Source organism: Streptomyces sp. NPDC048590 (genome assembly GCF_043199535.1).
Lineage (GTDB): Bacteria > Actinomycetota > Actinomycetes > Streptomycetales > Streptomycetaceae > Streptomyces.
The window spans coordinates 370,110-427,555 of sequence record NZ_JBICWC010000007.1; the positions used below are offsets into that span (position 1 = coordinate 370,110).

Below are 57,446 nucleotides of genomic sequence, written 5' to 3' on the forward strand. Positions count from 1 at the left end.
GGGGGGGGGGGGGGGGGCGGGGGGGGCCGCGGGGGGGGGCGCCCCCCGGGGGGGGGGGGCGGGGGGTGACCCCCGGGGGGGGGGGGGGGGGCCCCCGGCCCCCCCCCCCCACCACCGTTCAGCGCCGGGTGCGGATGAGCAGGTAGACGAAGTACGGCGCGCCGATGACCGCGGTCATCAGGCCGGCTCCGAGCTGAGCCGGGGCGATCACCGTGCGCCCGGCCATGTCCGCGAGGCAGACCAGCAGCGCCCCGAGCAGGAGCGCGACCGGGACCACGCGCACGTGCCGCCGTCCGACGAGCGCCCGCGCCGCGTGCGGCGCGACCAGCCCGACGAAGACGATCGTCCCCGCCGCCGCCACCGCGGTGGCGGCGAGCAGCACACCCACCACGAGGAAGCCGAAGCGCACGCGGGGCAGGCCGAGGCCGAGCAGCCTCGGCGTGTCCTCGTCCAGGGAGACCAGGTCCAGCTCCGTGCGCCGGACCACCGATACGACGACACCGAGAGCGAGCACCACGGCCACGGGGACCACGTCGGGCATGGTCCGCCCGTACGTCGAACCGGACAGCCAGGTGAGTGCCTTCGTGGTGTCGAACGGGTCGCTGACCACGATGACGAGACTGATGAGAGCGGCCGCCGCCGCGGAGACACCCACACCGAGCAGGACCACACGGTTCTGGTTGAACCCGCCTCGCGCCGCCAGCCCGAAGACCAGGGCCGCGGTGAGCGCGGCACCGCCGAACGCGGCCCCCGCGACCTCCCACGAACCGGGGGACTCCACCGTGGTGACCAGCAGGACCGCGCCGAGACCGGCCCCTCCCGAGACGCCGAGGATGCCCGGTTCCGCGAGCGGGTTGCGGGTGACGGCCTGGACCAGGGTGCCTGACAGTGCCAGGGCGGCGCCGGCGAGCAGTGCGGCCGTCACGCGGGGGACCCTGGTGTCGAGGACGAAACTGACGATCCGTCCGGCCCGGCCCTGCGCCCAGTTCACCACGTCACCCAGCAGCAGCTTCGTGTCCCCGAGGAGCACGGCCGCGGCGACCACGCTCACGAGGACGACGGCGAGCACGGCGACGGTGGCGACGAACGCCGTGCGGCTGGGTATCCGCAGCCGGTCAGGGGCGTCGGCCGAGCCGGTGTCCCGGGCGCGGAGCGCCATCACGACGAGGAAGATCCCCCCGACCACGGTCGTCACGACCCCGGTCGGAACCTCCACGGCGGTGTCCGCCGGTACCACGGCACGCAGCAGTACGTCCGAGAGGAGCACGAGCACGGCTCCCACGAGTCCGGCCACCGGCAGGTTCACCCGGGAGCGGACCAGCCCGTGGAAACGGCGGGCGAGAGGACGGACGAGTGCGGGGGCGCACAGACCGACGAACCCGATCGGGCCTGCCAGCGTGACGGCGGCCGCGGAGAGCAGCGTGGCCAGCACGACTGTCGTGATCCTGGTACGCCCGACCGGGACCCCGAGCCCCTGGGCGGTGTCGTCGCCCAGCGCCAGAGCGTCGACGCGACGGGCGACGAGCAGCAGACCGGCCAGGCCCACGACGACGACCGGCGCCATCTGGACGACACCGTCGAACCCGTTCTGACCCACGCTGCCCTGGTTCCACCAGTAGAGGCCCTCGGTCCGCTGAGGGAACAGCAGCAGCAGAGCCTCGGTCATCGCGTTGAGGCCCAACGAGAGGGCCGTGCCCGCGAGGACCAGACGGACGGTGCCCTTGCCCAGCCCTGACAGCCCGAGCACGACCGCCGCGGCGGCGAGACCGCCCGCGAAGGCCGCCCCCGACGAAGCGAGGAGCGGAAGGCTGGTGCCGGTGACGGCGACCAGTCCGAGCGCCAGATAGGAACCCGCGTTGACGGCAAGGGTGTCCGGTGACGCGAGCACATTGCGGCTGACCGTCTGAAGGGCGGCACCGGCCATACCGAGTGCCACGCCGACGAGGACGGCGGCGACCATTCTCGGCAGCCGGGACGCGATCACGACGGACGCGTCCCCCGCCTCCGCGTTGCCGATCAGCGCGTTCCAGACCTCGGGCGCGCCGACGTCGGCGGTGCCCTGGGTGATGTCGACGGCGCAGAGCACCACGACCATCAGCACGAGCGTGGCCGTCACGGCGACCGCGCCCGTCGTGGCCGCGGGGGTGCGGTCGCGGCCGACCGCAGGCTTGTCGATGACGGCCACGGTGCGCTACTTCTTCGTCAGGGCGTCGACGAGGGAGTCGATGTACGCCTCCATCGAGAGGGGGCCGCCGAACATCCAGACGCCGTCGGGCAGCCGGTGCACATTGCCGTCCTTGACGAACGGCAGCGACTTCCACACGGAGTTCTTCGAGAGGTTGTCGGCGAATGCGTCCCCGTCCGCGTCGTTGGCGACGTAGGTGAACTGGACGTCGCCGAGGCCGGTGAGGCCTTCGACGTCGGTGGTGGCGAGGCCGTAGCTCTCGTCGCCCTTCACCTTCCAGGCGTTCTTCAGGCCCAGCTTCTCGTTGACGGCGCCGAGGAGCGAACCGGCCGTGTAGGCACGGACGGAGACCTGGTTGGAGGCGACGTAACCGTCGGCGGAGGCGATCTCGGCGCCGCCGAGACCTGCGTCCTCGAGTGCCTTCCTGCCGTCCGCGACGTTGGTGTCGAAGTCCTTCATGAGGGCCTCCGACTCCGCCTCCTTGCCGGTCGCCTTGGCGATGAGGTCGAGGCTCTCCTGCATCGACCCGATCTGGTCGGCGGCGTCGGCGGCCGTCAGCTCCAGCACGGGCGCGACCTTGCGGAGCTGCTTCACGACGGCGGGTGCCAGGTCGGTGGTGGCGACGACGAGGTCCGGTGCGAGCGCGGCGACGGTGTCGATGCTCGGTTCGCCTCGGGTGCCGATGTCCTTGGGGTCACCGGTGAGCGGAGCCGCGGTGTTCCACGCGGTGTATCCCTTGACGTCCGCGACACCCACGGGGTCGACGCCGAGCGCGACCAGGTCCTCGACGACGTTCCACTCGGTGGCGACGACCTTCTTCGCGGGTCCGTCGAGGGTGACCTTCGTGCCCTTGGCGTCGGTCAGGGTGATCTTCCCAGCGGGCTTGGCCGAAGCCGCGGCGTCGTCGGAGGACGGCTCCGTGGTTCCGCAGGCGGCGAGGGAGAGGGCGGCGACGGCGACGGCGGCCGTGGCGAGCAGGTGGCGTCTCATGAGGCGGTGCTGAGCCTTTCGGATCTTGAGTGGTGACGGCCGATGGCGCGGGTGCGCAACCGGCCGGTGGAGGGGTCGGAGTCCACGTCGATGCGGATGCCGTAGACGTCCGAGAGAAGGCCGGGGGTGAACACGTCCTCGGGCACACCGTCGGCGACGATGCGTCCCGCCCGCAGGAGCGCGACGCGGTCGGCGACGGCCGCGGCCTGGTCGAGGTCGTGGAGGACGACGCCCACGGCGATTCCGTGGTCGTCCGCGAGATCGCGTATCAGGTCGAGGAGTTCGACCTGATAGCGGAGGTCGAGATACGTGGTGGGTTCGTCCAGGAGGAGGACGTCCGTCTCCTGCGCCAGGCAGCTCGCGAGCCACACGCGCTGGAGCTGCCCGCCGGAGAGCTGGTCGACCCCGCGGCCGGCCAGTTCCTCCACGCCGGTCAGGCTCAGCGCCCGGTCCACCGCGGCTGCTCCCTGGGGATCGGGCCGGCCCCAGCGACCCCGGTAGGGGTAGCGGCCGAAGTCGACCACATCCCGCACGGTGAGTCCGCCCGGCGTCGAACGGGACTGTGTCAGCAACGCGACCCGGCGCGCGAACTCGCGGGCTCCGAGCGCGAAGCCGTCGGTGGCCTCGTCCGTGCCGGCGTCGATGGTGAGGACTCCCGTGCGCGCGCTCTGGAGCCGGGCGAGCGTCCGCAGCAGCGTCGACTTCCCGCTGCCGTTCGGGCCCACGAGGGCGGTGACCTCCGCGGGCCGCAGGGAGATGCCCGCCTCGTGGACGACGTCGACCTTGCCGTACGCCACGGTCACCGCCTCGGCGGTCAGTCCGTGTCCACGCGTACGTGACAGCGCTCCGGGCACAGCGGTGCCCTCAGCGCTGGAAGTACTCTCACCAGCTCTCATGGACGTTAGGTTAGCCTCCCCTTATGCATGCTGGCGACGGGGTACCCGTCGGCGGGAGGTCAAGGCCGGAGTGCGGTGGCCGTGGGGTCGGGCGCGGGGGATCGCGTGGGGCCGCGAAGCGCGGCGGCCCGTAGGGCCGGTGCGGCCGACCCGCGCGCGGTGGACGGGGGTCGATCCGGGCCGGACCTGCCCGGACGGTCGCAGGCGTGTCCGTGTGAGCGGCCCCCGACGAAAGGAATACGGAGGAGGGGAGTCGGCGCGTCAGATCCTCTCGTGCGCGGGCTCGCTCCCGGGGTGCGTCGCGACGAGCACCACGTCGTGCTCGGAGTCCAGGAGGGCTTGAAGGGGGCGATGCCCCCACCTCCGGCGCCTGGACGTGACGACCCGCATCGGCTCCTCCAGGGTGCGGAGGCCGGCGAGGGTTGCCGTGTCTGTAACTGAGCCTCTTCCTGGTGCCGTTGAGGCGTTGGCGAGGTGCCCGCCCTTCGGACGCGCCCACTCGACAGCCCGGTTGCCTGAAGTTAGGCTCACCTAAATCGCGGCGGGGTGTTGTCCTGGTGCACCCGTTCATTGACGCGGGGCCGGCCCACCGGGGGAGTCCCCCGAGCCTGAGGGGGCGTCAATGAAGCCTGGATCAAGGGGATAACGTACGTCGACATGAGCACGACTGCAGTGGAGCGTGCCGCTCCCGGGGACGCTGCGCGGGCCCGACGCGGAAGGGTGTCCGGGCTGGGCCTGCTGGTGCTGGTCCTCCTGGCCGCAACGGCCGTGTCGCTGGCCGTCGGAGCGCGAGCCCTCGGCCCCGGCGAGGTCTGGCACGGGCTGTTCGCCACGCCGGACGGTGACCGGCACCTCACGGACATCAGGCTCATCGTGCAGACGGTGAGGGTCCCGCGGACGGTGCTCGCGGTCGTCGCCGGTGTGGCCCTGGGGGCCGCGGGGGCGCTGATCCAGGGGTTCACACGCAATCCTGTCGCGGACACGGGACTCCTAGGGGTCAACGCCGGTGCCTCTTTCGCCGTGGTGACGTCGATCGCGGCGTTCGGGCTGACCGACCCCTTCCAGTACGTCTGGTTCGCCTTCCTCGGTGCGGGGGCCGCCGGCGTCGTCGTGTTCGGCCTGTCGAGCATCGGCCGAGGCGCGGGCAATCCGCTGACCCTCGCGCTCGCCGGCCAGGGTGTGACCGTGTTCCTCGCCGCGATGACCACCGCTGTCGCCCTCACTGACGTGAAGTCGCTGAACGCGCTGCGGTTCTGGAACTCGGGATCCGTGGCCGGTGTCGGATTCGGCGTCATCGGCCCGGTGAGCGTGTTCGTCATGGCCGGACTGGTGCTGGCGCTGACCGTCCTGCCCTCGCTCAACCTTCTCGACCTGGGGGACGACGTGGCGCGGGGCCTGGGCGTCAACACCGGCCTGATCAGGACCGCGGGTATCGTCGCGGTCACCCTGCTGGCGGGAGCGGCGACGGCGGCGTGCGGGCCGATCGCCTTCCTCGGACTGATGGTGGCCCATGTCGCCCGGTATCTGACCGGGCCCGACTACCGCTGGCTGGTTCCGTACGCGGGTCTGCTCGGGGCCGTGGTCCTTCTGGTCTGCGACATCGTGGGGCGCCTCGTCGTGCGGCCGGGCGAGCTGGACGCCGGCGTCGTCGTCTCCCTGCTGGGAGCCCCCTTCTTCGCGATTCTGGTGTGGCGCGGAAAGTTCAGGAGCGCATGAACGCGACAGCTGTGAAGCAGCCGGTGACGCCCGGGGCCCGGGTCGGTCGGGTGTCCTTCGTCTGGCGCCCGTGGCTCCTGGGCGTCACGTTGCTGCTGGCGGGGGCCACCTTCCTGGTCTTCTGCCTCTCCATCTCCATCGGGGACTTCCCTCTCGGACTCTCCCGGGTGATGGCCACGATCCTGGGCAGGGGCGAGCAGGTCGACGAGTTCGTGGTGATGGACCTGCGGATGCCGCGCGCGCTGGCCGGACTCCTCGTCGGCTTCGCCCTGGGGGTGTCCGGAGCCCTCACCCAGTCCATCGCGCGCAATCCGCTGGCCAGCCCGGACATCCTCGGGATCACCGGAGGCGCCATGGCCGTCGCGGTGTTCCTGGTCACGGTGTCCGGTGGGGCCGCCACGGCTGTCGTCGACGCGGTGGGCCTGTCGGTCGCGGCCCTCGCCGGCGGTCTGGGTACGGGGCTGCTGGTGTACTTCCTGGCCTGGCGGCGCGGTGTCGACGGCTTCCGGCTCATCCTGATCGGGATCTCGGTCACGGCGGTGATGGAGGCGATCACCACCTGGCTCCTGGCGACGGCCGACATCAGGGACGTGGCCAGGGCCCAGGCATGGCTGGTCGGTTCGCTGGACAACCGCTCCTGGGACGAGGTCCGCGTGGTTTTCTGGTGCACCCTCGTGCTCATGGTGATCGTGACGGGCGCCGCCTTCCAGTTCAAACCGATGCACCTCGGCGACGACGTGGCCGCCGGTCTCGGGGTCCGCTTCTCACGGGTGCGGGCGGTTCTCCTGCTGTGCGCGGTCCTGCTGGCCGCGGCCTCGGTCAGCGCGGCCGGCCCCGTACCGTTCGTGGCGCTGGTGGCGCCCCAGGTCGCGATGCGGCTGGCCCGGTTCCCGACCCCGCCGCTGATGGCCTCGGGACTGGTGGGCGCGCTGCTCCTGATCGGGTCCGATCTGGTGGCGCGCTCGGCGCTGCCCGTCAGCCTCCCGGTCGGTGTCGTGACCGCGGCCGTCGGCGGGCCGTTCCTCGTCTACCTGCTGGTGCGGGCGAACCTCCGATGACGACTCAGAAGACCGCAACGACCGGACAGCCGGGGGAACCTGTGAGCGTTCAGCACATCACCGAGAACGGAACCACGAGCCGGGACACCGCACGGCTCACCGCCCGCGGTCTCGCTGTCGGGTACGGCGGCACATCCGTCATCGACGGCCTGGACGTGGACATTCCGACAGGGCTGGTGACCACCATCATCGGCCCCAACGGCTGTGGCAAGTCGACCCTGTTGCGCACCCTGACCCGTCTGCTGAGGCCCACCGCGGGGTCGGTGGTCCTGGACGGCGAGGACATCGCCAAGCTCAGGACCAGGGACGTGGCGAAGAAGCTCGGCCTGCTGCCCCAGGCGCCGGTCGCACCCGAAGGGCTCACGGTCGCCGACCTGGTGGCCCGAGGGCGCCACCCGCACCAGAGCTGGCTGCGGCAGTGGTCGTCCGACGACGCCGAGGTGGTCGAGCGCGCGCTGGCCATGACGGGGGTGTCGGACCTCGCGGGCCGGCCCGTCGACTCGCTCTCCGGCGGCCAGCGTCAGCGGGTATGGATATCGATGACCCTGGCTCAGGGCACGGACCTGCTGCTGCTCGACGAGCCGACGACCTACCTGGACCTGGCCCACGCCATCGACGTGCTCGACCTCGTGGACGACCTCCACGAGTCGGGACGCACCGTCGTGATGGTGCTGCACGACCTCAACCTCGCCACCCGGTACAGCGACAATCTCGTCGTCATGCGCGCCGGGGAGGTTCTGGTGCAGGGGCACCCGAGTGACGTGATCACGGCCGAACTGCTCATGGAGGCGTTCGGGCTCCGGGCCATGGTGATCGAGGACCCGGTGGGCGGCCGGCCGCTGATCGTGCCGATCGGGCGTACTCACTCGCAGGCCAACTGACGTTCCAGCAGGGTGAATAGAAATAATTAGGCTAGGCTAACCTCATTCGATGTGGGTAAGGTTTGGCTGCCCTCCGACGGGGTTCAGTGGCCGGCTTGAAAGCAGGGGATTGCAGGATGTTCTTCCACGGATCGACCTTTCCGAAGCCAGGGCGACGGCTGGCGGCCGCAGTCTCGGCCGCGGCCCTCGGCGTAGGCCTCCTCGCGGGGTGCGGTTCCGGTACCGAGGAGAAGGCGAGCGACAAGGCTCCCGCCGCCGAGGCCGGAGCGTTCCCCGTCACGGTGGAGCACGCCTTCGGGTCCACGAAGATCACCAAGACCCCTGAGCGCGTCGTGACCGTCGGCTACACCGACGACCAGGCCGTTCTGGCGTTCGGGATCAAGCCGGTGGGCATGGTCGACCAGTACCCGAACCCGGCGGGGACCTCTCCCGACATCAACACCCAGTGGCCCTGGGTGAAGGACAAGTGGGGCGACACCAAGCCCGAGGTCGTCATGGCGAACGGCGACGCGGGCCCCAACTACGAGAAGATCGCGGCCCTCCGGCCGGACCTGATCATCGCGGTCTACTCCGAGATCGACCAGGCCGCGTACGACAAGCTCTCGAAGATCGCCCCGACCGTCGGCCGCACCAAGTCGGAGAAGGAGCTCTTCAGCGCGCCGTGGCAGGACAACGCCGTCCACATCGCCAAGGCCCTCGGCAAGGAGTCCGAAGGTACGGCGCTCGTGAAGGGCATCCAGACCAAGCTCGACACCGCCCGTGAGGCGCACCCGGAGTTCGCCGACCAGACGGCCGTCGCGCTCTCCTGGTACGAGGACTCGGTTGCGCCGTTCACCACCACCGACGTGCGCGGCCGACTGGTGACGGGCATCGGCTTCAAGGGCAACACGAAGATCGACGAGATCGCGGGCGACAAGTTCTACACCAAGCTCTCCCCCGAGCGCATGGACCTCGTCGACGTCGACCGCATCTTCGTCATCAACGACAAGGCCGACCAGGACGCGCTGAAGAAGTTCGACCTGTTCGCCAACCTCGGCGCCGTCAAGGGCGGCAAGGTGTCGTACATGCTGGACAGCGAAGGCCCCGCGGTCGGCGCCGCGATGTCCCAGGGCACCCTGCTGTCCCTCCCGTACGCCATCGACGAGCTCGTGAAGTCGGTCGACCAGTGACGGCGGAGCCCGTAGGCCGCCACCGATCCGATACGGCACCTGAGTGAGCGTCACCGACACCCGCGTCGCCCCGGCCGCCGCCCTGCGTACGGCGGCCGGAGGCGAGTCGACCCGGTGGGTCGCCGCACGATGCCGGGAGATGCCGTGGCTCACCGCGGCCACCGTGCTCAGCACGGTGGCCGGAGCGGCCCTCCAGGTGCTGCCCGTCCTCCTGCTCGGCCGGGTCGTCGACGCGGTCGTCGCGGGCGACGGGCGCTCGGTCCTGGCCACCACCGGGATCCTGATGGGGGTCGCCGCGCTGCTCGGCGCGGCGGTCACCGCACTCTCGACGTATCTGATCGGCAGACTCGGCGCGGACCTGCTCGCGAATCTGCGGGAGTCCGCGGTCCGGGCGGTCCTCGGAATGCCCAGCGCCCGTGTCGAGGAGGTCGGCAGGGGGGACGTGCTCTCCAGGGTCGGCGACGACGTGGCCGTGCTGTCCCGGGGTATCCGTACCGCCATCCCCACGGTGTTCTCCGCCGGAGTGCTGGTGGCCATCGCCACCCTCGGGATGTTCGGACTGGACTGGCGACTCGGACTGGCCGGTGCCGGAGCCCTGCCCGCGTACGCGCTCGCGCTGCGCTGGTACCTGCCCCGGTCGGCGCCGCTCTACAGGCGGCAGCGGACGGCCCAGGCCGAACGCGCCCAGGCGCTGATCAGCGGCCTGAACGGGATCGACACCGTGCGGGCGTACCGATTGGAACACGCCTTCCGGGAGAAGGTCACCGCCCGGTCGTGGCACGTCCGCGACCTCGGCATCGAGGTCTTCCGGATCTTCGGACGGTTCGTCGGCCGGGAGAACCGCGCCGAGTTCATCGGCCTGGTCCTCATCCTCGTGGTCGGGTACGCCCTGCTGGAGGGCGATGCCGCGACACTCGGTGAGGTCTCGGCGGCGCCTCTGATGTTCCACCGGCTCTTCACCCCGCTGGGCGCGATCATGTTCACCTTCGACGAGGCGCAGAAGTCGGGCGCGAGCCTCACCCGGCTGGTCGGCGTACTCGGGGAGACCACCGAGGACCGGTTGGTGGGCGATCCCGATGTGGCGGCCGCGGGCGGCGTTCCGTACGCGGTCACGGTCGAGGGCCTCACCTTCACCTACCCCGGAGCCGACGAGCCCGTCCTGCGGGACGTGGGCCTGACGATCCCGGCCGGCGGTTCGCTGGCCCTGGTCGGCGCGACCGGTGCCGGCAAGTCGACCCTGGCCGCGCTGATCGCGGGGATCGGCAGCCCGCAGACGGGATCGGTGCGCATCGGACCGCACGACCTCGCCGGCATGGACGAGGCGGGTGCCCGGGCCCTGGTGAGCATCCTGACGCAGGAGACGCATGTCTTCTCCGGTCCGCTCGCCGACGACCTCCGGCTCGCCACGCCGGACGCCACCGACGCACAGCTGAGGGACGCCCTGCGCACGGTCGGCGCCGCGGACTGGACCGAAGCGCTGCCCGACGGGCTGGAGACGGTGGTCGGGGAGGGCGGCGAACGGCTCGACGTCACCAAGGTGGCCCAGATCGCCCTGGCACGCCTGGTGCTGAACCAGGCACCCGTGGTCGTCCTCGACGAGTCGACGGCCGAGGCCGGCAGCGAAGGAGCCGCCGAGCTGGAACGGTCCGTCCAGGCCGCCTGCGCCGGCCGGACGACGCTGTTCGTGGCCCACCGGCTGACGCAGGCGATGGCGGCCGACAGGATCGCGGTCCTGGACGCGGGCCGCGTGGTTGAGCAGGGAACCCACCAGGAACTCGTGGCTCTCGGCGGGCGCTACGCACGACTGTGGCGGGCCTGGCGCGAAGGCAGCTAGCGCCGTGCCGGACAACGTTCGCCCCGTCGCGACTCCCGGCGCGCACCCTGCGAACCCAGTACGGCGGCAGCAGGCACAGGACGCCCCGCCCGACGTGACATCAGGCCGTCGCCGCCGCCGCGAGGTCGCGCCTGTCCACGACGGCGGGATCTCACCGGCCCGATCAGGGCCGCGCCCTCCGGATCAGGCCCGATCAGGCAGGCGACGACGAGGCGGGAGTCCCTGCCGCAGGCCACGAGGCCCGGCAACAACGGGAAGAGACGGCCCGGCGCGCCCGGTGCCACACGTACCCGATCGAACGCTGAAAGGACGATGGGTCTTCGATGACGGACCACACTGCTCGCCCCGTACTGCTTTCCCCCGCGAGCCTGGAGGACGTACGCAGGCGGACGGGTGACTACTCCGACAGGACCATCGCGGGTGCCTGCGCCATCGGGCTGTCCTACTGGGCGACAGGCCTCGGACCGGACGGACTCGGCCTCACCCCGTCCACCCTCTTCGCCGACATCCTCGGCTGGGTCGACAACGGCGGTGCCGTACCCGCCGGATGGGAGGTCGGCGCCGACGGCCGGAGCATCGTCCTGCCCGACGGAGTGGGCGCCGAGGACGCACAACTCGCCCTCGACGACCTCGCCGACTTCCCGGACCGCCCCGTCGGCACCATCGGTCCCACGGGCCCTCTGGAACGACTCAGGGTGCTGACCGAGTGGAACGCCACCGGAGCGGACCGTGTCCGCCCGACCCTCATGGAGATGTTCCGCGAGCAGGCGGGGAACAGGCCGGACGCCGTCGCGATCGTCGACGAGCACCGCTCGCTGACCTACCGGGAGACGGAGACGCTCTCCGCGCAGCTCGCTCACGAGCTGATCTCCCGCGGCCTCACCACCGAGCAGGTCGTGGGCGTCTCACTGGGCCGCTCCGCCGACATGGTCATCGCACTGCTCGGAGTGCTCCGGGCAGGCTGTGCCTTCGTGCCGCTCGACCCGCAGTGGCCGGCCGAACGGCGCGCCGTCGTCGTCCAGGACGCGGGCGTCGTGCTCCAGATCAACGCCACCGGAGAACCGCCCGCCGGTGAACCCGACGCCCTAGCCGTGGACCTCTCCGGCTGGGCCTACGGTTCCCGTCCCACCAAGGACCCCGCGGTCACCGTGCACGGCGCGGGCCTCGCATACGTGATCTTCACCTCGGGCTCCACCGGGCGGCCCAAGGGCGCGATGATCCGTCACGAGGCCATCAGCGAACGGCTCCTGTGGCAGTCGGAGGAGATCCTGGGCTTCGGGCCCGAAGACGCCTCACTGTTCAAGGCGCCCCTGTCCTTCGACATCTCGATCAACGAGATCTTCCTCCCGCTGGTGCGAGGCGGCAGGCTGGTGGTCCTGCGGCCCGGCGGCGAACGCGACCCCCACCATCTGCTGGCTGTGCTGGCGGAGCAGCGGGTGACCTTCACCTACCTGGTCTCGTCCATGCTGGACGTCCTGCTGGCGATGACGGGCGACTCCGGACGGCTCGACAGCCTGCGGCACGTCTGGTGCGGCGGGGAGGTCCTGACCCCGGAGCTCTACGAGCGCTTCCGCGACCGCCTCGGTATCCCCCTGTACCACGGCTACGGGCCGGCGGAGACGACGATCGGCGTCTCGCACGTCATCTACCGGGGCGAGGCCGAGCGCCTCTCGACCTCCATAGGCAAGGCCAACCCCAACACCCAGCTGTACGTCCTGGACGACGAACTGCGCCCGGTCCCGGTCGGCGTCGGCGGCGAACTCTACGTGGGCGGCTTCCTGCTGGGGCGCGGATACGTCAACTCACCCGGGCTCACGGCCTCGCGATTCGTCGCCAACCCCTTCGCCACCGACGGATCCCGGCTGTACCGCACCGGGGACCTCGCGCGCTTCGCACCGGACGGGTCCCTGGACTTCCTCGGCAGGACCGACAACCAGATCAAGATCCGCGGCATGCGCCTGGAGATCGAGGACGTGGAGGTGGGACTCGCCGAGCACCCCGCCGTCCGGCACACCTGTGTCGTCGCGAGGAAGAACACCGCCGGCGGCACCTACCTGGTGGGCTACGTCATCCCGGCCGCGGGCAGCGAGGAGCTGCGCGGGGACGACGTCCAGGCCTGGGCCCAGGCGCACATGGTGGAGTACATGGTGCCCACCCACGTCGTGGTACTGCAGGAGTTCCCCCTCACCGCGAACGGCAAGCTCGACCGCGCGGCCCTCCCCGAGCCCAGCACGGGCACCGGCCCGCTGCTCCGGCCCACGACCGGGAACGAACTCCTGGTGTGCGAGGCCGTCGCGACCGTACTGGGCCTGGAGGCGGTCGGGACCGACCAGGACTTCTTCCGCCTCGGAGGGGACAGCATCCTCGCCATCTCCCTGCTGGGCGCGCTGCGCGAGGCGGGCCTCCATGTCACGGCGCGGCAGATCTTCACCCACAGCGTGGTGGGGGCGCTGGCGGCCGTCGCGAGCACCCAGGACAGTCCGAGCGCCCAGGACGGGGACGTGCCCACCGGCCCCGTCGCCGGATCCCCCATCGTGCGGTGGCTGGGCGACACCACGGACGCCGTCGACGGCTTCGTGCAGTCGGTGGTCCTGCGCACCCCCGAGGAACTGACCGCCGACGCCCTCGACGGCATCCTCGCGGCGGTGGTGGAGCGGCACCACATGCTGCGGGCGCGGCTGGTCCGGGGCGACCGCTGGAGCTTCGACATCCCGGGGACCGGCGGGACCGGCCCGGCCCCCGGCCTGTGGGAGGAGAGCGGCCTCCCCACGGAAGCGTGCGTCGCGGAGGCCACTCGGCGACTGGACCCGGACAACGGGGTGATGCTGCGTGCCGTCTGGCGCCGTGAGGCACGTCAACTGGTGCTCGTCGTGCACCACGTGGTCATCGACGGTGTGTCGTGGCGGATCCTGATGGAGGACCTGGCCACAGCCTGGAGCCTCCACACCGACGGTGCTCCCGTCGAACTGCCCCCGGCCGGCACGTCCTTCCGGCGCTGGACCCAGCTCCTGGAAGGCGCCACCGCCGAGTTCGCACCCGACCGCGACCTCTTCCTCCGTCCGCTGCCGGCAGCGGACCGGCCCGTGGGCCGACGTGCACCGATGGCGACCGACACCGTCTCCGCCGAACGCACCCGGACCGTATCCGTCGGACCCGAGGCCACCGCCGCACTGCTGGGCGAGGTGCCCGCGAAGTTCCACGCGGGCGTCAACGACGTGCTGCTGACCGGGCTGTCCGTCGCCCTCGCCCGGTGGCGCCGGGATCTCGGGCAGGACCAGACGTTCGCGCACATCGAGCTGGAGGGGCACGGCCGTGAAGGGCGCTTCGTGGCCGGGTCCGCCGGCTTCGAACCCGAACTCTCCCGGACCATCGGGTGGTTCACGACACTGTTCCCCGTGGTCGTGGATCCGGGCACCGCGGCCGACCTCACGGACCCCGAGTACCTCGCGGCCGCGCTGAAGGCGGTCAAGGACGACCTCGCCCGGGTCCCGGCCAACGGTCTCTCCTACGGGGCCCTGCGCTACCTGACCGAGGAAGGGCTCGAAGGACCGGCCCCGCAGGTGCTGTTCAACTATCTGGGCCGCTTCGACTCGGGCACCTCCGGGGACTGGCAGTTCGCCGCTGCCGCCGGGCAGCTGGGCGAGAGGCGCGACCCGGCCATGCGCCTGCCGAGGGCCCTGGAGTTCAACGCCGTCGCCGAGGCTGCCGGGGGCGGGGCGCACGAGCTGGTGACCACGATCTCCTGGCCCGACGGAATGTTCTCCGACGAGGACATCGCGGCCATCGGCGGGTACCTCCAGGACGCCCTGACCGGCCTCGCCGCCCTCGACGGGGGCGGACATTCCCCGGCGGACTTCCCCCTCGTGCCGCTCACCCAGGCCGATGTCGACACCCTGGACGGACCGGCACTCCGCGACATCCTGCCCCTCACCCCCTTGCAGGAGGGCCTCTACTTCCACTCCGTCTTCGACGACGACTCGGCCGGCAGCTACGTCGAGCAGCAACTGCTCACCCTGGAGGGCGAGGTGGACGCCGCCCGGCTGTCGGACGCGGCCACCCGCCTCCTCTCGCTGCACCCCAACCTCGCCGCCCGCTTCGTCGCCCTCGCGGACGGTCGCGTCGTCTCCGTGCTGGAGGACGGCGCACGGGCACCCTTCACCGTGCTGGACCGCCCGGGCATGACGGACGCCGAGCTCCGGGACCACGCCGAACACGACCGCCGCGCCGGATTCGACCTGGCCACCGGTCCGCTGATGCGCTTCACCCTGGTCCGCAGGACCTCCGGCAGCGTTCTGGTGCAGACCGTGCACCACATCATCGCCGACGGATGGTCCGTACCTCCGATGCTGCGCGCCCTGCTCGCCGAGTACCACACGCCGGGGTCCCTGTACCCGCTCGGAGGATTCGGCGACTACGTACGCCGGCTCGCCGGAACCGACGCCGGCGAGAGCGACCGGGTCTGGGGCGACCAGCTGGCCGGACTCCCCGGCCCGTCGCTGGTCGCCGACGGGCACACGCCGTCCGACCGCTTCGACGACACCGCCGTGGAGCCGGAGCTCGACATCGACACGGCCGCCCGGTCGGCGGGCGTCCCCCTGAGCGTGGCCGTGCACAGCGCCTGGGCGCTCACGCTCGGCGGGATCCTCCACGGCGACGACGTCGTGTTCGGTTCCACCGTGTCCGGTCGCGACTCGGACGTCCCCGGCATCGAGGACATGGTCGGCCTCTTCATCAACACGATCCCGCTCCGCGCCCGCTGGAGCCGTGACACCACCGCCGGTGAGCTGCTGTCCTCCGTCAGGGAACACCAGAGCGCCGTCCTGGCGCACCAGCACGTGTCCCTTGCGCGGATCGCCCGGCAGACCGGTGCCGGCCCGCTCTTCGACACCCTTGTGGTGTTCGACATCGCGCCCGACGTGGACGCGCTGCGCAGCCCCGGCGACGAACTGGCGATCACCGGCATCGTGAACGAGGGAGCCCCCCACTACCCGCTGACGCTGGTCGTGGAACGCACCCCCGCCGGCCGCTGCCGGTTCAATCTGATCCACGACACCACGCTGCTCGGGACGGCGCGCGCCCGGGCGATCCTGATCACGTTCGCCCGCAACCTGACCGGTCTGCTCACTCTGCCCGGCACCCCGGTGGCCGAACTGGGACGTGACGGGGAGTCACTGCCCGCGTCCGTCTCACCAGTGACCCTGCCGGAGCTCTTCGACGCCTCGGCCCGGCGTGCGCCGAACGCCACCGCCGTCACCCACTGCGCACTCGACGGCGCCACCCGTTCGCTGACCTACGGTGAACTGGCGTCCGCCAAGGAGGAACTGGCCGGGGCGCTGCGGGCGGCCGGTGTCGGCCCCGGCGGGCGTGTGGCCGTCGCCGTGCCCCGTTCGGCGGAGCAGGTCGTCGCCCTGCTGGCGGTCGTCAGCGCGGGCGGGGCGTACGTACCGCTGGACCTCGCGTACCCGGACGAGCGGCTGGAGTACGTCCTGACCGACTCCGCTCCGGAGGCCGTCCTGGTGCACCCCGAACAGCGCGACCGGTTCACGGAGTTGCTGGCCCGGGGCACGGGGCGGCGGCCCCGGATCCTCGTCCTGGGAGAGACCTCCGTACCGGCGGACGAGCGGACCGCGGCGTCCGTCCCCAGCTGGCACGATCCGGCCTACGTCATCTACACCTCCGGATCGACCGGAAGGCCCAAGGGCGTCGTGGTCCCGCACTCCTCGGTGGTGACCCTGCTCTCGAACACGCAGCCCGACATGGGATTCGGACCCGACGACGTGTGGGTCCAGTTCCACTCCTACTCCTTCGACTTCGCCGTCTGGGAGCTGTGGGGCGCTCTGGCGCACGGCGGGGAACTCCTGGTGCCGGACCACGGGCTCACCCGGTCCCCGGTGGACTTCCACCGGCTGGTCCGGGAGCGCGGGGTCACGGTGCTCAACCAGACACCCTCGGCCTTCTACCGGTTCATCGAGGCCGACGCCCACGCCGGCGGGCCCGCCACCTCGCTCCGCCGGATCATCTTCGGGGGAGAGGCGCTGGATCCCGCACGGCTGCGTGACTGGGCGGGGCGGCACGGCACCGAATCGCCCGAGCTGGTCAACATGTACGGCATCACCGAGACCACCGTCCACGTCACCCACCGCGTCCTCACCGACGCGGACCTCGACGGCGACGTCAGCCCGATCGGCGGCCCGGTCCGTGGCCTCACCACCTACCTCCTCGACGACCGGCTCCGGCCCGTGCCGCCTGGCAGGGTGGGCGCCATCTACGTGGCGGGCGACCAGGTGTCACTCGGCTATCTCGGCAGGCCCGGCCTCACCGCGGGCCGCTTCGTGGCCGACCCCTTCGCAGCCGACGGCTCACGGATGTACCACACCGGTGACCTGGCCCGCCGTACCCTCGACGGCGAGCTGGAGTTCGCCGGGCGGGCCGACGACCAGGTCCAGCTCAAGGGATTCAGGATCGAGCTCGGAGAGGTCGAGTCGGCCGTTCGCGCGCTCGACGGCGTCACCGATGTGGCGGTGACCGTGGCCGAGGCAGGTGACCACCTGATCGCGCACCTCGTGGGACGGATCCCCGCAGACCTCACGGAGCTCCTCTCCGCGAAGCTCCCCGCGCACATGGTCCCCGGCCGGGTGATCGCCGCCGACGCCCTGCCGCTGACCGTCAACGGCAAGCTGGACCGCGCGGCCCTGGCCGCACGAGCCGCCGAGGACACGTCGTCCCCCGCGGCCACGAGGGACGACGTGTCCGCCGAATCCACGAGCGGATCCGCCCTCGCCGCCTTGACCGGGATCTTCGCCGAAGCCCTTCACGGCACCGTCGAGGTGGACGGTGACACCGACTTCTTCGCGGCCGGCGGTGACAGCATCGTCGCGATCACCGTGATCAACCGCGCCCGCTCGCTCGGCCTGCCGATCGCACCGCGTGACGTCTTCCTGCTGAAGACACCGCGCGCGCTCGCCGCGCACCTGGCGACGAGCGCGCCGAAGGCCCCCTCACCGGCGCCCGCCCGTCGTCAGCACGGCCCGCTGATGCCCACGCCGATCATCCTCCGCCAGCGGGAACTGGGCGGTTCACTGGCCCGGTTCGCCCAGGCCAGGACGGTGACCGCCCCAGAGGGCACCGGCCTCGCCGCCGTCCGCCGCGCGGCCGACGCGGTCCTCGCGGCGCACCCGGCACTGCGGCTCGGGCTGCGCACGGAGCACGGGGTGTGGTCCCTGCGGACCGAACCCGTGCGACCGGCCACCGTCGTGACGGCCGGCACCGACGCGACGACCGCCGCGAACGAGGCCGCCGGGCGTCTCGACCCGGAGTCCGGCGAGGTCGTCGCCTTCACCTGGCTCGAGACGAGCAGGACCCTGGTGGTCACGGCGCACCACCTCGCCGTGGACGCCGTCTCCTGGCTGATCCTGCTGGACGACCTGGCCTCCGCCCTGCGCGGGCAGGAACTCCCCGCGCCGACGACCTCGTACGCCGAGTACGCCGAAGCGCTGACCGCACAGGCCGGCCGGGAGCCCGGCGAACTCGGCCGCTGGATCACCACGCTCCAGGCACCGGCGCTCCTGCCCTCACCCGGGCGGCTCCGCGAGGTCACCGTGGTGCTCCCGCCCGAGGTGAGCGACCGGCTGACGCGCACCGCTCCCGCAGCGCTCGGCATCGGCCTCACAGAACTGCTCTGCGGCGCTCTGCGGACCGCGCTGACCGGCATCCAGCCGACACCCACCGATCTCGCCGTCGAGCTGGAACGGCACGGCCGGGTACCCGCCCGTGAGGACCACGACTACAGCCGCACCGTCGGCTGGTTCACCTCCATCGCTCCTGTGCGGCTCACCCCGCACACGGACCCCGTCGCGGCGGCCCGCGAGGTCGTCGACCGGCAGCCCGACGAACGCGGACACCTCGCGTACGGCAGGCTCAGGTACCTCGACCCGCAGACCGCGCCCCTCCTGACCGCCCGTCCCCAGGTGCTCTTCAACTACCTCGGCAGGGGAGCCGAGTCCCACGCCCCGCGGATCACCGGTGGCGACCAGGGCAGCCCCTACGCCGTCGAGGTCAACGCGTGGACCGACGAATCGACCGGCAGCCTGCACGGCGTGCTCACCCTCGCGGAAGGCGTCCCCGACGAGATCACCGGCCTCTGGCAGCGGGCGCTGGAGCACATCGCGGACGTCTCCGCCCACGCGGAGCGCACCGCTCCCGTCACGCCCCTCCAACGAGGCCTGTACTTCCAGGCGCAGATGGCGGGGACGGCCGGACACTACGTCGCGCAGAGCTACTTCACCTTCGACCGGCGCCTGGACCCAGACGCGCTCGCCGACGCGATGGCCCATGTCATCGCCCGGCACCCGGGCGTGGGCGCCGGCTTCACCACCGACGACGACGGCAACCCCGTCCAGCTCCTCGGGGCCGGCCGAAGGGTCGAGGTCCGTACGGTCCACCCGCTCACCGACGCCGACGTCGACGCTCTGCGCGCCGCCGACCGCGACACGGGGTTCGACACGGGTGAACCGCCGCTGATCCGGCTGACGCTGGTGAGGCTGCCCGGCGGACACGACGGGCTCCTCCTCAGCTACCACCTGCTGCTCTGGGACGGCTGGTCCCGCGAGATCCTCCTGAGGGAGCTCTTCGAGGCCTACCGTGCGGTACTCGCCGGCGAGCTGCCGGAGGCCACGCCGGCCACCCCGGCCTTCGAGGACTACGCGCGGACCCTGGACGGCCGGGACCCGGCCGAGTCCCAGCGCTTCTGGGAACGCCACCTGGCCGGACTCACCGGACCGACCCTGCTGGCCGGACCGGCGCCCGCCCTCACCGACGAACTCCCGCGCGCACTGGTGCGCACCCTGTCGGCCGAGCGGTCCCAGCTCCTGAGGGACGCGGCCAGGACGCACGGCGTCACCCTCAACTCCCTGCTGACGGGCGCGTTCGGCCTGCTCCTCGGCGCCCACACCGGCCGCGTCGACGCGGTGTTCGGGGTGACCGTGTCGGGCCGTGAGGGGGAGGGCCTGTCCGACGTCATCGGCGTCCTCCTCAACACAGTGCCGATGTGGACGCGAGCCCGGCCGGACGTCGGCGTCGGTGCCTACCTCGGCGCCGTCCAGGCCGCCAGGGTCGAGGCCATGGACCACGAACACCTGGGCCTCGGCGAGATCCAGCGAGCCGCCGGGCACGACACCCTCTTCGACAACCTGTTCGTCCTGCAGAACTTCCTGGACCTGGACGCCCTGGCCGAGATCAACGCCCGGCACGGCATCACGTCGGTCAAGGCCGACGACTCCACGCACTATCCGTTCACCTGGGTCGTCACACCCGGCGAGCGGCTCACCGTCAAGCTGGAGTACCGCGACGACGACCCCGCGAGGGCGCGACGACTCGTGGACGACTACCTCCGGATACTCGACGGCCTCGCCCGCTCCACCGGCCCTCTGGGATCGATGCCCGGCCTCGGCGAGGTCCCGGTTCCCACCGGGCGGACGGACATCGGAACGGACACCGTCGTCGACCGGTTCGACCGGGCAGCCGACCGGGACCCGCAGCGTGTCGCCCTCGTGGCGGACGGATCAGTCATGACCTTCGCCGAGCTCAGGGACCGCAGCCGCGCGGTCGCCGGTGTGCTCGCCCGGCGCGGTATCGGACCGGAGACCACCGTCGGCCTCGCGATCCCGCGCTCCCTCGACTCCATCGTGGCCCTCTTCGCCGTACTGCGGACCGGGGGCGCCTACGTGCCGCTGGAACTCGACCACCCGGACGAGCGGATCGCGGCGATCATCGACGCGGCGGGCCCGGACGTCATCCTGACAGTGAGCTCCGTGTCCCCCCGGCTGACCGGGGAGCTGATCGAACTCGACCGGCCGCTGCCCGACACGGAGCCGTTCGTGACCTTCGCGCCGGACGCCCCGCACCGCCTGCGCCACCCCGCCTACACCATCTACACGTCCGGCTCCACGGGCAAGCCGAAGGGCGTGGTGACCGAGTACGCCGGACTCACCAACATGCTGATCAACCATCAGCGCCGCATCTTCGAACCCGTGCTGGCGGAGCACGGCCACCGCACCTTCAAGGTGGCGCACACGGTGTCGTTCGCCTTCGACATGTCGTGGGAGGAACTGCTCTGGCTCGCCGACGGCCACGAGGTGCACATCTGCGACGAGGAACTGCGCCGTGACGCCCCACGGCTGGTCGCCTACTGCCTCGAACATGGCATCGACGTCATCAACGTGACCCCGACCTACGCCCAGCAACTGGCCGCCGAAGGGCTGCTCGACAACCCCTCCCGTCGCCCCGCGCTGGTGCTGCTCGGAGGTGAGGCCGTGACCCCGGGCCTGTGGCAGCGGCTCGCGGACACGGAGGGGACCGTCGGGTACAACCTGTACGGGCCCACCGAATACACCATCAACACCCTCGGCGTCGGCACCTTCGAGTGCCAGGACCCCGTGGTGGGCGTCCCCATCGACAACACCGACGTGTACGTACTCGACGAGTGGCTCCGGCCGGTGCCCGACGGAGTCCCCGGAGAGCTGTACGTCTCCGGCATCGGCATCGCACGGGGCTACCTCGGACAGCCCGCACAGACCGCGGACCGCTTCGTGGCCAGTCCGTTCGGCGCACCCGGTGAGCGGATGTACCGCACCGGCGACCTGGTGATCCGGCGGCCCGACGGAAACCTGATGTACCTCGGGCGCACCGACCACCAGGTCAAGATCCGCGGCCACCGGGTCGAACCGGGCGAGGCCGAAGCCGTGTTCGCCGCCCACCCCGCGGTCCGGTTCGCCGCCGCGGTCGCGCAGCCCGACCCCCAGGTGGACGGAACGTACCGGCTGGCCGCCTACCTCGTCCTCGACGAGGGTGCCGACCTGGCCTCCGTGGCCGCCGAAGCGGGCGCCGGACTGCCGGACTTCCTCCGCCCGACCCACTACGCCCAGGTCGACAGCATCCCGCTCACCGTCAACGGCAAGGCCGACACCAAGGCGCTGCCGGAGGCCAAGCCGCTCGGCGTGCTGACCACGGGCGGCGAGCGCCGTCCCGAGACGGAGACCGAGACCGTCGTCTGCGAGTTCTTCGCGGAAGCCCTGGACCTGGACGACGACGAGGTGAGCGCGGTCAGCGACTTCGCCTCCCTCGGCGGACACTCCATGCTGGCGGTGCGGCTCATCGGCCTGCTCCGCCGGGAGTACGGTCCGGTGATCACGATCCGCGATCTCCTCACCCTTCGAACCCCGGAAGCGATTGCCCGCCACCTTGAAGACAACAGCTGACACCCAGCGGCCCCGCCCCGGGGCCGGCATCCTCCGGACCGCGCTGCGCCGCAACCGCGGCGCGGTCGTCCGGGGCACCGTCCTCATGGGCCTCTACCAGGCCGGTGAGACGGCCTTCCCCATCGCGCTCGGCCTGATCGTCGAATACACGATGCGGGACCGGAGCCTCGGCTCCCTCGGACTGTCGATCGCCTCGCTCGCCGTGATCATCACGACGGTGTCGCTCTCCTGGCGCTTCGGGATGCGTGTGCTCCAGAAGGCCAACACGACGGAGGCGCACCGCTGGCGCGTCCGGGTCGCCGAGTGCGGTCTCCAGCCGGTGGCCAGGGACGTCGATCTGAAGTCCGGGGAGATCCTCACCATCGCCACCGAGGACGCCGACCAGACGGCCGACATCGTCGAAGTGGTTCCTCTGCTCATCAGCTCGCTGGTCGCGGTGGTGGTCGCCTCGGTCGCTCTCGGCCTCGCCGACGTCCGGCTCGGACTGCTGGTGATCGCGGGCACCGTGGGCATCCTGTCCGTCCTCAGCGTGATGTCCCGGCGGATCGGATCGAGCACCCAGGAGCAGCAGGCCCGGGTCGCACGGGCCGGGGCCAAGGTCGCCGACCTGATCACCGGGCTCCGCCCGCTGCACGGCTTCGGAGGCAACCACGCGGCATTCCTCTCCTACCGGCGGATCAGCACGGAGGCCAGGCGTCAGGCCGTCACCGTCGCCCGGGTGAACGGCGTGTACGCCGGCACCTCTCTGGCCCTCAACGCCGTGCTCGCCGCCGCGGTGACGCTGCTGGCCGGCTGGCTGGCGTACAGCGGGCGGATCACCGTCGGCGAGCTCGTCATGGCCGTCGGGCTGGCGCAGTTCATCATGGAACCCCTGAAGATGTTCTCGGAGATGCCCAAGTACGTGATGATGGCCCGCGCCTCCGCCGAACGCATGGCGCTGGTGCTCGCGGCCCCGGCGCGGTCCGACCCCGGCACCGGGCTTCTGGAGCCGGGCGGTGACCTGGAGGTCGACGGTGTCCGCCACGAGTCCCTGAACGGACTCACGTTCAAGGTGCACGCCGGGGAGTTCGTGGCGATCGCTGCCTACCAGCCGCGTGCGGCCGCCGATCTGGCGGCCGTCCTCAGCGCGAGCGTCCCGCCCGGCTCGTACGGGGGAGTGGTGCGGGTCGGCGGGCGGGAGATCGCGGAACTGTCCGTCGAGTCGCTCCGGGAGCACCTGCTGGTGAACCCGTACGACGGTGAGATCTTCGAAGGGAGCCTGCGTACCAACATCGACCCCACCGGCACCAGCGAATCGGTCCCGGAGGCCGTCGAGGCGTCCATGCTCACCGATGTCGTCGCCCTCCACCGCGAAGGGCTCGACCACGGGGTCCGTGACCGGGGAGCGAACCTGTCCGGCGGGCAGCGCCAGCGGCTCTCCCTGGCCCGTGCCCTCGCCGCCGACTCCGACGTACTGGTGCTGCACGACCCCACGACCGCGGTCGACGCGGTCACGGAGCAGCTCATCGCACGGAAGGTGGCCAAGCTGCGCAAGGGCCGCACCACCGTCGTGCTCACCAGCAGCCCTGCGTTGCTGGACGCCGCCGACAGGGTGCTCGTCCTGGACGGCGGGGTCGTCACCGCCGAGGACTCGCACCGTCACCTCCTCGCCTCCGACGCGGACTACTGCCGCGCGGTGGCGCGATGACGTGAGCCGGCCCCGGCGGACCGTTCGGTCTGCCGGGGCCGGTGGTGCCCGGCCACGCACGACCCGGGGCGCGTCGTCGGTGCCCGGCCTACTCGCCGAGCACCCAGGCGACATCCCTCAGCAGTGCGTGCCGCCAGCCGGCCCGGTCGTGACCTGATGCCGACCGGGACGTCCGCACGGTCGCACCGGCCTCCCGGGTCAGGGCCTCGGCCCGTTCGCAGTGGGGGAGCATCCTCGCCTCGTGCTCCCCGACGTCGAACGCGATCCTCAGCCCCGAGAGATCGGGGCGACGGCGCAGTCGGGCGGCGATGTCCCCGCCGGCGGGCCCGCGCAGCGGGTCGGGCCCCTCCAGGGCGCCGGGCGCCCACCAGAGGGACGGCGACTGGCAGGCGACGCGCGACACCAGATCCGGGAACTCCAGCGCCGCGTACATCGCGCTCAGCCCGCCGAGACTCTGCCCGGCGACCACCAGCCGGTCCCACTCGGCCCTCACCCCGGACTCCGCCAGCCGCCCCGGCAGCTCGTCGCGGACCGCTTCCCAGAGCGCCGGGCTGCAGCTGAACTCGGCTTCCCGGTCACCTGACGGCAGGAAGACCAGGGTGACCGGTGGCATCTCCCCGGCGGCGAAGGCGGAGTCGAACGCCGTCATGGCCGGGTGGAGATACAGCCAGTCGTCGCCGTCGAGCAGGAGGACCACGGGCCCTCCTCCGCCCACCGGGTGGACGCGCACGGTCCGCCGGCCCCCCAGCCGGGCAGAGGCCCACCGGACGCGGGTCCGGGGGAGTGGCAGCACGTCCTCCACGCCGACGAGGGGCCAGTGCGGCTGCGCCGGCGCGTCCGGGGTCGCGGCCACCGACCGGTCACCGCCCGCCCCCGCGGGATTCGACGGGTCCGCGAAGGCCCCGTCCTCGGTGAGGAACTGATAGGTCACCCTCAGCCGTTCGGGCATGGAGACCTCGGCGTACCAGCAGTCGGTGGTGCCCCAACGGCGCAGGGGCACGGGCTCCGACCAGCTCTCGAAGCCGATCCGCGCCGACGAACCCCGCCACAGGAAGAGGGTCAGCCAGCCACCGCCGTCCCCGCGCACCGACGTCGGCGCGCCCGCCGCCGCCCAGAACGTATCGGTTCCGGGAGTGCCGGACAGCCCGTAGGCGAGGAACGGGCTCCGGGCCTCGTCGGTGATGTCGGCCGGTTCCTTCACGCGATGCATGTACGTCTCCTGACAGAGGGGGACAACGACGGGTGCGGGGCCGTGCCCGCCTCAGCCGACCGGTCCGGCGCCCGCGGCCCGCCGGTCGACGCGCCCCGACCCGGGCTGTCCGATCACCTTCGGCATGAGCGAACGGTGCGGGGAGGGCAACGGCCGGGTGTGTGCCACGACGGCCTCCCGCTCCTCGCCGCACGCGGGGAACACGGTGGTCCCCGGAGCATCCCTGTCGAGCAGGCACCGCAACAGTGCATGGGGCACGCGGCCGTCGAGTACATGGGCCCGCCCCACACCACCGCGTACGGCCCGCAGACAGCCCTCCATCTTGGGCAGCATGCCGCTCTCCAGTTCCGGAAGAAGCGCGTCCAGCGCGTCGGCGGACAGCCGCCCGATCACCTCGGTGCTGCGCGGCCAGTCCGCGTACAGCCCCTCCACGTCCGTGAGCATCACCAGCCGATCCGCCCCCAGACCCATGGCCAGGGCGGAGGCCGCGGTGTCGGCGTTGACGTTGTAGACCTTCCCGTCGTCACCGCGGGCCACGGGGGAGACCACCGGGATATGACCCTGCGCCAGAAGCGCGTGCAGCAGTCCCGGGTCGACGTCCACGACGTCACCGACGAGGCCGAGGTCCACCTCCCTGCCGTCGACCACGGCACGCCGGCGGACAGCCGTCATCGAGCGCGCGTCCTCGCCGGTCAGCCCCACGGCGAACGGTCCGTGTGCGTTGATGTGCCCCACGATCTCCCGCTGGACCTGCCCGGACAGCACCATGCGCACCACGTCCATGGCCGCGGGAGTGGTCACCCGCAGCCCCGCCTCGAACCGGGTCTCCAGGCCCAGACGGCCGAGCATGCCGCTGATCTGGGGACCGCCCCCGTGCACCACGACGGGGCGCAGCCCCGCGGCCCGGAGCTCCACGACATCCCGCGCGAACGCCTGCCGGAGACCGGTGTCGACCATGGCGTGCCCGCCGTACTTCACGACGACGATGCCGCTGTCAGGCAGTTCCGGAGGGGTGAGGGTGCCGGTGTACGGCGATACCCGCGAGCGATCCCTGACAGCCGGACTCATTCCGCTACCCACTCCGTTCGCGCGGCATCAACCGCATCGATCGACCAACTGGTACGCGAACGGGGGTGGTTGGTCAGGCCTCATCACCCGCGCCGCAGTAGAGGTTAGCCTAACCTAACAGGATTGCCCGGCTTCGGTGCACGGAGCGGCCCGTGCCGGACGGCCACCCGCCCGGCACGGGGGACTCACCGCGCGGTGATACGCAGGATGCCGGTCACGGTGCCCTGGAGATAGGCGCCGTCCGGTGCGACCGTGCCCGCCATCTGCAGGGTGTCGTAGAGGGACCCCACCCCGACCTGTGAGGAGCGCGTGACCCGGCCGTCCGCCGGGTCGATCTGCACGTAACGGAACGGATCGAGCAGGCTGGTTCCCCTGGTCCCGGGGATCAGGGGGTCGCGCACCACGGTGTGCAGGAGGCCGTCGGCCGTCGACAGCTTCGGCACGGCCGCCGACCGCAGGGCGGTGTCCCAGACGAGGGAGCAGCCGGCGCCGTCCGGCCGGACGTCCACCCGGGTCAGACCGCCCGCGAAGTCGGCGGTCGCCGGGACGCTGGGGCCGGCGCCGTCGGGCACGGCGGGGTAGGGGTAGCCGTAGGTACCCGCCACGAAGACGCTGCGCCCCGCGCCCACCGGGGAGTTCTCGCTTCCCGGTCCCGCGGCCGCGGTGAGGACGGGCACGGAGCAGACGTCCGAGCCGTCGGCGGTTCGGTACACGTTCAGATGGGCCGTGTCGTCGGCGTTGTCCACGACGGCGATGTACTCGGTCCCGCTGCCGGGGCCGAAGAACGTCGGCGTGGACCCGCTGCCCCAGCTCAGCAGCCCCGGCTTGCGTGCGGAGCCGCGGTCGTACGCCTTGCGCCAGAGGACCTTCGGCGTGCCGCCGTCCGAGGTCAGGAGGTAGGTGGCGTGGGTGGTGGTGACGGCGGTGCCCTGCGGAGCCGTGGAGATGCTGTTCGCGACGCGCTCGCCGGCCGGCAGGGTGAGGGCGTTCACCGTGCCTGTGGTGTCGTCCGCGGTGCCGACCCTGCCTGCGCCGGTGGCGAACCACACCCGGCCGTCCCAGTCCGGCGCCAGTCCGGTGACCGCGTCGCCCTCGGGGATGACGGAGGCCAGGGACAGGCTCCGGTCGACCGTGAGGTTCCAGTCGCCCGAGGAGTCCCGGTGGTGTCCCACCCGGAGAAGGCTGCGGCTGCCGTCCGCGACGACGAGCCGGTCCTGATGGTCGATGTACGCGTAGACGCCGCCGAGCAGTGAACCCTTCGTGAGCTTCAGCGAGGTCAGCGACGAACCGGTGTCCGGATCCAGCAGATGAACGGTCGGCACCTGACCGAATATCGGTGTGCACAGGGCGACGGGGTAGCCGTCGGCCCCGACCAGCACGGTCGGGCACGCGGAGGCGAGTGCGGTGCGTGAGGACGACAGGGTGCCCACGCCCGGACCGGGGAGCGGCGTGGTGTCGGAGGAACCGGAGTCCCCGTGCATGGTCGCCGTCCCGTCCGGACCCGCGTAGGGGTGGCGGGGAGGCGTCGGGCCGAAAGGTGAGGGGGAGACGGCGGTGGCGGGACCGGCGCAGCCGAGGGCGACGGCCGCGAGCAGAGCGCCGACAGGCCTCCATCGGGCTGAACGGCGGCGAGCGGGGAGGACGGACACGACAGGACGGTCCTTTCGGCAAGGGGCAGGGCGCAGCGGACGGTGTGGCGAACAGGGCACGGCGAACTCCGTGCCATCCCGATCCCATGGCGGACGGGAGCGGCCGGGCACGGGGACACCGATGCGCGGAGAGGGTGGAACGGAGGAGAGAGAGCCCGGCGGCCGCCGAGCGGACCGTCCGCGGTCAGGTGCGGACGAAGAACGGGGCCGGTGTGGAACAGCGGGCGGGCGGAGCCGCCGACGGGATCAGCCCGCGAGCGGACAGAGGGCGCCGGCCGTACGCGCGAGATCGACGTGACGTCGTCGCGTGAGCTCCTGGCAGCGCTTCATGAGGATGATCCAAGCACTACGGCTGATGCGCGGTCAACAGTGCCCCGTAGGCGCCTTGAACGCCGAAGCGCCGGCCACGTCCCGCCGCTCGCCCGGTCACAGGCCGGGGGTCGAGAACGGGAGCGATGCGGTCAGGAGGGCCGGCACATGAGGGTGTCTCACGCCTGAGTACTGATCAGGCCGCTTCTCCGTACGTGGCGTTGATGGCCGAGTCGAGGCTGTGATGGACGGCGAGCCGGGCCCCTCCCACGTCCGCGGAGGCCTCCAGCAGGCGTCGTACCGCGGAGCTCGCCGTGGCCACCGACATCAGCACGCCCCAGGCTCCGCACTGGCGGTGAGCTCGCAGGACCGCGCTGGCGGTGGCGGGTGTGGCCGCGGCCTCCTCGATCACCACGAGCACCGGCGAGGGGCGGTGGGCCTGCAGGAACGCCACGATCTCCGAGGAGAGTTCGGCCCGTCCGCCGATCCCGGGATCCTCCCGCACGGTGAGGACCAGGACACCACGTTCAAATCTGTGTGACAGCATCACGACCTCCGCAGTCCGGGCCCGCCGGCGGGCTCTGGTGCACACCGTCTTCCCATCTCCGCGGTGTCTCAAGCAGAGAGATCCCGCCGTGCCGGCAATCTGAACGAACCTCTGGCGGCGGCGTTCCGTTGGGAGGGCGAGGCCGAAGTCCCTGCGGCGACTGCTCCCGCACCGATCCGTCAACGGCACACGGAGGTACCCCTGTTGCGGCGGTACCTGAGAGTGCGGCAGGCTGGTCCCACCTTGCGCAAGAGCGTGAAAGGAATTGCAGAGGTCCTTGACGGACGAGAGCCGGTTCCGGGGGCGCCTCACCATCGGCCCTCCGCGTCCCGTCCCGCCGTGCCAGGCACATCTCGATGAACAGCCCAGCCGACCTACCCGACCGGAGAGGTACGAATCACTGTGCCCCATCGACAGACCGACGTCCTCGTGCTGGGCGGTGCCGGCGTGGACACCGTCGTCCACGTCCCTCAGCTGCCGCTGCCCTACGCCGACAGCCACATGATCCGGCCGGGCATCGAGACCCGTGCGGGGCAGAGCGGTGACTTCGTCTCGCTGGGGCTGCACGCCCTCGGACTGCGCGCACATCACCTCGACATGATCGGGGACGACCACGAGGGCGACCTGGTCCGCGCCCTGCACCGGAACCGGGGCATCCCGTTCACCGGCGTCCCCGCGCCCGGTGGCACCAAGCGCGCGGTCAACCTGGTCGGCCCCGACGGCCGGCGGATGTCTCTCTACGACGCCGACCGCGCACGGGACTCGGACAGGTTCGACGCCGCGACCCTCCGCAGGCTCGCGGCGGATGCCCACCACGCCCACGTGGTGATCACCCAGCCCTGCTCCCACGCGCTGCCGCAACTCCGTCAGGCCGGGGTGCCGATCTCCACCGATCTGCACGACTGGGACGGCGCCGACACCTACCACGAGGCCTTCGCGCTCCAGGCGGACGTGGTGTTCATGTCCAGCTCCGCCCTCCCGGACCCGGAGCGGACTCTCCGTGACGTCTCCGAACGCGGCCGAGCGCGGATCGCCGTCGCCACTGCAGGCGCCGAAGGGGCGCAACTGCTCTACGAGGGCGAGCTCACGCACGTCCCGGCGGTCACCCCGCCCGCGGCCGTGGTGGACTCCAACGGGGCCGGCGACGCGTTCGCCGCCGGCTTCCTCTTCGGCCTGCTGAACGGTGAACACCCGCGCCGCTGCGCCTTGTACGGCGCGATCGCCGGTGCCTACGCCTGTACGGTCCCGTCCACACGGGCTGATGCGATCGGCAGGGAAGCGCTGCTCGCCGCGGTTGCCGAGGATGCTCGCCGGTCCGGTCGTCCCGGCACGCGCTGAACGCCGACCGGGTGACTCCGGCATGCGGGCGATGACGGAGAATGCGGAGGCCTGTTCAGCTCTCCGCGACACCAGGAGTACCTGTGGTCCGCCGCATCCTCCACCCGGTTCTGCTCCGAAGTGGTAAGGCGACGAGTCTGGCCGCCTGTCTCGCCGCCCTCTGCCTGGCCGGCTGTACGCACTCGACGGGAGCCGCCGGGGAGGGTGGGCCCGGACAGCGGTCGCCCTCCGCCGAAGTGCTTCCGCCGAAGGCGGGTATGGCCTTCGACTACCAGATCGGCGGTGGATACGCGCCGCCCGACGGCGTCCGGGCCCTGTCCCGCGACCGGGAGGACCGGCCGGAACCCGGTCTCTACAACGTCTGCTACGTGAACGCCTTCCAGACGCAGCCGGGCACCCTGCGATGGTGGCAGGACACCCACCCGGACCTCCTGCTGCGTGACGGCGACGGGGACACGATCATCGACGAGGGCTGGGACGAGGTGCTCCTGGACACCTCGACACCGAAGAAGCGCGCAGCGCTGGCCCGGATCGTCGGAGGCTGGATCGACGGATGCCGGGAACGCGGTTTCCAGGCAGTGGAGCCCGACAACCTCGACTCGTTCGAACGTTCCGAGGGCGAGCTGACGGACTCGGACAACGCCGCTCTCGCCACCTTGCTCGCCGAGCGCGCCCATGCGGCTGGTCTCGCCATCGGGCAGAAGAACACCACCCGACTGCTGGACAGGCGAGCAGAGATCGGCTTCGACTTCGCGGTGACCGAGGAGTGCGCCCGGTACGACGAGTGCGGCGCGTACGCGGACGCCTACGACGGCCGGGTCCTCGCCGTGGAGTACGAGGGTGAGGGGGAGGTGGACTTCGGCGAAGCGTGCGCCGCCTGGAGCGACAAGGTCTCCCTGGTCCAGCGGGACCTCGCCGTGCTCCCCGAGGGGCGGAAGGGACACACGTACCGGACCTGCTGACGGCGACAGCGCCGCACCACGCGCCGTCGGTGCCGGTCGTGCCGCTGCGGTGATCGGCGGGTGCGCGGCGGCGTGGGAATCAAGCCGGACAGCGGGCGTTGTAGCAGAGGTGAGCTCTCCGATCGCATCGACCAGGTTCTCCGTCCTCGACCGCTCGCGCACCCGCGAGGGCCACGACGGCCCGCAGGCACTACGGGACACCGTCACCCTCGCCCGGACGGCCGAGGCTCTCGGGTACCACAGGTTCTGGGTCTCGGAACACCACAGCGTGCCTGGCGTGGCAGGGTCCGCGCCGACGGTCCTGGCCGCCGCCGTCGCGGCAGCGACATCCGTCATCAGGGTGGGAACCGGTGGGGTGATGCTCCCGAATCACCAGCCCCTCGTCGTGGCCGAGCAGTTCGGGGTTCTCGCCTCGCTCTTCCCCGGGCGGATCGACATGGGGCTGGGGCGATCGGTCGGCTTCACGGACGGAATCCGCAAGGCGCTGGGCCGAGGCAAGGAGGACGCGGCCGCCTTCGCGGGTCAGCTCACCGAACTCCTCGGATGGCTCGACGGCACCCAGCGTGCCCATCCCGAGGTGCACGCCCACCCCGCCGAGGGGCTACGCGTCCCTCCCTACGTCCTGGCGACCGGTGAGGGCGCCGCCGTCGCTGCCGCCATGGGGCTGCCGCTGGTCGTGGGCGATCTCCGAGGGCGCGAGAAGCTGATCCGCGCGGTCGAGGAGTACCGCGGCGCCTTCAGGCCTTCCGCCTGGGCGGCCGAACCCCATGTGATCGTCGCGGGTACCGTCGCGGTCGCGGAGACCGACGAGGAAGCGCGGCGGCTGCTCGTTCCCGAAGCCTGGTCCATGGCCTGTGCGCGCACCCGGGGGTCCTTTCCGCCGCTCGCACCCACCGAGCGGATCGAGGCGATGACCATGACACGGAAGGAGCGCGACCTGTTCGAAGGCGGGCTGCGCGGTCATCTGGCAGGCACCGAGGCCACGGTCACGGCCGGTCTCGAACAGGTGCTGGAGCAGACAGGCGCGGACGAGGTGCTGGTGACCACGAGTACGTACGACCGCGAGGCCCTGGTCGATTCCCTGGGGCGGCTGGCGCGCATTGCGGGCCTGGGCTGAGCTGGTTGGTCATGTCGCTCACGACCTTGTCGGCAGGCCGCGGAGGAACGGGGCGAGCCGGTCGGCGATCAGCCGGTCGTCCTGAGCTGAGGTGTGCCCGTCACAGCCGAGAAAGTCCAGGCCCGCCTGGTCGAGGTACCAGTAGTGGACCCCGGTGTCGCCTGCGTCGTTGCGCGCCCTGACCACCTGACGCACGTGTTCGGCGTTCCTGTCGAAGCCGACGGCCACGAGGGCGGTGCCGGCACCGTGCAGCCCGCGCAGCTTCCGGAGGAACTCGACGTACGCGGTGCGGAAGGCGACCGTGAGGCTGTCGGGCGTCCAGGGTTCGCCGGGGACGAGGTCGGTGAAGTCGTTGGAGCCGAGGTTGACCACCACGATCTGGGGGTGCCACGTACCCGGGTTGTGCCAGACGTCGCCGGGCACGGCGAGCAGGGCGCGATCGGAGTAGGTCCGGTACGTGACGTCCGGGGAGATGCCCGCGACGTTGCGTATCATGCCGAGTCCGGAGAAGCCGTTGATCTGGTAATCGGCGCCCAGTTGCCGGGCGGTGAGTGCTCCGTGACCCACGTCAGCGTTGGTGTTCCGTCTGATCTGCTCCGGATCGCATTCGCGGGTGCCCGAGACATTGCCGTAGCCCACCGTGATCGAGTCCCCGATGAACTCGATCTGCCGGCCGCGGGGAGCGGGCCTGCCGAGTACGGCCCCGCCGGGCGCGGCGACGAAGCCCCCGAACGTGCTGGTGTCGCCAGGGGAGTCGTTGCGTTTGACGACCCGGATCGTGTGCTCGGCGTCCCGCAGGCCGCTGACCCAGTGAGTGGTGTCTCCAGGGGTCACCAGGGTGGTGACAGTGGTTCCGTCGACCTGGATGTCGTAGTCGGCGGCCGCGCAGCCGAGCACCGTCCCCACGCCCGCGCCGCGGAAGCGGCCCTCGAAGTACACGCCGGGCCAGCTGAACTGAACCGTCCCGCCCAGATCCTTGACCCGCCCTGCGGTGTGCACCTGCTCCAGGACGTTCTTCACGGGGAGCAGGCGCTTGTCATCTCTCCGGCCATGCGGAGCTTCGGTGGTCACAGCCGAAAGTCCAACATCCGACCCCTGACTGTCAATCAGATTTATGGATGGCGGAGATCGACGGGAGGCCCAGGCAGGAAGAGCCCGACCAGCCCCTACGCCTGCGGGTGCCCGAACAACAGGTCGTAGCCCGGCGGGAGCTGGAGCAGCACCCGGTCCAGCAGCGCGTCTCCCGCGGCGTCGGCCACGACGCTGAGGACCGCGCCCGTGTCCCAGGCGGCGGTCTTCTCGGTGGCGCCTTCGATCCAGGCGGAGACCGCACGCACGAACCGGTCGGCACCGAGCGGCTCGGCGGCCTGCAGAGGGTTCAGGAGAATGAGGGCGAACGTCTCGGGCAGACACGCGGCCAGCTCGTTCCTCTCCTCGCCGACGACATGGGCGCCCAGCAGCGCGAGCACCACCCGTGACGCGCGTTCCGCCTCCAGCGCCGAGGGGTACTCACCGCGCTCCTGAACGGCTTCCAGGAACGGTTGCCATCTCATGTACGTCACGTGTTCCCCTTCGCGGAGCGCGGGCGGGGCGGAGAGCGGGACGGGGGAGGGGAAGCCCGTGCCCCGCCCTCCGCGTGTCCACCGCATGTCACCCTTGTACCGGTGGTAACACGCCTGACCGGCAGCGGCAAGCCGTGGCCACCTTCCCCGTGCCGGTAACCACGCCAGGACCTACCGCATGGGGTAGATGTCCCCGCTCGCCATGCCGCTGACCTGCTCGCTCCTGGATTCGAGCCGGTGTGCCTCGTCCTCCAGCCGCCGTCGCTCCGCGGGGTCGTCGGTCTGCTCGGCGGCCTTCTCGAGGTCCTCGGCCCGGTCGCGCATCTCCTGGAGACGGCCCGTGACGTCGTCTGACTTGCTCATGATCACTCCTCGGCTGGGCGGAGCGGACCCCTCCACCGAAGCAGGCACCCGGGGGTGTGCGCATCTCGGGGCGTGTCCCAAAAGCGCGGAGTGGTCGTGCCGAGGGGCTGCTACTCGAAGCGGGTCACGTCGCCCGCCCCACGGCGCACGATCTCCAGTTCGCCCCCGGAGAAGTCGATGACCGTGGTCGGCTCCGTGCCGCAGTCCCCGGAGTCCAGTACCACGTCGACGACGTGGTCGAGCCGTTCCTTGATCTCCCAGCCCTGCGTCAGGGCTTCCTCCTCGTCCGGCAGGAGCAGGGTGCTGGACAGCAGGGGCTCACCCAGCTCGCCCAGGAGCGCCTGGGTGACGGTGTGGTCAGGGATGCGGACGCCGACGGTTTTCTTCTTCGGGTGCAGCAACTGCCGTGGCACTTCTTTGGTGGCGGGGAGGATGAAGGTGTAACTCCCCGGTGTAGACGCCTTGATGGTGCGGAAGACGTCGTTGTCGACCTGCACGAACTGGCCGAGCTGTGCGAAGTTCTGGCACACCAGCGTGAAGTGGTGGCGGTCGTCGAGGTTCCGGATCGAGCGGATGCGGTCGATACCGTCGCGGCTGCCGAGCTGGCATCCCAACGCGTAGCAGGAGTCGGTCGGATACGCGACGAGGGCGCCGGACCGGATGCTCTCGGCCACGTTGGTGATGGTGCGGCGCTGGGGGTTCTCAGGGTGCACGTCGAAGTACTTGGCCATCCGGCGAGTCTACGGCCTCCGGGCATCGGACACTCCTGGCACAGTCGTGCGAGCCGGCCTGCCGTGCGGCCGGAGCCCGCCGGCACCATGCGCGGGCCATGGGCCCGCTGTGTCCGACGCCGGCCATCGCGAGCGCCGGCGACCGGACCCTGCCGCCTGGCGGCACGGCCGCGCCCCGGCACCCTCGTCGTGGAGGGTGCCGGGGCGCGGCGTGGGAGCACGGCGAGCGTCAGGCTCCGGAGGCGTCCAGCATGGCCGCGCGCTCCACGACCTTGATGCGCTCGCGGCCCTGCTCGGCACCGAGCGCCTGCTCGTGTGCGTCCAGGCGGTGCCACCCCTCCTTGGTGGTGTACCGGATTCCGCGCTGCTCCAGGTAGTCGACGATCGCGTCGGCCTCGGGCTGCGTGGGCTCGGGCAGCCGCCCTGCCGCGTGGTCCTCGAGCAGGCAGGCCACCGTCTCGTTGGCGTCGCCCTTGGTGTGGCCGATGAGGCCGATCGGGCCGCGCTTGATCCACCCGGTGACGTAGACCGAGGGCATCGGTTCGTCGCCGGTCAGGACGCGGCCGGCCGCGTGCGGGACGGTGCCGGACACCACGTCGAAGGGAAGCTTCGGCAGCTCCTCCGAGTAGTAGCCCACCGCGCGGTACACGCTCTGCACGTCCCAGTCGGTGTGGTTGCCCGTGCCCTTGACGTTGCCCGTGCCGTCCAGTTCCGTGCGCTCGGTGCGCAGGGCGACGACACGGCCGTCCTCGCCGAGAACCTCCACGGGAGACTCGAAGAAGTGCAGGAACAGCTTGTGCGGGCGGTCGCCCACGTCCCTGATCGCCCAGTTCTCCAGGGTGGAAGCGACCATGTTGGCCTGCTTGTTCTCCCGGCGGGTGGCGATCGACCCCTCGTCGTAGTCGATGTCCTCGGGATTGACGATGACCTCGATGTTCGGCGAGTGGTCCAGCTCGCGCAGCTCCATCGGGCTGAACTTCGCCTGGGCCGGTCCACGACGGCCGAAGACGTGGACCTCGAGCGCCTTGTTCGCCTTGAGCCCGTCGTAGACGTTCGCCGGGATCTCGGTCGGGAGCAGCTCGTCCGCCGTCTTGGCCAGGATGCGGGCGACGTCGAGGGCGACGTTGCCCACGCCGAGCACCGCGACCTTCTCGGCCTCGAGCGGCCAGGTACGCGGAACCTCCGGGTGGCCGTCGTACCAGGCGACGAAGTCGGCGGCGCCGTAGGAACCCTCGAGGTCGATGCCGGGTATGTCGAGGGCGCGGTCCGCGTCGGCGCCGGTCGAGAAGATCACGGCGTCGTAGAAGGACCTGAGATCGTCCAGGCCGATGTCGTTCGGGTAGTCGACGTTCCCGAAGAGGCGCAGCTGCGGCTTGTCCAGGACCTGGTGAAGTGCCTTGACGATGCCCTTGATCCGCGGGTGGTCCGGTGCGACGCCGTACCGGATCAGACCGAAGGGAGCGGGCATGCGCTCGAACAGGTCGATCGATACGCCCGGCTCCTGGGCGGCCTCGGACTTGAGAAGCGCGTCCGCTGCGTAGATTCCGGCGGGACCGGCTCCGACGATGGCGACGCGGACGGGGCGTGTCATGGAGTGTTGTTCCTTAGGGCGGACGAGCACGGGCAGAGTGCAGCGGAGTAAGGCTTGGCTTACTCCGCTGCACCCACGGTACGGCCTGTGCTCGTCGACCGGTGGAGTGGGGCAAGAGGCGATATCGGAAATATGGGGACGTATGGCGCTTAACTTCCCCGGATTCCGTGCATGGATCCTCGTTCTGCTGTCTCACGTGTGTCCAGGAAGTGAGACGAGGAGGTCGGGGCGGGTGCCGACCGGTGTCACGGCGTGCTCCTCGCCGCCGCCGGAGCCATGATGGGGGCGACGATGGAGGCACTTCGACGAGAGGACAGATGTCATGCCGATCGAGGGCGAGTACGAGCCGAGTCCGACGGCGTGGGTCCGTGAGCAGGTCGAGCTGATCGAGAGTTCCGGCGGGACGCGGGGGACCACGATGCGGGGCATGCCCGTCATCCTCCTCACGACGCGTGGTGCGAAGACCGGCAAGATCCGCAAGACCCCGCTCATGCGCGTCGAACACGAAGGGCAGTACGCCGTGGTCGCCTCTCTCGGTGGCGCGCCCAAGCACCCGGTCTGGTACTACAACGTCCAGGCGGACCCCCAGGTGGAACTCAGGGACGGGACGCTGAGCCAGGACATGGTCGCCCGCGAGGTGACGGGAGAGGAGAAGGCCCTCTGGTGGGGCCGCGCCGTCGAGGCCTTTCCCGACTACGCCGACTACCAGGCCAAGACCGACCGGGAGATCCCGCTCTTCGTGCTCTCTGCGGTCGGACAGGGCTGATTCTCGCGCCCCCGGCCTGCCGGGCCGGACCGTTCACCGCCCGTGAAGCCCGCTCCGTCGCGCTCGGTGCCCCGTCGCGGCGGACGGCCCCGGGCGGTCGTTCGCGGAGCTCCCGGAGGGCCTCCGGGAGCTCATGGCAGCGCTCGCGTCAACCACGCGACCTCACCGTTGTCCTCCGTCGAGACCCGGTCCTGGGTGAACCCGTGCTTCTCGAGGACACGGAGAGACGCCGTGTTCCACGTCCCGACGGTCGCCCACAGCCTGCTCCGCCCGGTGGCCCGGGCGGCTTCGAGCACCGCGCCGGCCGCCTCGGTGGCGTAACCGCATCCGTGCGCGCGGCGGAAGAGCTCGTACGCGATCTCGGGCTCCTCCAGAGTGGAGCGGCCGATGATCAAGCCGCAGTACCCGATGAAGTCGCCCTCCTCGCGTCGCCGGACGGGCAGCAGCGCGATCCCGGTCATCGTCGTGGCGGCGAGCAGCTCCCTGATGCCCTCGCGGGCACGCTCGACCGAGTACGTCTCCGTACCGCGTTCGCAGAACAGGGCGCTGAGCTCCGTGGCGTCGGACTCGTCCCACGGCCGCAAGACCAGCCGCTCCGTCTCGAGGTGGTAGGGCATCGTCGCGTACGTGGCCATGCCTACACCCTGCCCCACGGATCAGCGCGACGGGAAGGCGGCGTGCGGCGGCGCCCCCCGGCAGGAGCCGCTTCCCGCCGGGGGTACGGCTACCAGAGGAGCCCGTCCACCACGGCGGCGATCTGGTCACGCTCCCAGGCGCCGTCCGCGACCACCACGCGGTAGCGCCTGGTCAGGGTGGCGCCAGGGGGCAGCACCAGTTCGTGGTGGAAGGCGAAGGAGGGCGCGACCGCCGCGAAGGAGGAGTTGCGCACGAACCAGTGCGCTGGGTGCTCGCCGTGCGAGCCCTTGTGGTCGTTCTCCGGCGCGTGGACGAAGACGAGCGTCGCGTGCCCGTCGGACTCGTCGTGCTCCCCGCTGTAGGCGAGCCAGGGAGCCTGCTGTCCCATCAGTTCCGGGCCCTCGGCGTGCGGCGCGATGATGCGGCCGTCCCGGAAGGCGCGCGGACCCCGCCAGAAGAGTCCGGTGTAACCCGCGGCCGGACGGCCGTGCGTCGTCGGGCTGCCGAACCGCAGCGGTCGCGCACGCCGGTTGGTGATCGCGGACGACCAGGTGAGCGCCCAACTGCCGCCCGGCTCGTCGATGTCGTGGACCTCGACGGAGCGGGCCTCCTCCGCCCAGAGCTCCCCGCTGCGGGGATGCCAGGTGAGCCGCTCGGCGATGCGCAGGCAGTCGTCGTGCACCGACACCTCGTCGAAGCCGACGTGAGCCATCGAGCCCACACGGTCCGGCAGTGCGAGGTACCCCTCCCCGTGCACGTAGCTGTTCCCGCCCCACAGGTTCGCGCCCGACAGGTGCGAGGCCGTCATCTGCAGACCCTTGTGCCAGCGGTGGTCGTTGGGCCGGTAGCCGGTCACGACCTTGCCCGACAAGGTACGCAGCGGGTGGATGTAGGGCTTCGGAGCCTCCCAGGGGTCCTCCGCCCGGTAGACGTAACGCAGCAGCTCCACCCCGGTGGCGGCCGCTGTGACCGACAGGTGGTCGCCGTGCTGGTGGACCACTTCCAGGGACTCGCTCACGCGTCGACCTCCTTCGGCACGTCGAGGGGCTCAGGGGCCCATCCGGGGGCGTTGCCGTGAAGCGCGCCGTAGTACGGGTCACCCGGGACGATCTCGCCGGCACGCACGGTCGCGCCGGTGAAGGCCGACTTGTACAGGGCCGCCACCAGTTCGAGGCTCTTGCGGCCGTCCGTGCCGCTGCTCCGCGGCCTGCGCCCGGCCCGCAGGTCCGACAGCAGGCCCCTGAGCTGGGCTTCGTGCGAGCTCGGCACGTCGGGCCCGAAGTCCCGCCAGGCGTCCGCCTCTTCGGAGGTCACACCCGGCGCCGGCGTGATCCGCCAGTCCGCGTTGCGGTGCCCGTACAGATGGGTGAGCTCGACCGTCGCACGCTCGCAGTCGATGCGGATCCTGCTGACCTCGTCCGGGCTGAGAACGCTGTTCACCACGGTCGCCATCGTGCCGTTCTCGAAGCGTACGAGAGCGGTGGAGACGTCCTCGGTCTCCACGTCGTGCACCAGCCGGCCGGCCATGGCCCGGATCTCGGCCCAGGGCCCCAGCAGATCGAGCAGCAGATCCATCTGGTGGATGCCGTGCCCCATCGAGGGACCCCCGCCCTCGCTGCTCCAACTCCCGCGCCACGGTACGGAGTAGTACGCCGTGTCCCGGTACCAGGTGGTCTGGCAGTGGGCGACCAGCGGGCGGCCCATGGCCTGTCCGTCGAGCAGTCTCCGCACGTGCTCGGATCCGGAACCGAAGCGGTGCTGGAAGACGATCGCCGCGAAGGGCCCCTCTCCCTCCTCTCCCTCGGACTCCTCGATCGTGTCGAAGTCCTCCAGCGACGGGCAGGGAGGCTTCTCGCACCAGACCCACGCCCCGGCCCGCAGCGAGGCCACGGTCTGGTCGCGGTGGAACCGGGGCGGCGTGGCGAGCGTGACCAGATCCGGGCGCTGCTCCGAGAGCATCAGGTCCAGATCGGTGTACGGACGGGCGATGTCCGCGTGCGCGCAGAACTCCGCCACGGCGTCCCGGTCGACGTCCACCGCGGCGACGATCTCCAGCGGCTGGTCGGCGGCGAGGGCCTTCAGCGCGGGCAGATGACTGCCCCGCGCGATCGCACCCGTGCCTACGACGGCAACCCGGACCGGTCGCGGGTGCGAGGAATTGCTGGACGTGAGAAACACCCCTTCAGGTGGTAGCAAGCGCTTTCTACGCAGAAAGCTAGGCTGCGCGTGGGAGGTGGGTCAAGGGGTGCGGGTGCGGGAGGTTCCCCGGATCGCCGGAGGGCCGAGTGAGCGGGGTCCTCGGTCTGACGCCTCCGTGATCGCCGGCCGCTGATTCCGGCATTGCCGGGGCGACACCCGCCGGTACGGCGCCCGGTGACCAGCGGGGCCGGCTCCGGTGGGCGGGCGTGCGCCGTGCTCGCCGCCGAAGCCGGTGAGCCGGATCAGTTGAGGGTGTCGGGGTCCGGTCCTGTGCGCATGCCGCGGTCCAGCCCCGCGATCGCGTCCATGTCGGCGGCCGTGAGTTCGAAGCCGAAGACGTCGATGTTCTGCCGGATGCGCTCGGGTGTCACCGACTTCGGGATCACGACGTTGCCGAGCTGCAGGTGCCAGCGCAGCACCACTTGGGCCGGCGTCCTGCCGTGCCGCGCCGCGATCGAGGTGAGGACCTCGTCGTCCAGCAGCGCACCCTGCGCCAGAGGGCTCCAGGCCTCGGTGGCGATGCCGGACTCCGCGTGCACGGCGCGCAGTTCGCTCTGCTGGAGTCCGGGGTGCAGCTCGACCTGGTTGACGGCCGGCACGAGCGAGCTCTCCTCGCCCAGCCGGCGCAGGTGCGCCGGCTGGAAGTTGGAGACGCCGGCGGCCCGGATCCGGCCGTCGGCCAGAAGCTTCTCCAGTGCGCGCCACGTCTCGGTGTAGAGATCGCGGGCCGGGGTGGGCCAGTGGATGAGGTAGAGGTCGACGTGGTCGAGCCCGAGCTTGGCGAGGCTGGCGTCGAAGGCGCGGAGTGTGGCGTCGTACCCCTGGTCCGCGTTCCAGAGCTTCGTCGTGACGAAGAGTTCCTCGCGGGGCAGTCCGGAGGACGCCAGCGCGCGGCCGACGCCGGCCTCGTTGCCGTAGACGGCGGCGGTGTCGATGGAGCGGTAGCCCGCGTCCAGGGCGCTGGTGACCGCGGTGGCGGTCTCGTCGTCGGGTACCTGGAAGACGCCGAAGCCGAGCTGCGGAATCGTGACGCCGTTGTTGAGCGTGACGGTGGGGACCGTGGGCATGGTGTGGCCTCTCGTGTCCGGACGGGTGGTCCGCGTGCGATGGTTACTGGCGTAGACAATAGTTGTGGGCGCGGGTTAATTGCAAACGCTGGCAATGTTTTCCCGTCGGGCGGGGTGGGGCGGATCCCGGCCGGCGCGCCCGTCAGGAGCACCCTGAGGCCGCGCTCCCGGAGCCGGGCGCCGACGGGCCGCCGTCGGCCGGTCATGCCGCCCGGACGGCCCTGCCCACTCCACCCCGGGCGGGGGCGGCGAGCGAACACGGAAGCCCGGGTGGCACCCCTGTGAACCCGGGCCCCGCCCGGAGCGTCACGGTGTGCTGAACTGTCCGGGAAGCACCGGATACAGGAGTCAACGTGCACAGCTACAACCAGCCCGGCGTCGTCCTCACCGACCGATGGTTCACGGTCCCCCTCGACCACGACGAGCCGGACGGCGAGACCCTCGAGATCTTCGGCCGTGAGGTCGTGGCGTCGGGTGAGGGCGCCGGGGACCTTCCCTGGCTGGTCTACCTGGAGGGCGGCCCAGGGTTCGGCGCGCGCCGCTTCGTGGGGGCGGAGGCGTGGCTGGGCCGGGCGGTGCGGGACTTCCGGGTGCTGCTCCTGGACCAGCGGGGCACCGGCCTCTCGACTCCGGCGAACAGGCAGACGCTGCCGCTGCGCGGTGGCCCCCGCGAACAGGCGGCGTACCTGTCGCACTTCCGCGCCGACAGCATCGTCCGCGACTGCGAACTGATCCGCCCCAGTCTCACCGGCGGCGCGCCCTGGACCGTCCTCGGGCAGTCGTTCGGCGGCTTCTGCGCGGTGCGCTATCTGTCGGCCTCCCCCGAGGGGCTGGACGCGGTCCTGATCACGGGCGGTCTGCCTTCGCTGGACGCGCATGCCGACGACGTCTACCGGGCCGCCTATCCCCGGGTCGAGCGGAAGGTCGCCGCGCACTACGCCCGTTATCCCCAGGATGTCGCCCGCGCCCGCGCGATCGCCTCGCATCTCGCCACGAGCCGTCCGGACCACGGCGGTCACACGCTGACGCCCGAGGGATTCCAGTCACTCGGGATCATGCTGGGCACCGGTGAGGGGAGCCACCGGCTGCACCACCTGCTGGAGAACGCCTTCGTCGAAGGTGCGCGGGGCCCCGAGCTCTCCGACGCCTTCCGGGAGGCCATGCGTACGGCCAACTCCTTCGCGAGCCACCCCCTGTACGCGCTCATGCACGAGTCGATCTACGGTCAGGGATCTTCGGCCACCGACTGGGCGGCCGAACGGGTCCGAGCCGAGTTCCCGCAGTTCGACGCGGCTGCCGCCCTGGCGGGGGAGGGGCCGGTGCTGTTCACCGGCGAGAGCATCCACCCCTGGCACTTCGAGGTGGACCCCGCACTGCGCCCGCTGCGCGAGACCGCCGAACTGCTTGCCGAGCGTACGGACTGGCCCGTCCTGTACGACGTGAAGCGTCTGGCGGCCAACGAGGTTCCGGTGGCCGCGGCGGTCTACCACGACGACATGTACGTGGACACCGCCCACGCGCTGCGTACGGCCGCCGCGATCCGCGGACTGCGCACCTGGGTGACCAGCGAGTACGAGCACGACGGGGTGCGGACGAGCGGAGAGCGCGTGCTGGACCGGCTGATTGCCCTCGTGCGGGGTGAGGCCGACCGGTGAGAGTCGGCCCCGGCGGCCGGGAGCCGGGGTGTGGCTCACGGCCGCCTCCGGTGTCAGCCCTGGAGCGCGTCGAGCGTCGCGTCCAGACCTGCGGAGCCCTGCGGCGCGCGGTTGTGCGGGAGTTTCGCGAGGACCGCCGCCATGCCGCAGGTGCCGCTCACCGCGGAATAGACGAGTCCGGTGCCGATGCCGGCGGACAGCCACCGTGCCGCGGGGAATCGGATCCCGGCGACCAGACCCGCCACCACGAGTGAGCCGGCGGCGAGACGTACCTGGCGTTCCATCGGCCAGACGGCCCCGGCGCCCTCCGGCCGGTCCAGTCCGTGCCCGTCGCCCTCCCAGGCCGCGGTCCCGCCGGACAGGGTGACGGCGTCGATGTCGGCGTCGGCGAGGATCTCGCACGCGCGGGTGGACCGCACGCCGGAGGCGCAGACCACGAGCAGGGAACCACGGGCCGAGGCCGACTTCAGTGCGGGCACCGCGTCCGGGATCCGGTCGAGCGGAACGTTCAGGGCGCCGGGCACATGCCCCGACGCGTACTCGCCGGGGGCCCGTACGTCGATGACGGTGAAATCCTCCAGGCGGGCGGCTGCCTCGGTGGGGGACAGGGAGGCGGGGCTGATCACGGGCTGGGTTCCTTTCGGTCGCCGGTTCGGGGTGTCCGGGAGTCCTGCTCGCCCCGGCGCACCACCGCGAGAATACCCTCAGGGGTATAAAGGCGCGGTTCGCCCGCACCGAGGCCCCGGGCAACTCCTGGCCCCCTGCCCCGAACCGCGTCCGGAATGCATCCATTCGTCGACAGGCGGCGGATAGCATGCCCGGCATGACGGAGCAGCTCGAGCCCATGCCCACGGACTGGCGCCGCGCCCTGGCGGTGGTGGCCCACCCCGACGACCTGGAGTACGGGTGCGCCGCTGCCGTGGCGGGATGGACCGACGAAGGCCGCGACGTCACCTACCTCCTCGCGAGCCGGGGGGAGGCTGGGATCGACACGATCGCCCCCGACGAGTGCGGCCCGCTGCGGGAACGGGAGCAGCGGGAGAGCGCCGCGGCCGTCGGCGTCGGGACGGTCGAGTTCCTCGACCACCGTGACGGGGTGATCGAGTACGGCGCGGCTCTCCGTCGCGACATCGCGGCGGCCGTACGCCGCCACCGGCCGGAACTGATCATCACGCTCAACCACCGCGACACCTGGGGCGGTGTCGCCTGGAACACGCCCGACCACCGTGCGGTCGGCCGCGCCGCGCTGGACGCCGCCGGCGACGCCGGGAACCGGTGGATCTTCCCCGAGCTCGGTCTCGATCCCTGGGACGGAGTCCGCTGGGTGGCCGTCGCGGGGACGGACCGGCCGACCCACGCGGTCGACGCGACACCGGGGTTCGAGCGGTCCGTGAGGTCGCTGCTGGCCCATCGCACCTACATCGAGGTGCTGACGGACGAGGACCCGGAGGAGTACTGCCGCACCTTCCTCGCCGGGACGACCGGTGCGGCCGCCGACCGATTCGGCGGCCGCCCGGCGGTCACCTTCGAACTCTTCCCCCGCTGAACCAGGCGTGCCGTGGAGGGGTCGGGAGGCCCGAGCCGGCACCTGATTGACAAACGGTGTTGCTGATTCTGCAATGGGTCCATGACGGAACAGAATCAGGAAGACCCCGACCTCGACGCCGTGCTGACCGGGGTGGGTCCACGGCTGCGGCGGCTGCGCAAGGACCGGGGTGTGACGCTCTCGGGGCTCTCGGAGGCCACGGGCATCTCGGTCTCCACACTCTCCCGGCTCGAGTCCGGCGGACGCCGCCCCAGCCTCGAACTGCTGCTGCCCATCGCCCGCGCGCACGAGGTGCCGCTCGACGACCTCGTCGGGGCGCCGCCGGTCGGTGATCCGCGGGTCAAGGCCAAACCGATCGTCCGCCACGGGAAGACCTTCCTCCCGCTCACCGCCCGCCCGGGCGGGCTGCAGGCCTACAAGGTGGTGCAGGAGGCCCCCTGCTCCGAGGTGCCCGAGCAGCGCACCCATGAGGGGTACGAGTGGCTGTACGTGCTCAGCGGGCGTCTCCGTCTCAAGCTCGCCGAGCACGACCTGGAGCTCGGCCCGGGCGAGGCCGCCGAGTTCGACACCAGGCTGCCGCACTGGTTCGGGCCGGCCGGGGACGAGCCGGTCGAATTCCTCAGCCTGTTCGGGGCCCAGGGGGAGCGCATGCATGTGAGGGCCAGGCCGAAGCGCTCGTGACCGCCGCCGGAACCGACCGGCGCAAGGTGTTCCCAGGGCGGCAAGCGACCGCTTAGTATGCGCCGGAGCAGTGGTAATGCCGACAGTGTTGTGGAGGCCCCTCATGCAGGCATGGCGAGTGCACAGGAACGGCGAACCGAGCGAGGTGATGGAGCTCGAGGAGACGGACCGGCCGGCCCCCGGTGACGGCCAGGTGCTGCTCAAGGTGCGCGCGGCCAACATCAACTTCCCGGACGCGCTGCTCTGCCGCGGTCAGTACCAGGTGAGGCCTCCGCTGCCCTTCACCCCCGGAGTGGAGATCTGCGGCGAGACCGAGGACGGGCGCCGGGTGCTCGCCACCCCCTCGCTGCCCGGGGGCGGCCTCGCGGAGTACGTAGTCGCCGACGAGGCGTCCCTGCTGCCGGTTCCCGACGCTCTCGACGACGCCGAGGCCGCCGCCCTGCACATCGGCTACCAGACCGGCTGGTTCGGGCTGCACAGGAGGGCCCGTCTGCAGGCCGGTGAGACGCTGCTGGTGCACGCGGCCGCCGGCGGCGTCGGCAGCGCCGCCGTCCAGCTGGGCAAGGCGGCCGGCGCCACCGTCATCGGGGTCGCCGGAGGACCGGAGAAGGCCGCGATCGCCAGGGATCTGGGGTGCGACCTCGTCATCGACCGGCGAGCCGAGGACATCGTCGCCGTGGTGAAGGAGGCGACCGGCGGACGCGGCGCCGACGTCGTCTACGACCCGGTCGGTGGTGACGCCTACGCCAAGTCCGTCAAGTGCATCGCCTTCGAAGGGCGTGTCGTCGTCGTGGGGTTCGCGAGCGGGTCCATCCCCGCGCCGGGCCTGAACCACGCCCTGGTCAAGAACTACTCCGTGGTCGGACTGCACTGGGGTCTCTACAACACCAAGGACCCCGCCGCCGTACGCGCCTGCCACGACGAACTCACCAAGCTGGCGGAGCAGGGAGCCATCAAGCCGCTGGTCAGCGAACGTGTCCCCATGGCCGGCGCCGCGCGCGCCGTCCAGCGGGTCGCCGACGGCACCAGCACCGGCCGAATCGTCGTCCTGCCCTCCGGAGGCACCCGATGAGCACCACGATCGACGCGGCACAGATCCGCCGCCTCACCCAGGACCTGCTGGCCGCGCACCCGCCGGCCACCACGGGACGCATCGAGTTCCTCGAGGCACGCTTCGACGCGGGCCTCGCGTGGGTGCATTACCCCGTCGGCCTCGGCGGGCTCGACGCGCCGCGCTCCCTGCAGTCCGTGGTCGACGCCGAACTTGCCTCCGCGGGAGCGCCGGACAACGATCCGCGGCGCATCGGGATCGGCCTCGGCATGGCTGCCCCCACCATCCTCGGCTACGGCACGGAGGAGCAGAAGAAGCGCTTCCTGAGGCCTCTTTGGGTCGGCGAGGAGGTGTGGTGCCAGCTCTTCAGCGAGCCCGGTGCCGGATCCGACCTCGCCGCGCTCGGCACCCGTGCCGTGAAGGACGGCGACGACTGGGTGGTCGACGGGCAGAAGGTCTGGACCTCCAGCGCCCACCTCGCCCGATGGGCGATCCTGATCGCCCGCACCGACCCCGACGTCCCCAAGCACCGCGGCATCAGCTACTTTATCTGCGACATGGCCGATCCCGGTGTCGAGGTCCGTCCGCTGCGCCAGATCACCGGTGAGGCCGAGTTCAACGAGGTCTTCCTCACGGGCGTGCGCATCCCCGACGACAGGCGCCTCGGCGCCGTCGGCGACGGGTGGAAGGTCGCGCAGACCACCCTGATGAACGAACGCGTCTCCATCGGCGGATCCCGTATCCCCCGAGAGGGGGGCATGATCGGCACCGTGGCGAAGACCTGGCGTGAGAGGCCGGAGCTGCGGACCCACGACCTTCACCAGCGGCTGCTCGCCCTGTGGGTCGAGGCGGAGGTCGCCCGGCTCACCGGGGAGCGGCTGCGCCAGCAACTCGTGGCGGGGCAGCCCGGCCCCGAGGGTTCAGGGATGAAGCTCGCCTTCGCCCGCCTCAACCAGGAGATCAGCGGTCTCGAGGTCGAACTCCTCGGCGACGAGGGCCTGCTCTACAGCGACTGGACCATGAGCCGCCCGGAACTCGTCGACTTCACGGGACGCGACGCCGGTTACCGCTACCTCCGTTCCAAGGGCAACTCGATCGAGGGCGGCACGAGCGAGGTCCTGCTCAACATCGTGGCCGAGCGCGTCCTCGGCCTGCCCGCCGAGCCGCGTAACGACAAGGACGTCGCCTGGAAGGACCTCGCCCGATGACCGCACAGACCGAAACCGCCCAGGCACCCGACCTGCTCTACTCGGAGGCCGAGGAGGACCTGCGCGCCGCCGTGCGGGCGCTGCTCGCCGACAAGGCCGACGCGCCGACCGTCATCGCCGCGATCGAGTCCGACACGCCGTACGACCTGCGGCTGTGGGAATCACTCGCGGCCGGTATCGGTGCGGCCGGGCTACTGGTGCCGGAGAAGCTCGGAGGCCAGGGTGCCTCCCACCGCGAAGCGGCGGTCGTGCTGGAGGAACTCGGCCGCAGCGTCGCTCCGGCGCCCTACCTGACGAGCGCCGTCGTCGCGACGGAGATCCTCCTCGCCCTGGGCGCGGAGGACGGCCCAGCCGCGGAGCTCCTGGGGGAACTCGCCGCGGGCGCCCGGACCGCCGTGCTCGCCGTGCCCCTCGCCACCGCTCCGGCCGACGGGGCGTCGGCCATGGCGGGAACCCTCGACCGGACGGTGACCGGTGTCGCGGAGGCCGCCGTCGCCGACGTGCTCCTGGTCCCCACCGCCGAGGGCCTGTACGCGGTGGACGCCCGCTCGGCGGGCGTCACCGTACAGCCGCTCGTCCCTCTCGACCTGACCCGCCCGCTCGCCGCAGTCACCCTCGCGGGGGCGAGCGGCACCCTGCTCGCGGAGGCCGGGCCCGCAGCCGAGGCGGTCGGCAGGGGGCTGCTGGCCGGCGCCGGGCTGCTCGCCTCGGAACAGCTCGGCGTGGCGGAGTGGTGCCTTGCCGAGACCGTCCGGCACACACGTGAACGACACCAGTTCAACCGGCCCGTGGGTTCGTTCCAGTCGCTCAAGCACCGGATGGCGCAGCTCTGGCTGGAAGTGGTCTCCGCGCGGGCCGCTGCCCGCAACGCCGCGGACGCGCTGGCGAACGGCAGCCCGGACGCCCCACTGGCCGTGGCTGTGGCGCAGGCCTACTGCTCCAGGGTCGCGGTGCACGCGGCCGAGGAGTGCGTCCAGCTGCACGGTGGCATCGGAATGACCTGGGAGCACCCGGCGCACCTGTATCTGAAGAGGGCCAAGGCCGACTCCGTCGCGTTCGGCACCGCCGGCCGGCACCGCGACGCGGTGGCCGCGCTGACGGAACTCCCGGCACCGTAAGGCCGCTCCCGGGCGCAGCAACGCGGCACCGTAAGACCGCCAGGGGCGGGGCACGTGCGACCACGTGCCCCGCCCCCGCCGCGTTCCCGGCCGCGTGGGACAGGGGAACTCCGGGCGCAGCGCAGGCGACGCGGGGGCGACCGGTCCTCCAACTCTTGGCAGGTACAGGCTTTTCGGACCTCCGGCGAGCCGATACTCGTCGGGTCCGACACCCGCTCTGTACACCGCTTCAGGGAGAGACCCCCATGGCACACCTGACCCGCCGCAGAGTCGTCACCACCGCCCTCGCCACCGCCGCCGCGGGAGCGTTCGTCCCCGCACAGGCGGCCGCCGCCGCGCCCGCGCGTCCCCGTACCCCCCGCCCGCTGAGCCGGGCCCACGCGCACAACGACTACCTTCACCCGCGTCCCCTGCACGACGCCCTCGCGCACGGGTTCACCAGCGTCGAGGCGGACATCTTCCTCGTCGACGGTGAGCTGCTCGTCGCCCACGAGGCGGGGAGTCTCGACCCCACGCGCACCCTCGTCTCGCTCTACCTCGAACCCCTGCTCGCCCGGGTACGGTCCAATGACGGTTCCGTCCACGCCGGGCACCCCGGGCCGCTCCAGCTGCTGATCGACATCAAGACCGACGGAGCCGCCACCTACCTCGCGCTGGACCAGGTGCTGCGCCGCTACCGCCACATCCTCAGCCGCTCCGTCCACGGCCGGGTCCGCACGGGCGCGGTCACACCCGTCATCTCCGGGGACCGCGCCGCCCGGATCCCGATGGAGTCGCAGACGACCCGATTTGCCTTCTACGACGGCCGTCCGGAGGACCTCGGTACCTCCGCCCCCGCCTCCTTCGTCCCGCTCATCAGCACCAACTGGACCACCGCCTTCACCTGGCAGGGCAGCGGCCCGTTCCCCATCGCCGAACGCGACCGGCTGCGCACCTTCGTGACCACTGCCCACAGCCACGGTCAGCGGGTCCGGTTCTGGGGAACGCCCGACCTCGCCGGACCGGCCAGGGACGCCGTCTGGGACGAACTCCTCGCCGCGGACGTCGACCACCTCAACACCGACGACCTGGCCGGTCTCGAAGCCTTCCTCCGGCGCCGCGAACCGGGTGACCGCCGAAGCGCCTGACCGCCCCGGGGCACCTCCGCGGTCACCGAGCGTCAACACCCGTTCGGCGGACGTGCCAGTGCGCCGAACGGCCTCCCCGCTGCGCCACACTGGCCGCCGAATGCCGCGATTCCGGCGCGGCGGAGGAGGTTGGCCATGGCCATTTCGATCTCGGTGGTACTGCTCCTGCTGATCCTCGCAGTGATCTTCCTGCGCAACGGCGGACTCAAGATCTCGCACGCCCTGGTGTGCGCCCTGCTCGGATTCCTCCTCGCGGGTACGAGCATGGCCCCCACCATCCACGAGGGGATCACCGCCACCGCGGATGTCGTCAGCGGTCTGAGGCCCTGAACCGTCGCACCCTCAGGGTGCGGGACAATGGCGAGCGAACACGGCAGAGCGCCGCACGCGACCCCGCCGGGACGACGCGTCGTCCCGGGGCGCTGCGCGCTCCGCAGACATGGCGGGGAACCGACCGCTCCCGCCGCGTACCTGGAGACCGCCGACATGTCCTTCCCGCCCCGCCAGTCCGGCGCCGCCCACCACGAGCACTGCAACAACGCCCTGTGCTGCCGTTGCCAGCAGCGCCAGTGGACCACGAAGACCGGTGACGAGCGGCTCTGCGGACCGTGTGCGGCCTGCTGCCGCGACTGCGGGCGGGCACCGGCGCCTCATCTGGACGGGCTCGACGACGGTCTCTGCGCCGAGTGCCGGGGCCGGTGCGGCCGGTGCGGGCGGAACCTGCCCTCGGAAGGGGCGTGTGTCTGCCGTGAGTGGCGGCAGCGGGCGGGGGGCGATCCGGTCGGGTACATCATCCAGGCCCTTCCGCAACCGCTGGTCCAGGCCCTGGGACACCGGCACCCCCGTACGGTCTACGACCTGATCCACCAGGAACTCGGCCGACGCACCCCCGACCAGCTCCTCGAACGGGTCGAGCGCAGGTGGAACGTCCGCTGGTCCCACGCCCTCCACGAGAAGGACGAGGACGGCCGGCGCCGCTGGGCACCCCAGGAGATCGCCGAGGCACTGGTCGGCCCCGGCCCCTGCCCGGACTCCCGCTGCGAGGACGGCTATCTGCTCAACGGCGACACCCCGTGCGGCCGGTGCATGCGCCCCACCCACAGGTTCGTGACATCGGTGGCCGAGCACACCGCCACGTCGGACCACGCCCGGGCGACCGCGGCTCAGATCCGGCGCGCGCTGGTCGAGGGCCGCTCCGTGAAGCCGGGCAAGCGGCGGCTGCCCGACTGAGCCGGATCGGCCCGACCGGTACCGGGAGTCAGGTGGGCACTGTCAGGTGAAACCGAAGATGCGTGCGATGAAATAGCCGGCGACGACGGCCGAACCCAGCAGCACCAGGGCGGCCCAGAACGCCGGGTGCTCCCAGATCCCACCGTCGGCGCGCTCGACATGAGCTTCGCTTATGCAGCCCTCCGCGGGAGGTGTCTCCGTGGGCGGCGTGAGTGAAATGGCCATGCATCCACCATCTCTCCGTCCGGCTTGGCGCGCCTCTCCTGGCCGGGCGGGACCGGGGTGCCGCCGCCTGTGGCGGCACGGCGTACGTCCGTACGGAGTCCGGCGCGGCCCGGAACCGCTGGGGGAAGGCGCTTCGGGGCACCGTCAAGGAATGCCTGCCGTTTCCACGCCCGAACCCGTCGTGAAGCTCGTCCAGCGCACCACCGAGCCGGCCGCGGTCCAGACGCTCCGGTCGACCGCCGCAGCCGTGATCGCTTTCGTGGTCGCCGAGTGGGTCCTGCCCGACCCGCACCCCTCGCCGCTCACCGCACCCCTCACCGCCCTCCTCGTCGTGCAGGTGACCCTCTACGCGACCCTCACCACCGGGATCCGGCGTGTGAACGCCGTGGTCGTCGGAGTCCTGATCTCGGGCGGATTCAGCGCCCTGGTGGGGCTGAGCTGGTGGAGTCTGGGGCTGACCATCTTCACGTCCCTGCTCATCGGCCGGTTGGTGCGGGTCAACGAATTCGTGCCCGAGGTGGCGATCAGCGCGATGCTCGTCCTCGGCGTCTCCCAGGTCGCCGCGCAGGCCTGGGAGCGTGTGTTCGAAACCCTGATCGGCGCCGGTGTCGGGCTTCTCTTCAACCTGCTGCTGGCACCGCCCGTCTGGGTCGAGTCGGCAGGCGTCTCCATCGGCGGTCTGGGGCAGCGGATGGGAAGGATGTTCCGTGCCCTGGGGGACGAGATCGGGGGCAACCACCCGGTCACGGAGGCCGCCGCGCGGCTTCACGAAGCCCGTCGCCTGGACCACGACATCGTCGAGGTCGACGCGTCGCTGCGGCAGGCGGAGGAGAGCCTGATGCTCAACCCCCGCGTCAAGGAGGGGCTGCTCAACCGCGTCGTCCTGAGGACCGGCCTCGACACACTGGAGATCTGTGCCGTCGTCCTGCGGGTACTGACCCGGACGCTGACGGACCTCGCGAAGGCACGTACCGAGGAATCGCTCTTCCCGCAGGACGTGGCCAGGGGCCTGACGGAACTGTTCGGCCACATGTCCGACGCCATCGAGGGCTTCGCGACGATGATCACCACGCCGATGGCGGACAGCGGTGAGGAGGCGGAGGAACGCCTGGCCGACGCACTCGCCCGCAGCCGTGAGACGCGGGACCGCGTCGCGGACCTGCTGCTCGAGGGGGTCCAGGAACACCCGAGGCAGTGGCAGCTGCACGGGGCGTTGCTGGCCGAGGTGGACCGGATCCTCGACGAGCTGGACATCGGCAAGCGATCGGAACGCCTGGCCGAGGAGCTGGACCGCCGTTCGGCCCAGGCCCATGAGCGCCACCCGCGGCTGCGGGCCGCATCGCGCCGGCTGCGCGGTGCCACGCAGGCGCGGCTGAGGATCGGCGAGTGAGGGTGCGCCGACACCTCAGTCCGGGCGGCGGGGCTTCGCGCGGCGACGGTGGCTCGTGTCGCACCACGGCTGGATCCGGCTGCGCCGGCACAGGCAGACGGCCACGACGAAGCGGTCGGAGACCGCCACGCTGCCGTCGGGGCAGGTGACCTCCACGGGCCCCTGGACGAGGAGCGGCCCCTCGTCCCCCAGGGTGATCCGACAGGGGTGTTCAGGTTCGTTCGGCACGGACCACCACCAGTTCCTCCATCGTCTCCGCCTCGTCCATGAGCCCCGTCTCCCGGAGCCAGCGCAGTCTGGAGCGCAGTACCGGCCCGAGCGGCACCGAGGCGCGTGCGCTCACCCGGGCCCGCAGCCCCGCGTCACCGAGGCGGCGGAGAGTGATGTCGCTGTCGCAGAGACCCGAGTGCACGAGGAGCAACCGGCCGCCGGGACGCAGAGCCTCGGGCACGGCGCGGCAGATCCGGTCCAGAACCGCTCTGCCGTCGGGCCCCGCCTCCCACGCCCGAGCGGCACCGCGCCCGGTCGGGCGCGGCCCTGGCGAGGGCACGTAGGGCGGATTGCAGATGATCAGGTCGTAGGACCTGCCGGGCAGGGCCGACAGGAGGTCACTGCGGCGCACGGTGACGGGGCGGCCGTGCAGCAGCGAGTTCAGCCGGGCCGTCATGACCGCCCGTCGTGCGATGTCCACGGCCGTGACCCGCGCACCCAGCCGCGCGGCGTGCAGGGCCAGCGCCCCGCTGCCCGTACCGACGTCCAGCACCTCGCTCCCAGGTGCGAGGCTCTCCCGGTCCAGCGCGCTCATGAGCAGCCGGGTGTCGTGCTGCGGTGCGTACACCCCCGGTAGAGTCAGCAGGCGGGCCGTACGGGTGTCCTCGCTCAGTAGTGCGGACATCTGCGGCTCCCTCCTTCGGTCCGACGGGCCATGGGTTCCGCGTTCAGCTGCGTCGCGTTGCCGTGTCGTCCCAGCCACGCCAGTCCGACAGCAGCCGTTCCCCGAGCCGGTCTTCGAGGAAGGAGGTGGCGGTGATCCCGAACGCGACATCGCCTTCGAGGCCCGGTTCGTCCTCCAGCAGCCCTCCGATCACGTCCCGGCGTACGACCTGCTCGTGGACCGCGTCGGCCTCGACGTGTTCCGTGTAGAAGAACTCTGCCGCGGGCCCCGCGCCGACCCGGCCCATGGCGTGGGCGAGACGCCGCGAGGCGGGGGAGGAGGTGATCTCCACCGCGGCGAAATGGCCGACCAGGACCCCGCGCAGCCGGCGGTGCAGGCCCGACAGCGACATCAGGTTCACCAGGGCGAGCATCGGCGCGTGGCCCTCGTCCAGATACCGGCCGTAAGCGGTGTCGAGTCCCAGGTCGCTCATCAGGGCGGCGAAGAGCCGGGCGTGCACCCGCTCGGCCCGGCCCGCGCCGAACTCGTCGTACTCGACGGCGGCCATACCGGCCTTGGCACGGCCGCTGAGTCTCGGCAGCACCCACGCGTGCGGATCGGCCTCCTTGAGGTGGTAGAGCGAGCGCTGCCGCGCGTATGCGCGCAGGTGCCGCAGTTCCCCCCGCTCCTGGAGGAACCACGAGACGCCTTCGCCTCGCACCGGTTCCGTCAGGAGCGCGCCGACGATGTCGTCGAGGCGGGCGCCGACCGGCGCGTCCCGCCGCAGGGCGTCGAGGAAGCGCTGCTCGAACACGGCTCGGCGCGCCAGAAGCGGCGGATCCCACTCCAGCTCCGCCGGGACGCCGGCGAACCCCCGGTAGTGCATCTCGTAGCAGACGTACAGCGCGAGCTGGAGATCATCGCCGTAGGGATCGGCGGTCAGGGCGTCCCCGGGATCGGGGAGCGGACCGTCGCCGCACAGATGTCCGATCACCCCGTCGGAGAGGGCTCCGCGGGCTCTCGGGAGGCGGGGGCCGGTGCGTTCAGCCGACATGGTTCCTCCTGCTCCGGTCGGGTGCCCCGGAGTCGCACGGACAGCGTCACCGACTCTACGCCGGACGTCCCCGACCGGCTCGTCCTGACCGCTCCGCCCCTACTCATCCGCGCCGGTCCAGGCCAGGAGGCGCTCGGCCGTCCACGTGGTGACCACGCGGTCGGCCGGCACCCCGCACTCCTGCGCCCGGGCACAGCCGTACCCCTGCCAGTCCAGCTGGCCCGGAGCGTGGGCGTCGGTGTCGATCGAGAGGAGCGCGCCCGAGGCGACCGCCCGGCGGAGCAGGTCGCGCGGTGGATCGAGCCGCTCCGGACGGCAGTTGATCTCCACCGCGGTCCCGGCCTCGGCGCAAGCTTCGAACACCTCGTCCGCGTCGAAGTGCGAGTGAGGCCGGGGCTTGCCGCCCAGCAGCCGCCCCGTGCAGTGCCCGAGGATGTCGGCGTTCGGATCGCGCACGGCGGCGACCATCCGCTTGGTCATGGCCGCGCTGTCCATGCGCAGCTTCGAGTGGACCGAGACGACCACCACGTCGAGCTGTTCCAGCACCGCGGGATCCTGATCGAGCGAACCGTCGGGAAGGATGTCGCACTCGATTCCGGTGAGCAGACGGAAGGGCGCCCACCGGGTGTTGAGCTCGGCCACCACGGCCAGCTGATCCAGCAGCCGCTCGGTGGAGAGGCCGTTGGCCACGGTCAGCCTGGGGGAGTGGTCCGTGAGCACCGCCCATTCGTGGCCCAGTCCGGCGGCCGTCCTGCCCATCTCCTCGATCGGGCTGCCCCCGTCGGACCAGTCCGAATGCAGATGGCAGTCACCGCGGATCTCGGCCAGGAGCTCCTGACCACCCAGCGCGGGCACGGCCGACGCCTCCTCCTCCAGTGACTCGAGGTAGCCGGGCGTCGCCCCTTCCCATGCTTCACGGATCACCCTGGCCGTCTTCGGTCCGATGCCGCGCACGGTCTCCAGCGACCCGTGCGCGGCCCGCTCGGCGACCTCCTGCCGGTCCATGGCGTCGATGACCGCGGCGGCGGTGCGGAACGCCTTGACGCGGTACGTGGCCGCCTGGGACCGCTCCAGCAGGAAGGCGATCCTCCGCAGGGCGTGTGCCGGGTCCATGTCAGGGCCGTGCGGTGTGCTGGGGGTGGCCGTGCGTCCGGCGGGCTTCCTTCATCGCGGCCTCGTAGAGGTGGCGCCGGCCTCCGGCGAGCTCGCGGCGCAGACGTTCCTCGACCTCGACGAACGGCCGGTAGTAGGTGTCGTCGTACTCCTCGACCAGCTGGAAGGTCCAGCGGTCGGGAACGACGTTGCGGCCCACGATCTCGCGCTGCACCAGATCGGCGTGGGCCGCGTGGCCGGCCATCCGGAGCAGCTCGACCGCGCGGTCCAGCGTCAGGTCCGCGCCACCCGTCAGCTGATGGAACCCGTAGAGCTGGCCGCGGGCGCGCTCCACCGTCTCCAGCGCCTCCGACAGCGCGCCGAGGGCCTCCACCGTCGTGTCGTCGGTACCGGCCGGCGCGAGGTCTTCCTCTTCGGGCCCCTGAGTGCCACGGCTGTCGCTCATGTCTACGACTGTGCACGTGACGGTCCCCCGCGTGCGGGAACCGGACGGCCGAAAGGGTGAATTCCCTCCGGCCGGCATCCCGTCGAGGTGCCGCACGGCCCGCGTGTGATCGATTGGCGGTCCCCCCAGGTCCGCCCTAACGTCGATGAGTGAACGTTCTCCGTTCACCGTCTGTCCCCACTGCCGACTCGATGGCACGCAGGCCTATGACATCTTCCCGAGCGAATTCCGCGCCGGTTGTCGCCTCCCCGCAGCGGGGCCGCGGCAACGGCATCGCGCTGCTGATCATCTGTTCGTGTCAGCTGATGGTGGTCCTCGACATCACCATCGTGAACATCGCCCTGCCGCACATCCAGACCTCGCTGGGCTTCTCGACAGAGAGTCTGTCGTGGGTGATCAACGCCTACACCCTGACCTTCGGCGGGCTGCTCCTGCTGGGCGGGAGGCTGGGCGACATCCTCGGGCGCCGGAGGGTCTTCATCTTCGGCGTACTGCTCTTCGTGATCGCCTCCCTGCTGGGCGGGCTGTCGCAGGAGTCGTGGCAACTGCTCGCGGCCCGTGCGCTCCAAGGCGTGGGCGGGGCCATCGCCTCGCCCACGGCGCTCTCCCTCATCACCACGACCTTCGACGAAGGCCCGGCGCGCAACCGGGCGTTCGGGGTCTTCGCCGCGGTGTCCGCGGGTGGCAGCGCCATCGGACTGCTGGCCGGCGGTGTGCTGGTGGAGTGGCTCGACTGGCGGTGGGTGCTGTTCGTCAACGTGCCCATCGGGCTTCTGATCGCTTTCGCGACACCGCGGTTCATCAAGGAGTCCGAACGGCACCCGGGCCACTTCGACCTCCTCGGCGCACTCACGTCGACGCTCGGCATGGTGCTGCTCGTGTACGGCTTCATCAGGGCGTCCGAGGACGGCTGGAGCGACGGCCTGACCATCGGCGCCTTCGTCGCGGCCGTCTTCTTCCTCGCCGCCTTCCTGGCCGTGGAGCGCGGATCGAAACAGCCGATCACCCCACTGGGGATGTTCCGGGACCGCAACCGGGCCGGCACCTACGGAATCATGCTGAGTCTGGCCGCCGCGATGTTCGGGATGTTCTTCTTCCTGACCCTCTTCGTCCAGAACATCCTCGACTTCAGCCCGCTACGGGCCGGGCTGGCCTTCCTTCCGGTCAGTGCGATCATCGCCGTCAGCGCGGGAATCGCTTCCCAGCTGCTGCCCAGATGGGGGCCCAAGCCCTTCATGGTCTCGGGCGCGGTCTTCGCGGCGGCGGGGCTGGGCTGGCTCACCCTGACCGACGTGGACAGCAGCTACCTCGGAAGCATCCTCGGACCCATCCTGGTGTTCGGCTTCGGCATGGGCATGCAGTTCGTGTCGCTGACCCTGATGGCGGTGTCGGGTGTGGCGTCGCGCGAGGCGGGTGCCGCGTCCGGAGTGCTGAACGCCACCCAGCAGGTGGGCGGTTCGCTGGGCCTCTCCATCCTCGTCACCATCTTCGGCACGGCCAGCCGCAACGAGGCCGAGAAGCAGTTCCCCCGCTTCATGGCCGAGGCCACCCCCGCCCAACAGCTGGAGTTCCGCAGGACCGGCGAGCTTCCCTCACCCTGGGGCGATCAGGTCCTTGCTTCAGGGGTGTCCAGTGCCTTCGTCGCCGCTGCCGTTCTCGCCGTGGTCGCCGCGCTGATCGCTCTCTTCGTCATCCAGGTACGCGCCTCCGACCTCGAACGCCTGCGAGGCGACGGGGCGATGGCGCAGCCCATGGCCGGTGCGGACGAGACACCCCCGCCGGGCGCCGAGGGCCGGACCGCGGGACCGGGCGGGGCAGGGGCACCGCAGCGCAGACCCGGAGGCGAGGACGGACCACTCTGACCACGGGCCCGGTGGTCCCAGGCTCAGGCCGCGTTCACCAGGCGGATGTAGCGGTCCCAGTCCCAGGAATCCCCCGGATCG

At 71.5% G+C, this 57,446-nt stretch carries 47 protein-coding genes and 1 pseudogene (1 of these 48 only partly in view); 22 read left to right on the top strand and 26 right to left on the bottom strand.

Translation table 11 applies throughout. From position 1 onward, the window contains the following. Window positions 1-118: 118 nt before the first annotated feature. The 4 genes and pseudogenes from ACGFNN_RS22535 to ACGFNN_RS22550 all read right to left on the bottom strand — a co-directional run. The gene (locus ACGFNN_RS22535) at window positions 119-2,185 is read right to left on the bottom strand and encodes an iron ABC transporter permease (protein ID WP_393558312.1); all 2,067 of its coding nucleotides are present in this window, start codon (window positions 2,183-2,185) and stop codon (window positions 119-121) included. Window positions 2,186-2,191: 6 nt separating this feature from the next. Further along, entirely contained in the window at window positions 2,192-3,175 is a 984-nt protein-coding gene (locus ACGFNN_RS22540; RefSeq protein WP_393558314.1) for an ABC transporter substrate-binding protein, read from the bottom strand. Further along, the gene (locus ACGFNN_RS22545; RefSeq protein ID WP_393558316.1) at window positions 3,172-4,071 is read right to left on the bottom strand and encodes an ABC transporter ATP-binding protein; all 900 of its coding nucleotides are present in this window, start codon (window positions 4,069-4,071) and stop codon (window positions 3,172-3,174) included. The genes ACGFNN_RS22540 and ACGFNN_RS22545 overlap by 4 nt, the downstream gene beginning before the upstream one ends. 264 nt (window positions 4,072-4,335) lie before the next feature. Then, window positions 4,336-4,461 (bottom strand): annotated as a pseudogene (locus tag ACGFNN_RS22550) (methionyl-tRNA formyltransferase); the annotation flags it as partial. A gap of 267 nt (window positions 4,462-4,728) precedes the next feature. Between ACGFNN_RS22550 and ACGFNN_RS22555 the strand changes: the two are divergent. From ACGFNN_RS22555 to ACGFNN_RS22585, 7 genes are all read left to right on the top strand, one after another. After that, on the top strand, window positions 4,729-5,787 hold the full coding sequence (locus tag ACGFNN_RS22555; RefSeq protein WP_393558318.1) for a FecCD family ABC transporter permease: 1,059 nt from the start codon (window positions 4,729-4,731) through the stop codon (window positions 5,785-5,787). After that, window positions 5,784-6,845 carry a FecCD family ABC transporter permease gene (locus tag ACGFNN_RS22560; protein ID WP_393558320.1) on the top strand — a complete coding sequence of 354 codons (1,062 nt, stop codon included), beginning with the start codon at window positions 5,784-5,786 and terminating at the stop codon, window positions 6,843-6,845. The genes ACGFNN_RS22555 and ACGFNN_RS22560 overlap by 4 nt, the downstream gene beginning before the upstream one ends. A 41-nt stretch (window positions 6,846-6,886) precedes the next feature. Next, window positions 6,887-7,726 (top strand): ABC transporter ATP-binding protein, encoded by an 840-nt coding sequence (locus tag ACGFNN_RS22565; RefSeq protein ID WP_393558322.1) that lies wholly within the window; start codon window positions 6,887-6,889, stop codon window positions 7,724-7,726. Between the two features lie 116 nt (window positions 7,727-7,842). Then, complete coding sequence (locus ACGFNN_RS22570) at window positions 7,843-8,895, top strand: iron-siderophore ABC transporter substrate-binding protein (protein WP_393558324.1); 1,053 nt, start codon at window positions 7,843-7,845, stop codon at window positions 8,893-8,895. Between the two features lie 43 nt (window positions 8,896-8,938). Then, window positions 8,939-10,729 (top strand): ABC transporter ATP-binding protein, encoded by a 1,791-nt coding sequence (locus ACGFNN_RS22575; protein ID WP_393558326.1) that lies wholly within the window; start codon window positions 8,939-8,941, stop codon window positions 10,727-10,729. Between the two features lie 323 nt (window positions 10,730-11,052). After that, entirely contained in the window at window positions 11,053-21,984 is a 10,932-nt protein-coding gene (locus ACGFNN_RS22580; protein WP_393558328.1) for an amino acid adenylation domain-containing protein, read from the top strand. Between the two features lie 85 nt (window positions 21,985-22,069). Further along, window positions 22,070-23,671, top strand: a complete 1,602-nt coding sequence (locus tag ACGFNN_RS22585) for an ABC transporter ATP-binding protein (RefSeq protein WP_393558454.1) — start codon at window positions 22,070-22,072, stop codon at window positions 23,669-23,671. Window positions 23,672-23,759: 88 nt separating this feature from the next. Here ACGFNN_RS22585 and ACGFNN_RS22590 read toward each other — a convergent pair whose 3' ends face one another. The 5 genes from ACGFNN_RS22590 to ACGFNN_RS22610 form a co-directional block, all read right to left on the bottom strand. Beyond that, entirely contained in the window at window positions 23,760-24,881 is a 1,122-nt protein-coding gene (locus tag ACGFNN_RS22590; RefSeq protein WP_393558329.1) for an alpha/beta hydrolase-fold protein, read from the bottom strand. Window positions 24,882-24,932: 51 nt separating this feature from the next. Continuing rightward, the gene (gene argB / locus ACGFNN_RS22595) at window positions 24,933-25,949 is read right to left on the bottom strand and encodes an acetylglutamate kinase (protein WP_393558331.1); all 1,017 of its coding nucleotides are present in this window, start codon (window positions 25,947-25,949) and stop codon (window positions 24,933-24,935) included. A gap of 185 nt (window positions 25,950-26,134) precedes the next feature. Then, window positions 26,135-27,598 (bottom strand): hypothetical protein, encoded by a 1,464-nt coding sequence (locus tag ACGFNN_RS22600; RefSeq protein ID WP_393558333.1) that lies wholly within the window; start codon window positions 27,596-27,598, stop codon window positions 26,135-26,137. Window positions 27,599-27,844: 246 nt separating this feature from the next. After that, the gene (locus tag ACGFNN_RS22605) at window positions 27,845-27,928 is read right to left on the bottom strand and encodes a putative leader peptide (RefSeq protein ID WP_362671059.1); all 84 of its coding nucleotides are present in this window, start codon (window positions 27,926-27,928) and stop codon (window positions 27,845-27,847) included. 175 nt (window positions 27,929-28,103) lie between these two features. Continuing rightward, window positions 28,104-28,454, bottom strand: a complete 351-nt coding sequence (locus tag ACGFNN_RS22610) for a hypothetical protein (RefSeq protein ID WP_393558335.1) — start codon at window positions 28,452-28,454, stop codon at window positions 28,104-28,106. A gap of 402 nt (window positions 28,455-28,856) precedes the next feature. Here ACGFNN_RS22610 and ACGFNN_RS22615 point away from each other — a divergent pair, with 402 nt between their 5' ends. The 3 genes from ACGFNN_RS22615 to ACGFNN_RS22625 all read left to right on the top strand — a co-directional run bounded on the left by ACGFNN_RS22615 (window position 28,857) and on the right by ACGFNN_RS22625 (window position 31,871). Beyond that, window positions 28,857-29,792, top strand: coding sequence for an adenosine kinase (locus tag ACGFNN_RS22615; protein ID WP_393558337.1), 936 nt, complete (start codon window positions 28,857-28,859; stop codon window positions 29,790-29,792). 83 nt (window positions 29,793-29,875) lie between these two features. Next, entirely contained in the window at window positions 29,876-30,754 is an 879-nt protein-coding gene (locus ACGFNN_RS22620; RefSeq protein WP_393558339.1) for an endo alpha-1,4 polygalactosaminidase, read from the top strand. Window positions 30,755-30,863: 109 nt separating this feature from the next. Further along, a complete protein-coding gene (locus tag ACGFNN_RS22625) occupies window positions 30,864-31,871 on the top strand; it encodes an LLM class flavin-dependent oxidoreductase (RefSeq protein ID WP_393558341.1) in 1,008 nt (335 codons plus the stop codon). 18 nt (window positions 31,872-31,889) lie between these two features. On the opposite strand, the gene ACGFNN_RS22630 is transcribed toward ACGFNN_RS22625, so the two are convergent. From ACGFNN_RS22630 to ACGFNN_RS22650, 5 genes are all read right to left on the bottom strand, one after another. After that, on the bottom strand, window positions 31,890-32,942 hold the full coding sequence (locus ACGFNN_RS22630; RefSeq protein ID WP_393558343.1) for a GDSL-type esterase/lipase family protein: 1,053 nt from the start codon (window positions 32,940-32,942) through the stop codon (window positions 31,890-31,892). A gap of 95 nt (window positions 32,943-33,037) precedes the next feature. Beyond that, entirely contained in the window at window positions 33,038-33,424 is a 387-nt protein-coding gene (locus ACGFNN_RS22635) for a DUF2267 domain-containing protein (RefSeq protein WP_393558456.1), read from the bottom strand. Window positions 33,425-33,604: 180 nt separating this feature from the next. Next, window positions 33,605-33,796 carry a DUF6381 family protein gene (locus ACGFNN_RS22640; RefSeq protein ID WP_393558345.1) on the bottom strand — a complete coding sequence of 64 codons (192 nt, stop codon included), beginning with the start codon at window positions 33,794-33,796 and terminating at the stop codon, window positions 33,605-33,607. Between the two features lie 110 nt (window positions 33,797-33,906). After that, window positions 33,907-34,527 (bottom strand): L-threonylcarbamoyladenylate synthase, encoded by a 621-nt coding sequence (locus ACGFNN_RS22645; RefSeq protein ID WP_362552383.1) that lies wholly within the window; start codon window positions 34,525-34,527, stop codon window positions 33,907-33,909. A 229-nt stretch (window positions 34,528-34,756) separates the two neighbouring features. Continuing rightward, entirely contained in the window at window positions 34,757-36,118 is a 1,362-nt protein-coding gene (locus tag ACGFNN_RS22650) for an FAD-dependent oxidoreductase (protein ID WP_393558347.1), read from the bottom strand. A 322-nt stretch (window positions 36,119-36,440) separates the two neighbouring features. On the opposite strand from ACGFNN_RS22650, the gene ACGFNN_RS22655 reads away from it, so the two are divergent. Next, window positions 36,441-36,884, top strand: coding sequence for a nitroreductase family deazaflavin-dependent oxidoreductase (locus tag ACGFNN_RS22655; RefSeq protein WP_393558348.1), 444 nt, complete (start codon window positions 36,441-36,443; stop codon window positions 36,882-36,884). Window positions 36,885-37,015: 131 nt separating this feature from the next. On the opposite strand, the gene ACGFNN_RS22660 is transcribed toward ACGFNN_RS22655, so the two are convergent. From ACGFNN_RS22660 to ACGFNN_RS22675, 4 genes are all read right to left on the bottom strand, one after another. After that, complete coding sequence (locus ACGFNN_RS22660; RefSeq protein WP_393558350.1) at window positions 37,016-37,519, bottom strand: GNAT family N-acetyltransferase; 504 nt, start codon at window positions 37,517-37,519, stop codon at window positions 37,016-37,018. An 89-nt stretch (window positions 37,520-37,608) separates the two neighbouring features. Then, the gene (locus ACGFNN_RS22665) at window positions 37,609-38,538 is read right to left on the bottom strand and encodes a PmoA family protein (RefSeq protein WP_393558352.1); all 930 of its coding nucleotides are present in this window, start codon (window positions 38,536-38,538) and stop codon (window positions 37,609-37,611) included. Then, the gene (locus tag ACGFNN_RS22670) at window positions 38,535-39,698 is read right to left on the bottom strand and encodes a Gfo/Idh/MocA family protein (RefSeq protein ID WP_393558354.1); all 1,164 of its coding nucleotides are present in this window, start codon (window positions 39,696-39,698) and stop codon (window positions 38,535-38,537) included. Before ACGFNN_RS22670 ends, ACGFNN_RS22665 begins: the two co-directional genes overlap by 4 nt. A gap of 263 nt (window positions 39,699-39,961) precedes the next feature. Next, window positions 39,962-40,786 (bottom strand): aldo/keto reductase, encoded by an 825-nt coding sequence (locus ACGFNN_RS22675; protein ID WP_393558356.1) that lies wholly within the window; start codon window positions 40,784-40,786, stop codon window positions 39,962-39,964. 353 nt (window positions 40,787-41,139) lie between these two features. Here ACGFNN_RS22675 and ACGFNN_RS22680 point away from each other — a divergent pair, with 353 nt between their 5' ends. Next, the gene (locus tag ACGFNN_RS22680) at window positions 41,140-42,441 is read left to right on the top strand and encodes an alpha/beta fold hydrolase (RefSeq protein ID WP_393558358.1); all 1,302 of its coding nucleotides are present in this window, start codon (window positions 41,140-41,142) and stop codon (window positions 42,439-42,441) included. A gap of 53 nt (window positions 42,442-42,494) precedes the next feature. On the opposite strand, the gene ACGFNN_RS22685 is transcribed toward ACGFNN_RS22680, so the two are convergent. Next, entirely contained in the window at window positions 42,495-43,067 is a 573-nt protein-coding gene (locus tag ACGFNN_RS22685) for a rhodanese-like domain-containing protein (protein WP_393558359.1), read from the bottom strand. A gap of 197 nt (window positions 43,068-43,264) precedes the next feature. Between ACGFNN_RS22685 and ACGFNN_RS22690 the strand changes: the two genes are divergently transcribed. From ACGFNN_RS22690 to ACGFNN_RS22725, 8 genes are all read left to right on the top strand, one after another. Next, window positions 43,265-43,987: a PIG-L deacetylase family protein gene (locus ACGFNN_RS22690; protein ID WP_393558361.1), complete on the top strand. Its 723-nt coding sequence runs from the start codon at window positions 43,265-43,267 to the stop codon at window positions 43,985-43,987. Window positions 43,988-44,068: 81 nt separating this feature from the next. Continuing rightward, window positions 44,069-44,668 carry a helix-turn-helix domain-containing protein gene (locus ACGFNN_RS22695; RefSeq protein ID WP_393558363.1) on the top strand — a complete coding sequence of 200 codons (600 nt, stop codon included), beginning with the start codon at window positions 44,069-44,071 and terminating at the stop codon, window positions 44,666-44,668. Window positions 44,669-44,771: 103 nt separating this feature from the next. Beyond that, on the top strand, window positions 44,772-45,740 hold the full coding sequence (locus ACGFNN_RS22700) for an NADPH:quinone oxidoreductase family protein (protein ID WP_393558365.1): 969 nt from the start codon (window positions 44,772-44,774) through the stop codon (window positions 45,738-45,740). Further along, complete coding sequence (locus ACGFNN_RS22705; protein WP_393558367.1) at window positions 45,737-46,927, top strand: acyl-CoA dehydrogenase family protein; 1,191 nt, start codon at window positions 45,737-45,739, stop codon at window positions 46,925-46,927. The genes ACGFNN_RS22700 and ACGFNN_RS22705 overlap by 4 nt, the downstream gene beginning before the upstream one ends. Next, window positions 46,924-48,045, top strand: a complete 1,122-nt coding sequence (locus tag ACGFNN_RS22710; protein ID WP_393558369.1) for an acyl-CoA dehydrogenase family protein — start codon at window positions 46,924-46,926, stop codon at window positions 48,043-48,045. The genes ACGFNN_RS22705 and ACGFNN_RS22710 overlap by 4 nt, the downstream gene beginning before the upstream one ends. Before the next feature lie 245 nt (window positions 48,046-48,290). Further along, entirely contained in the window at window positions 48,291-49,172 is an 882-nt protein-coding gene (locus tag ACGFNN_RS22715; protein ID WP_393558371.1) for a phosphatidylinositol-specific phospholipase C/glycerophosphodiester phosphodiesterase family protein, read from the top strand. A gap of 135 nt (window positions 49,173-49,307) precedes the next feature. After that, window positions 49,308-49,502, top strand: coding sequence for a hypothetical protein (locus ACGFNN_RS22720; RefSeq protein ID WP_362552845.1), 195 nt, complete (start codon window positions 49,308-49,310; stop codon window positions 49,500-49,502). Between the two features lie 156 nt (window positions 49,503-49,658). Next, on the top strand, window positions 49,659-50,402 hold the full coding sequence (locus tag ACGFNN_RS22725) for a hypothetical protein (RefSeq protein WP_393558458.1): 744 nt from the start codon (window positions 49,659-49,661) through the stop codon (window positions 50,400-50,402). Window positions 50,403-50,444: 42 nt separating this feature from the next. On the opposite strand, the gene ACGFNN_RS22730 is transcribed toward ACGFNN_RS22725, so the two are convergent. Further along, the gene (locus tag ACGFNN_RS22730; RefSeq protein WP_362552851.1) at window positions 50,445-50,627 is read right to left on the bottom strand and encodes a hypothetical protein; all 183 of its coding nucleotides are present in this window, start codon (window positions 50,625-50,627) and stop codon (window positions 50,445-50,447) included. 151 nt (window positions 50,628-50,778) lie between these two features. Between ACGFNN_RS22730 and ACGFNN_RS22735 the strand changes: the two genes are divergently transcribed. Then, complete coding sequence (locus tag ACGFNN_RS22735; RefSeq protein ID WP_393558372.1) at window positions 50,779-52,017, top strand: aromatic acid exporter family protein; 1,239 nt, start codon at window positions 50,779-50,781, stop codon at window positions 52,015-52,017. Between the two features lie 15 nt (window positions 52,018-52,032). On the opposite strand, the gene ACGFNN_RS22740 is transcribed toward ACGFNN_RS22735, so the two are convergent. From ACGFNN_RS22740 to ACGFNN_RS22760, 5 genes are all read right to left on the bottom strand, one after another. After that, the gene (locus tag ACGFNN_RS22740) at window positions 52,033-52,245 is read right to left on the bottom strand and encodes a CDGSH iron-sulfur domain-containing protein (RefSeq protein ID WP_362552857.1); all 213 of its coding nucleotides are present in this window, start codon (window positions 52,243-52,245) and stop codon (window positions 52,033-52,035) included. Next, on the bottom strand, window positions 52,229-52,912 hold the full coding sequence (locus ACGFNN_RS22745; RefSeq protein ID WP_393558374.1) for a HemK2/MTQ2 family protein methyltransferase: 684 nt from the start codon (window positions 52,910-52,912) through the stop codon (window positions 52,229-52,231). Before ACGFNN_RS22745 ends, ACGFNN_RS22740 begins: the two co-directional genes overlap by 17 nt. A gap of 43 nt (window positions 52,913-52,955) precedes the next feature. Further along, window positions 52,956-53,945, bottom strand: a complete 990-nt coding sequence (locus tag ACGFNN_RS22750) for an iron-containing redox enzyme family protein (RefSeq protein WP_393558376.1) — start codon at window positions 53,943-53,945, stop codon at window positions 52,956-52,958. Between the two features lie 99 nt (window positions 53,946-54,044). Next, window positions 54,045-55,058, bottom strand: coding sequence for a PHP domain-containing protein (locus ACGFNN_RS22755; RefSeq protein WP_393558378.1), 1,014 nt, complete (start codon window positions 55,056-55,058; stop codon window positions 54,045-54,047). A 1-nt stretch (window position 55,059) separates the two neighbouring features. Further along, window positions 55,060-55,503 (bottom strand): hypothetical protein, encoded by a 444-nt coding sequence (locus ACGFNN_RS22760; protein ID WP_362552868.1) that lies wholly within the window; start codon window positions 55,501-55,503, stop codon window positions 55,060-55,062. A gap of 206 nt (window positions 55,504-55,709) precedes the next feature. On the opposite strand from ACGFNN_RS22760, the gene ACGFNN_RS22765 reads away from it, so the two are divergent. Then, window positions 55,710-57,365 (top strand): MFS transporter, encoded by a 1,656-nt coding sequence (locus ACGFNN_RS22765; protein ID WP_393558380.1) that lies wholly within the window; start codon window positions 55,710-55,712, stop codon window positions 57,363-57,365. Between the two features lie 23 nt (window positions 57,366-57,388). On the opposite strand, the gene ACGFNN_RS22770 is transcribed toward ACGFNN_RS22765, so the two are convergent. After that, window positions 57,389-57,446: the end of an N-acetylmuramoyl-L-alanine amidase gene (locus tag ACGFNN_RS22770; protein WP_393558382.1), read on the bottom strand. The gene runs 524 nt beyond the window's last position; the window shows 58 of its 582 coding nt (coding positions 525-582); its start codon lies beyond the right edge, outside the window; it ends in the stop codon at window positions 57,389-57,391.

Excerpts from the sequence above, each read along its gene's own strand:
- ACGFNN_RS22695 (WP_393558363.1), top strand. The coding sequence starts at position 44,069 with ATGACGGAACAGAATCAGGAAGACCCCGACCTCGACGCCGTGCTGACC.
- ACGFNN_RS22660 (WP_393558350.1), bottom strand. The coding sequence starts at position 37,519 with ATGGCCACGTACGCGACGATGCCCTACCACCTCGAGACGGAGCGGCTG.
- ACGFNN_RS22635 (WP_393558456.1), bottom strand. The coding sequence starts at position 33,424 with ATGAGATGGCAACCGTTCCTGGAAGCCGTTCAGGAGCGCGGTGAGTAC.
- ACGFNN_RS22640 (WP_393558345.1), bottom strand. The coding sequence starts at position 33,796 with ATGAGCAAGTCAGACGACGTCACGGGCCGTCTCCAGGAGATGCGCGAC.
- ACGFNN_RS22735 (WP_393558372.1), top strand. The coding sequence starts at position 50,779 with ATGCCTGCCGTTTCCACGCCCGAACCCGTCGTGAAGCTCGTCCAGCGC.
- ACGFNN_RS22750 (WP_393558376.1), bottom strand. The coding sequence starts at position 53,945 with ATGTCGGCTGAACGCACCGGCCCCCGCCTCCCGAGAGCCCGCGGAGCC.
- ACGFNN_RS22730 (WP_362552851.1), bottom strand. The coding sequence starts at position 50,627 with ATGGCCATTTCACTCACGCCGCCCACGGAGACACCTCCCGCGGAGGGC.
- ACGFNN_RS22560 (WP_393558320.1), top strand. The coding sequence starts at position 5,784 with ATGAACGCGACAGCTGTGAAGCAGCCGGTGACGCCCGGGGCCCGGGTC.
- ACGFNN_RS22580 (WP_393558328.1), top strand. The coding sequence starts at position 11,053 with ATGACGGACCACACTGCTCGCCCCGTACTGCTTTCCCCCGCGAGCCTG.
- ACGFNN_RS22540 (WP_393558314.1), bottom strand. The coding sequence starts at position 3,175 with ATGAGACGCCACCTGCTCGCCACGGCCGCCGTCGCCGTCGCCGCCCTC.
- ACGFNN_RS22760 (WP_362552868.1), bottom strand. The coding sequence starts at position 55,503 with ATGAGCGACAGCCGTGGCACTCAGGGGCCCGAAGAGGAAGACCTCGCG.
- ACGFNN_RS22755 (WP_393558378.1), bottom strand. The coding sequence starts at position 55,058 with ATGGACCCGGCACACGCCCTGCGGAGGATCGCCTTCCTGCTGGAGCGG.
- ACGFNN_RS22745 (WP_393558374.1), bottom strand. The coding sequence starts at position 52,912 with ATGTCCGCACTACTGAGCGAGGACACCCGTACGGCCCGCCTGCTGACT.
- ACGFNN_RS22645 (WP_362552383.1), bottom strand. The coding sequence starts at position 34,527 with ATGGCCAAGTACTTCGACGTGCACCCTGAGAACCCCCAGCGCCGCACC.
- ACGFNN_RS22545 (WP_393558316.1), bottom strand. The coding sequence starts at position 4,071 with ATGAGAGCTGGTGAGAGTACTTCCAGCGCTGAGGGCACCGCTGTGCCC.
- ACGFNN_RS22585 (WP_393558454.1), top strand. The coding sequence starts at position 22,070 with ATGGGCCTCTACCAGGCCGGTGAGACGGCCTTCCCCATCGCGCTCGGC.
- ACGFNN_RS22655 (WP_393558348.1), top strand. The coding sequence starts at position 36,441 with ATGCCGATCGAGGGCGAGTACGAGCCGAGTCCGACGGCGTGGGTCCGT.
- ACGFNN_RS22605 (WP_362671059.1), bottom strand. The coding sequence starts at position 27,928 with ATGAAGCGCTGCCAGGAGCTCACGCGACGACGTCACGTCGATCTCGCG.
- ACGFNN_RS22725 (WP_393558458.1), top strand. The coding sequence starts at position 49,659 with ATGTCCTTCCCGCCCCGCCAGTCCGGCGCCGCCCACCACGAGCACTGC.
- ACGFNN_RS22690 (WP_393558361.1), top strand. The coding sequence starts at position 43,265 with ATGACGGAGCAGCTCGAGCCCATGCCCACGGACTGGCGCCGCGCCCTG.
- ACGFNN_RS22570 (WP_393558324.1), top strand. The coding sequence starts at position 7,843 with ATGTTCTTCCACGGATCGACCTTTCCGAAGCCAGGGCGACGGCTGGCG.
- ACGFNN_RS22650 (WP_393558347.1), bottom strand. The coding sequence starts at position 36,118 with ATGACACGCCCCGTCCGCGTCGCCATCGTCGGAGCCGGTCCCGCCGGA.
- ACGFNN_RS22715 (WP_393558371.1), top strand. The coding sequence starts at position 48,291 with ATGGCACACCTGACCCGCCGCAGAGTCGTCACCACCGCCCTCGCCACC.
- ACGFNN_RS22765 (WP_393558380.1), top strand. The coding sequence starts at position 55,710 with ATGACATCTTCCCGAGCGAATTCCGCGCCGGTTGTCGCCTCCCCGCAG.
- ACGFNN_RS22590 (WP_393558329.1), bottom strand. The coding sequence starts at position 24,881 with ATGCATCGCGTGAAGGAACCGGCCGACATCACCGACGAGGCCCGGAGC.
- ACGFNN_RS22705 (WP_393558367.1), top strand. The coding sequence starts at position 45,737 with ATGAGCACCACGATCGACGCGGCACAGATCCGCCGCCTCACCCAGGAC.
- ACGFNN_RS22610 (WP_393558335.1), bottom strand. The coding sequence starts at position 28,454 with ATGCTGTCACACAGATTTGAACGTGGTGTCCTGGTCCTCACCGTGCGG.
- ACGFNN_RS22710 (WP_393558369.1), top strand. The coding sequence starts at position 46,924 with ATGACCGCACAGACCGAAACCGCCCAGGCACCCGACCTGCTCTACTCG.
- ACGFNN_RS22555 (WP_393558318.1), top strand. The coding sequence starts at position 4,729 with ATGAGCACGACTGCAGTGGAGCGTGCCGCTCCCGGGGACGCTGCGCGG.
- ACGFNN_RS22720 (WP_362552845.1), top strand. The coding sequence starts at position 49,308 with ATGGCCATTTCGATCTCGGTGGTACTGCTCCTGCTGATCCTCGCAGTG.
- ACGFNN_RS22675 (WP_393558356.1), bottom strand. The coding sequence starts at position 40,786 with ATGCCCACGGTCCCCACCGTCACGCTCAACAACGGCGTCACGATTCCG.
- argB (WP_393558331.1), bottom strand. The coding sequence starts at position 25,949 with ATGAGTCCGGCTGTCAGGGATCGCTCGCGGGTATCGCCGTACACCGGC.
- ACGFNN_RS22700 (WP_393558365.1), top strand. The coding sequence starts at position 44,772 with ATGCAGGCATGGCGAGTGCACAGGAACGGCGAACCGAGCGAGGTGATG.